51 protein-coding genes and 2 tRNA genes (1 of these 53 cut by a window edge) are annotated in these 56598 nt (G+C 60.6%); 31 read left to right on the forward strand and 22 right to left on the reverse strand.

Annotation, left to right across the window (positions count from 1 at the left end):
• Positions 1-24: 24 nt before the first annotated feature.
• On the reverse strand, positions 25-801 hold the full coding sequence (locus ACQZ6J_RS27635) for an SDR family NAD(P)-dependent oxidoreductase (protein ID WP_449086452.1): 777 nt from the start codon (positions 799-801) through the stop codon (positions 25-27).
• A 105-nt stretch (positions 802-906) separates the two neighbouring features.
• Between ACQZ6J_RS27635 and ACQZ6J_RS27640 the strand changes: the two genes are divergently transcribed.
• On the forward strand, positions 907-1488 hold the full coding sequence (locus ACQZ6J_RS27640; protein ID WP_449086453.1) for a TetR/AcrR family transcriptional regulator: 582 nt from the start codon (positions 907-909) through the stop codon (positions 1486-1488).
• Between the two features lie 50 nt (positions 1489-1538).
• Here the strand turns inward: ACQZ6J_RS27640 and ACQZ6J_RS27645 are convergent, their stop codons facing one another.
• Positions 1539-2153, reverse strand: a complete 615-nt coding sequence (locus tag ACQZ6J_RS27645; protein ID WP_163985994.1) for an FMN-dependent NADH-azoreductase — start codon at positions 2151-2153, stop codon at positions 1539-1541.
• A 136-nt stretch (positions 2154-2289) separates the two neighbouring features.
• On the opposite strand from ACQZ6J_RS27645, the gene ACQZ6J_RS27650 reads away from it, so the two are divergent.
• Positions 2290-3258 carry a LysR family transcriptional regulator gene (locus ACQZ6J_RS27650; RefSeq protein ID WP_163985992.1) on the forward strand — a complete coding sequence of 323 codons (969 nt, stop codon included), beginning with the start codon at positions 2290-2292 and terminating at the stop codon, positions 3256-3258.
• 45 nt (positions 3259-3303) lie between these two features.
• Here the strand turns inward: ACQZ6J_RS27650 and ACQZ6J_RS27655 are convergent, their stop codons facing one another.
• The gene (locus ACQZ6J_RS27655; RefSeq protein ID WP_163985991.1) at positions 3304-5292 is read right to left on the reverse strand and encodes a bifunctional 2',3'-cyclic-nucleotide 2'-phosphodiesterase/3'-nucleotidase; all 1989 of its coding nucleotides are present in this window, start codon (positions 5290-5292) and stop codon (positions 3304-3306) included.
• Positions 5293-5425: 133 nt separating this feature from the next.
• A complete protein-coding gene (locus ACQZ6J_RS27660; RefSeq protein ID WP_449086454.1) occupies positions 5426-5785 on the reverse strand; it encodes a PilZ domain-containing protein in 360 nt (119 codons plus the stop codon).
• Positions 5786-5997: 212 nt separating this feature from the next.
• Here ACQZ6J_RS27660 and ACQZ6J_RS27665 point away from each other — a divergent pair, with 212 nt between their 5' ends.
• Positions 5998-6801 carry an endonuclease/exonuclease/phosphatase family protein gene (locus tag ACQZ6J_RS27665; RefSeq protein ID WP_449086455.1) on the forward strand — a complete coding sequence of 268 codons (804 nt, stop codon included), beginning with the start codon at positions 5998-6000 and terminating at the stop codon, positions 6799-6801.
• Positions 6802-6807: 6 nt separating this feature from the next.
• Here the strand turns inward: ACQZ6J_RS27665 and ACQZ6J_RS27670 are convergent, their stop codons facing one another.
• Positions 6808-7269 carry an Lrp/AsnC family transcriptional regulator gene (locus ACQZ6J_RS27670; RefSeq protein ID WP_163985986.1) on the reverse strand — a complete coding sequence of 154 codons (462 nt, stop codon included), beginning with the start codon at positions 7267-7269 and terminating at the stop codon, positions 6808-6810.
• Between the two features lie 151 nt (positions 7270-7420).
• Between ACQZ6J_RS27670 and ald the strand changes: the two genes are divergently transcribed.
• Positions 7421-8539 (forward strand): alanine dehydrogenase, encoded by a 1119-nt coding sequence (gene ald, locus ACQZ6J_RS27675; RefSeq protein WP_449086456.1) that lies wholly within the window; start codon positions 7421-7423, stop codon positions 8537-8539.
• A gap of 17 nt (positions 8540-8556) precedes the next feature.
• Here the strand turns inward: ald and ACQZ6J_RS27680 are convergent, their stop codons facing one another.
• The 5 genes from ACQZ6J_RS27680 to ACQZ6J_RS27700 all read right to left on the reverse strand — a co-directional run bounded on the left by ACQZ6J_RS27680 (position 8557) and on the right by ACQZ6J_RS27700 (position 12466).
• Complete coding sequence (locus ACQZ6J_RS27680) at positions 8557-9066, reverse strand: DUF1203 domain-containing protein (protein WP_449086457.1); 510 nt, start codon at positions 9064-9066, stop codon at positions 8557-8559.
• Between the two features lie 130 nt (positions 9067-9196).
• A complete protein-coding gene (locus ACQZ6J_RS27685; protein ID WP_163986323.1) occupies positions 9197-9757 on the reverse strand; it encodes a GNAT family N-acetyltransferase in 561 nt (186 codons plus the stop codon).
• Positions 9758-9765: 8 nt separating this feature from the next.
• On the reverse strand, positions 9766-10623 hold the full coding sequence (gene sseA / locus ACQZ6J_RS27690; protein WP_449086458.1) for a 3-mercaptopyruvate sulfurtransferase: 858 nt from the start codon (positions 10621-10623) through the stop codon (positions 9766-9768).
• A gap of 60 nt (positions 10624-10683) precedes the next feature.
• Positions 10684-11421 carry an alanyl-tRNA editing protein gene (locus ACQZ6J_RS27695; RefSeq protein WP_449086459.1) on the reverse strand — a complete coding sequence of 246 codons (738 nt, stop codon included), beginning with the start codon at positions 11419-11421 and terminating at the stop codon, positions 10684-10686.
• 4 nt (positions 11422-11425) lie between these two features.
• Positions 11426-12466: a cysteine synthase A gene (locus ACQZ6J_RS27700; RefSeq protein ID WP_163985978.1), complete on the reverse strand. Its 1041-nt coding sequence runs from the start codon at positions 12464-12466 to the stop codon at positions 11426-11428.
• A gap of 295 nt (positions 12467-12761) precedes the next feature.
• Between ACQZ6J_RS27700 and ACQZ6J_RS27705 the strand changes: the two genes are divergently transcribed.
• Positions 12762-13592: an SDR family NAD(P)-dependent oxidoreductase gene (locus ACQZ6J_RS27705; protein WP_449086460.1), complete on the forward strand. Its 831-nt coding sequence runs from the start codon at positions 12762-12764 to the stop codon at positions 13590-13592.
• A 3-nt stretch (positions 13593-13595) separates the two neighbouring features.
• Here the strand turns inward: ACQZ6J_RS27705 and ACQZ6J_RS27710 are convergent, their stop codons facing one another.
• The gene (locus ACQZ6J_RS27710; RefSeq protein WP_449086461.1) at positions 13596-15053 is read right to left on the reverse strand and encodes a cryptochrome/photolyase family protein; all 1458 of its coding nucleotides are present in this window, start codon (positions 15051-15053) and stop codon (positions 13596-13598) included.
• A gap of 246 nt (positions 15054-15299) precedes the next feature.
• Here ACQZ6J_RS27710 and ACQZ6J_RS27715 point away from each other — a divergent pair, with 246 nt between their 5' ends.
• Positions 15300-16412, forward strand: a complete 1113-nt coding sequence (locus ACQZ6J_RS27715; protein WP_163985973.1) for a sn-glycerol-3-phosphate import ATP-binding protein UgpC — start codon at positions 15300-15302, stop codon at positions 16410-16412.
• A 343-nt stretch (positions 16413-16755) separates the two neighbouring features.
• Here the strand turns inward: ACQZ6J_RS27715 and ACQZ6J_RS27720 are convergent, their stop codons facing one another.
• The 3 genes from ACQZ6J_RS27720 to ACQZ6J_RS27730 form a co-directional block, all read right to left on the reverse strand.
• The gene (locus tag ACQZ6J_RS27720) at positions 16756-17670 is read right to left on the reverse strand and encodes an ABC transporter permease subunit (RefSeq protein WP_163985971.1); all 915 of its coding nucleotides are present in this window, start codon (positions 17668-17670) and stop codon (positions 16756-16758) included.
• A gap of 7 nt (positions 17671-17677) precedes the next feature.
• The gene (locus tag ACQZ6J_RS27725) at positions 17678-18562 is read right to left on the reverse strand and encodes an ABC transporter permease subunit (protein WP_163985970.1); all 885 of its coding nucleotides are present in this window, start codon (positions 18560-18562) and stop codon (positions 17678-17680) included.
• A 100-nt stretch (positions 18563-18662) separates the two neighbouring features.
• Complete coding sequence (locus tag ACQZ6J_RS27730; RefSeq protein WP_163985968.1) at positions 18663-20015, reverse strand: extracellular solute-binding protein; 1353 nt, start codon at positions 20013-20015, stop codon at positions 18663-18665.
• Positions 20016-20339: 324 nt separating this feature from the next.
• Here ACQZ6J_RS27730 and ACQZ6J_RS27735 point away from each other — a divergent pair, with 324 nt between their 5' ends.
• Positions 20340-20897 (forward strand): sugar O-acetyltransferase, encoded by a 558-nt coding sequence (locus tag ACQZ6J_RS27735; protein WP_449086462.1) that lies wholly within the window; start codon positions 20340-20342, stop codon positions 20895-20897.
• Between the two features lie 7 nt (positions 20898-20904).
• Here the strand turns inward: ACQZ6J_RS27735 and ACQZ6J_RS27740 are convergent, their stop codons facing one another.
• Positions 20905-21216 carry a hypothetical protein gene (locus ACQZ6J_RS27740; RefSeq protein WP_449086463.1) on the reverse strand — a complete coding sequence of 104 codons (312 nt, stop codon included), beginning with the start codon at positions 21214-21216 and terminating at the stop codon, positions 20905-20907.
• 116 nt (positions 21217-21332) lie between these two features.
• Between ACQZ6J_RS27740 and ACQZ6J_RS27745 the strand changes: the two genes are divergently transcribed.
• The 3 genes from ACQZ6J_RS27745 to ACQZ6J_RS27755 all read left to right on the forward strand — a co-directional run bounded on the left by ACQZ6J_RS27745 (position 21333) and on the right by ACQZ6J_RS27755 (position 22613).
• Positions 21333-21407 (forward strand) — tRNA-Asn (locus tag ACQZ6J_RS27745).
• 297 nt (positions 21408-21704) lie between these two features.
• Positions 21705-22109: a DoxX family protein gene (locus ACQZ6J_RS27750; protein ID WP_449086464.1), complete on the forward strand. Its 405-nt coding sequence runs from the start codon at positions 21705-21707 to the stop codon at positions 22107-22109.
• A gap of 312 nt (positions 22110-22421) precedes the next feature.
• Positions 22422-22613, forward strand: a complete 192-nt coding sequence (locus tag ACQZ6J_RS27755) for a hypothetical protein (protein ID WP_163985961.1) — start codon at positions 22422-22424, stop codon at positions 22611-22613.
• 298 nt (positions 22614-22911) lie between these two features.
• Here ACQZ6J_RS27755 and ACQZ6J_RS27760 read toward each other — a convergent pair whose 3' ends face one another.
• The 4 genes from ACQZ6J_RS27760 to ACQZ6J_RS27775 all read right to left on the reverse strand — a co-directional run bounded on the left by ACQZ6J_RS27760 (position 22912) and on the right by ACQZ6J_RS27775 (position 26707).
• Positions 22912-23232, reverse strand: a complete 321-nt coding sequence (locus ACQZ6J_RS27760) for a hypothetical protein (RefSeq protein ID WP_163985960.1) — start codon at positions 23230-23232, stop codon at positions 22912-22914.
• Positions 23233-23443: 211 nt separating this feature from the next.
• Positions 23444-24544 carry a porin gene (locus ACQZ6J_RS27765; protein WP_163985958.1) on the reverse strand — a complete coding sequence of 367 codons (1101 nt, stop codon included), beginning with the start codon at positions 24542-24544 and terminating at the stop codon, positions 23444-23446.
• A 1025-nt stretch (positions 24545-25569) separates the two neighbouring features.
• Positions 25570-25643, reverse strand: a tRNA-Cys gene (locus tag ACQZ6J_RS27770).
• A gap of 638 nt (positions 25644-26281) precedes the next feature.
• The gene (locus ACQZ6J_RS27775) at positions 26282-26707 is read right to left on the reverse strand and encodes a Rap1a/Tai family immunity protein (protein WP_163985956.1); all 426 of its coding nucleotides are present in this window, start codon (positions 26705-26707) and stop codon (positions 26282-26284) included.
• Positions 26708-27160: 453 nt separating this feature from the next.
• Here ACQZ6J_RS27775 and ACQZ6J_RS27780 point away from each other — a divergent pair, with 453 nt between their 5' ends.
• The 5 genes from ACQZ6J_RS27780 (at position 27161) to exoR (ending at position 35077) form a co-directional block, all read left to right on the forward strand.
• Positions 27161-27829, forward strand: a complete 669-nt coding sequence (locus ACQZ6J_RS27780; protein WP_163985955.1) for a protein-L-isoaspartate O-methyltransferase family protein — start codon at positions 27161-27163, stop codon at positions 27827-27829.
• 247 nt (positions 27830-28076) lie between these two features.
• The gene (locus tag ACQZ6J_RS27785; RefSeq protein WP_449086465.1) at positions 28077-28949 is read left to right on the forward strand and encodes a PopZ family protein; all 873 of its coding nucleotides are present in this window, start codon (positions 28077-28079) and stop codon (positions 28947-28949) included.
• A gap of 123 nt (positions 28950-29072) precedes the next feature.
• Positions 29073-31916: a valine--tRNA ligase gene (locus ACQZ6J_RS27790; protein ID WP_449086466.1), complete on the forward strand. Its 2844-nt coding sequence runs from the start codon at positions 29073-29075 to the stop codon at positions 31914-31916.
• Positions 31917-32327: 411 nt separating this feature from the next.
• Positions 32328-33590: an OmpP1/FadL family transporter gene (locus ACQZ6J_RS27795; RefSeq protein WP_163985950.1), complete on the forward strand. Its 1263-nt coding sequence runs from the start codon at positions 32328-32330 to the stop codon at positions 33588-33590.
• A 683-nt stretch (positions 33591-34273) separates the two neighbouring features.
• Entirely contained in the window at positions 34274-35077 is an 804-nt protein-coding gene (gene exoR, locus ACQZ6J_RS27800; RefSeq protein WP_163985948.1) for an exopolysaccharide production regulator ExoR, read from the forward strand.
• Positions 35078-35154: 77 nt separating this feature from the next.
• Here the strand turns inward: exoR and xth are convergent, their stop codons facing one another.
• Together xth and ACQZ6J_RS27810 are read right to left on the reverse strand one after the other, a co-directional pair.
• Positions 35155-35946: an exodeoxyribonuclease III gene (xth, locus tag ACQZ6J_RS27805; protein ID WP_163985946.1), complete on the reverse strand. Its 792-nt coding sequence runs from the start codon at positions 35944-35946 to the stop codon at positions 35155-35157.
• A gap of 129 nt (positions 35947-36075) precedes the next feature.
• Positions 36076-36408 (reverse strand): HesB/IscA family protein, encoded by a 333-nt coding sequence (locus ACQZ6J_RS27810; protein ID WP_449086467.1) that lies wholly within the window; start codon positions 36406-36408, stop codon positions 36076-36078.
• 308 nt (positions 36409-36716) lie between these two features.
• Here ACQZ6J_RS27810 and ACQZ6J_RS27815 point away from each other — a divergent pair, with 308 nt between their 5' ends.
• The 13 genes from ACQZ6J_RS27815 to ACQZ6J_RS27875 all read left to right on the forward strand — a co-directional run bounded on the left by ACQZ6J_RS27815 (position 36717) and on the right by ACQZ6J_RS27875 (position 52068).
• Complete coding sequence (locus tag ACQZ6J_RS27815; RefSeq protein WP_449086468.1) at positions 36717-37934, forward strand: deoxyguanosinetriphosphate triphosphohydrolase; 1218 nt, start codon at positions 36717-36719, stop codon at positions 37932-37934.
• 56 nt (positions 37935-37990) lie between these two features.
• Positions 37991-39751 carry an arginine--tRNA ligase gene (argS, locus tag ACQZ6J_RS27820; protein ID WP_449086469.1) on the forward strand — a complete coding sequence of 587 codons (1761 nt, stop codon included), beginning with the start codon at positions 37991-37993 and terminating at the stop codon, positions 39749-39751.
• A gap of 61 nt (positions 39752-39812) precedes the next feature.
• On the forward strand, positions 39813-42557 hold the full coding sequence (locus tag ACQZ6J_RS27825) for an SPOR domain-containing protein (protein ID WP_449086470.1): 2745 nt from the start codon (positions 39813-39815) through the stop codon (positions 42555-42557).
• A gap of 125 nt (positions 42558-42682) precedes the next feature.
• Positions 42683-43696 carry a beta-N-acetylhexosaminidase gene (gene nagZ, locus ACQZ6J_RS27830; protein ID WP_163985940.1) on the forward strand — a complete coding sequence of 338 codons (1014 nt, stop codon included), beginning with the start codon at positions 42683-42685 and terminating at the stop codon, positions 43694-43696.
• Between the two features lie 71 nt (positions 43697-43767).
• Positions 43768-44565, forward strand: coding sequence for a segregation and condensation protein A (locus ACQZ6J_RS27835; RefSeq protein ID WP_163986322.1), 798 nt, complete (start codon positions 43768-43770; stop codon positions 44563-44565).
• A gap of 13 nt (positions 44566-44578) precedes the next feature.
• On the forward strand, positions 44579-45301 hold the full coding sequence (gene scpB, locus ACQZ6J_RS27840) for an SMC-Scp complex subunit ScpB (protein ID WP_449086471.1): 723 nt from the start codon (positions 44579-44581) through the stop codon (positions 45299-45301).
• A 234-nt stretch (positions 45302-45535) separates the two neighbouring features.
• Positions 45536-45751 carry a twin-arginine translocase TatA/TatE family subunit gene (locus ACQZ6J_RS27845; protein WP_163985936.1) on the forward strand — a complete coding sequence of 72 codons (216 nt, stop codon included), beginning with the start codon at positions 45536-45538 and terminating at the stop codon, positions 45749-45751.
• 55 nt (positions 45752-45806) lie between these two features.
• Complete coding sequence (gene tatB / locus ACQZ6J_RS27850; RefSeq protein ID WP_449086472.1) at positions 45807-46541, forward strand: Sec-independent protein translocase protein TatB; 735 nt, start codon at positions 45807-45809, stop codon at positions 46539-46541.
• On the forward strand, positions 46538-47365 hold the full coding sequence (gene tatC, locus ACQZ6J_RS27855; protein WP_163985933.1) for a twin-arginine translocase subunit TatC: 828 nt from the start codon (positions 46538-46540) through the stop codon (positions 47363-47365). The genes tatB and tatC overlap by 4 nt, the downstream gene beginning before the upstream one ends.
• 99 nt (positions 47366-47464) lie before the next feature.
• Entirely contained in the window at positions 47465-48748 is a 1284-nt protein-coding gene (gene serS / locus ACQZ6J_RS27860; RefSeq protein WP_449086473.1) for a serine--tRNA ligase, read from the forward strand.
• 15 nt (positions 48749-48763) lie between these two features.
• Positions 48764-49528: a 5'/3'-nucleotidase SurE gene (surE, locus tag ACQZ6J_RS27865; protein ID WP_449086474.1), complete on the forward strand. Its 765-nt coding sequence runs from the start codon at positions 48764-48766 to the stop codon at positions 49526-49528.
• A gap of 4 nt (positions 49529-49532) precedes the next feature.
• Positions 49533-50186 (forward strand): protein-L-isoaspartate(D-aspartate) O-methyltransferase, encoded by a 654-nt coding sequence (locus ACQZ6J_RS27870; protein WP_163985927.1) that lies wholly within the window; start codon positions 49533-49535, stop codon positions 50184-50186.
• A gap of 169 nt (positions 50187-50355) precedes the next feature.
• Positions 50356-52068, forward strand: coding sequence for a peptidoglycan DD-metalloendopeptidase family protein (locus ACQZ6J_RS27875; RefSeq protein WP_449086475.1), 1713 nt, complete (start codon positions 50356-50358; stop codon positions 52066-52068).
• A gap of 76 nt (positions 52069-52144) precedes the next feature.
• On the opposite strand, the gene ACQZ6J_RS27880 is transcribed toward ACQZ6J_RS27875, so the two are convergent.
• Entirely contained in the window at positions 52145-53017 is an 873-nt protein-coding gene (locus ACQZ6J_RS27880) for a DUF815 domain-containing protein (RefSeq protein ID WP_163985923.1), read from the reverse strand.
• Between the two features lie 207 nt (positions 53018-53224).
• Here ACQZ6J_RS27880 and yajC point away from each other — a divergent pair, with 207 nt between their 5' ends.
• The 3 genes from yajC to ACQZ6J_RS27895 all read left to right on the forward strand — a co-directional run.
• Positions 53225-53572 (forward strand): preprotein translocase subunit YajC, encoded by a 348-nt coding sequence (yajC, locus tag ACQZ6J_RS27885; protein ID WP_163985921.1) that lies wholly within the window; start codon positions 53225-53227, stop codon positions 53570-53572.
• A 159-nt stretch (positions 53573-53731) separates the two neighbouring features.
• A complete protein-coding gene (secDF, locus tag ACQZ6J_RS27890) occupies positions 53732-56275 on the forward strand; it encodes a protein translocase subunit SecDF (protein WP_449086476.1) in 2544 nt (847 codons plus the stop codon).
• Between the two features lie 4 nt (positions 56276-56279).
• A protein-coding gene (locus ACQZ6J_RS27895; RefSeq protein ID WP_449086477.1) for an Mth938-like domain-containing protein crosses the window boundary here: on the forward strand, positions 56280-56598 show its 5' portion. 68 nt of this gene lie beyond the right edge of the window; the window shows 319 of its 387 coding nt (coding positions 1-319); the start codon lies at positions 56280-56282; its stop codon lies off the right edge, out of view.

The following is a 56598-nucleotide window of genomic DNA, read 5'->3' on the forward strand; positions in this document are numbered from 1 at the left end:
GATGCAGCTGCCGGCGTCATCGGTTTAAGCCGTGCGGAATATCTTGGCGCCCGACGGCGCATTGACGGCCCCGCCGTCGACGGTGATTTCGATCGCCGTGACATTGGCGGAATCGTCGGAGGCGAAGAAAAGCGCGGCATTGGCGATCTCTTCGGCTTCGCTCATGCGGCCGAGCGGGCTCAATCCGCCGAAACGGGCTTCCAGAGCGTCCATGGCTTCCGGCGTCGCTGCCCGCGAGTCCCAGATCGGCGTCTTCGTGGCGCCAGGCGTGACCTGATTGACGCGTATGCCGCGCGGCGCAAGCTCGGACGCTAGGTTGCGGGTCATGGCGCGAACGGCGCCCTTTGTGCCGGCATAGGCCGAGTAACCGGGAATGCCGAGTACGGCGTGAACCGAGCCGTTCAGGATCACTGAGCCACCGTCGTTCAGATATGGCAGGGCGGCCTGCACCGTGAAGAAGACGCCGGTAAAATTGATGCGTACGATGGATTCGAACTGTTCGAGCGTCGTTTTGCCGACCGGGGTTTCGCCGCCGATCCCGGCATTGGCGAAGACGATATCGAATTTCCCAAGCTTTTCCGCAGCCTCGGCAAACGCCTTCTCCATGGCTGGAATGTCTGTCGTGTCGGCCTGCAGCGCCAGCACGTCGCCGCCGAGCTTCTCCGCTGCGGCAGCCAGCGTCCTAGTGTTGCGGCCGGTGATGGCGACCTTCGCACCTTCGGCGAGGAAGAGCCGGGCCGTGGCCAGCCCGATGCCGCTGTTACCGCCGGTGATGAGGGCGACCTTGTTCCTGAGACGCATGTTCGTTGCTCCTGTTGGCTTTTGTCACGATCTGGATTATGATCGTTATCTATAAGGATTATGATCATAATCCATTTTGTCAAGCCGGGCACGAAAGGATTTTCGATGGGCCGTTCGCAAATCGAGAAGCAGAAGACGCACGAACGCATCGTGACGCTCGCCGCCAAGCGTCTGCGTGAGGAGGGATTGGAGGGGATCGGTGTCGCCGATCTGATGAAAGAGGCGGGTTTGACCGTCGGGGGATTCTACAAGCATTTCGCCTCCCGCGACGAACTCGTGGCGGAAGCTATGGAAACCGCGATCGGATCCTGGCGGCAGCAGCAGGAGGACAGGGGGATCGATCCGGAAAGCGTGCCGCTGAACGACTATATCGATAACTATCTCAGCGAGCGCCACCGCGATCACTGCGGCGAGGGCTGTGCCTATGCGGCATTGACGGCGGATATGGCGCGCAGCAGCGATGCGGTCCGCGCCGTCGCGACGGAAGGGCTGCGAAGGAACTTTGCTTCCATGGCGGCGCGCATGCCGCAACCGGAGACGGAGGAAGCAAGGCGGAAAGCGATCATCGCCTCGTGCCTGATGACCGGGGCGCTCGGCCTCGCGCGCGTGGCGAATGACGAGTCTCTCTCCGATGAGATTCTGGAGACCGTGAAGCAGTTCATCAAGGAGATGCCGCAGGCAAAATAAAAGCGGCCGGTTGAAGCCGGCCGCCATCGGTGTCTGGGGACTGCAGTCGATTAGGCGGCGAGCGCCAGCTCGGAGGCGCGGGCCTGGGCAGCGCCGATTGCCTTCTCGGCAGCTTCCGGGCCGAAAGCGACGCCTTCGATGTAAACGGTTTCGACATCGGTGATGCCGATGAAGGCGAGAACCGACTTGAGGTAGGGAACGGCATGGTTCAGCGGAGCAGCCGGGCCTTCGGAATAGACGCCGCCGGAGGCGAGGACGATATAGGCCTTCTTGCCGCTGGCCAGACCCTTCGGGCCGGTTTCCGTGTAGGTGAAGGTGCGGCCGGCGCGAGCGATGTTGTCGATCCAGGTCTTCAGCGAGGAATAGATGTTGAAGTTGATGAGGCCGGTGCCGATGACCAGCGTGTCGGCTGCCAGCAGTTCGTCGACGAGTGCGTCGGAAACCTTCACGAGTTCCTGCTGCTCGGGCGTGCGGGCGTCGGCGGGCGTGCGGATGGCGGCGGTGAAGGGGCCGTCAATATGCGGCAGGTTATCGGCTGCGAGGTCGCGATGAACGAGCGTCTTGCCCGGGTTGTTGGCCTTGATCTTCTCGGCAAGTTCGGTGGCGATCTTGGTGGAGAGCGAATCCGCGCGCGGGCTGGAGGTCAGAAGCAGAATGGAGGACATATCCGTTTTCCTTTTCAATGGGTTGCGAAATCGGCTGGGAGAGTCCGATCACGTTCGGTTCAATAGATAAGTCCTCAGTGCTATCGAGAAAAACTGTGATAATATGGATCGGAATTATCGATAGAATGGATGGAAGATGCTCCCCAATCCCACCCTCGATCAGTTGCAGGTTTTTCTGACCGTTGCTGAATCAGGCAGTTTTTCCGCCGCTTCGCGCACGCTCAATCGTGCTCAGTCGGTCATCAGCTATACGATCGCCAATCTGGAAGCCCAGCTCGAAATGCCGCTGTTCGAGCGTTCGGGTTCGCGCCAGCCGAAACTCACGGATGCGGGCAGGGTGATGCTGGAGGATGCGCGCCGCATTCTTTCCGATCTGCAGGTCATGCGCGCCAGGGTGAAGGGATTGAAGACCGGGCTCGAGGCTGAGGTGGCCGTGGCGATCAGCGTCATGGTGCCGGTGCACGCGACCGTCGACGTGCTGCGCGAATTTCGCGATCGCTTTCCCTATGTCTCGCTGCGGCTCGATACGGGCGAGCTTGGCACGATGATGGAGCTTGTCTCCAGCGGCAAGTCGACGATCGGCATTGGCGGTTCCGTGGTGAAGCAGGACGACGCCTTGGTCATCGAGCGCATTGGTCACTCCTTTATGATGCCGGTTGCCACGCCCACCCATCCGCTTGCCCAGATGGGAAGGCCGTTGACGCTTGCCGATGTGCGCGAGGAGGTTCAGCTCGTCGTCACGGATGCCTCCAGCCTGACGAACGGCAAGGATTTCAACGTCCTCTCCTATAAGACCTGGCGCGTCAGCGATATCGCCACCAAGCATCAGTTGATCCGGGGCGGGCTTGGCTGGGGCGGCCTGCCGGCCTCGTTCATCATGGAGGATTTGCAGAAGGGGCGGTTGGTGCCTTTGGATCTCGAGGCATACGACCAGAGCGAATATCCGATCTACGCGGTCCGCAAGGTCGATAACCCTCCCGGTCCGGCCGCGGCCTGGATGATCGAGGCCTTCCGCTCCCGCCTCTCGCGATGCCCGAATCAGGAAGACTTCAAGGCGGCTGTCGAGATATTCCTGCCGGGCGACAAGCGGCTGGCCGCCGAATGAAAAAGTCCTCTCCCCGAAACGGGGAGAGGACGATTGCCGTCGCGACTACAGGACGAGCCGGTAGTTGCGGAAGCCGTCCGTGCCTTCGCCGGCATCTTCGATCTTCACGCTCTTGACCTGATCGAGGAAATCCTTGGCTTTCGGAGAGCTTTGGAACTTTGCGGTCGTGTCCGGCAGCGGCTTGAAGGTCCAGTTGCCGTCGGCGGTCGGATTGATCGTGCCCTGATCGTGGACATAGCGCACGATGACGTCCCGGTTGGTGTCGGGCGCCTGGTAGACGACCTTGTCGGCTCCGATTTCCGGGAAGTTGCCGCCGCCGCCGGCGCGATAGTTGTTGCTGACGACCAGGAACTTCTGCGCGGGATCGATCGGCTTGCCATCGAATTGCAGGTTCTGGATGCGGTTTGCATCGGCATTCAGAACCTTGCCGTCATCGCCGAAACGGCGCGGCTGCGACACGTCGATCTGGTAGGTGACGCCATCGATGACGTCGAAATTGTAGGACGGGAAGGCGTTGTTGATGAGATCCGCATCCTTGGCGCCGGGCTGCACCTGGTTGAACATCGCAGCCGACATTTCCAGCCAGTTCTTGACCTGCGCGCCGTTGATGACGACCGCCTGTACGGTGTTCGGATAGAGATAGAGGTCGGCGACGTTCTTGATGGCAATGTTGCCGGCAGGGACGTCCGTATAGTAGTCGGCGCCGTTGCGGCCGCCGCACTTGAAGGGCGCCGCAGCCGAGAGAACCGGCAGATCCTTGTACTGCGTCTCCTTCAGCATGTCCTTGATGTACCAGATCTGCGCCTGGCTGACGATCTGCACCGACGGATCGTCGGCGACGAGCGCGAAATAGGAGTAGAGCGGCGCGGAGGTCTTGCCGACGGGTGTGCGGACATAGGCGAGTGTCGCCTCATGCTCGACCTTGGCCGCTTCCACCACTTCCTTCTTGTCGGCGACATCGGCGATGACCTTCTTCTTGTCGTCGCGATGATAGATCGGCCTCGCCTCTGAGGTGAAGTCGACGATCTTCCAGCTGTTGCCGTCCTTTTCGAGCAACAGGTCGATCAGGCCGAGGTGCGAGCCCCAGAAGCCGGCCATGACGGCGGGCTTGCCATGCAGCGTGCCCTTGACCGGATCGGCGTCCTTGATGCCGTCCCAGGTCTTCGGGCCGGGGAAGACGAGATGCTGGTGGCCGGTGAAGACGGCATCAATGCCATCGACCGCGGCGACATAGAGCGAGGCGTTTTCCATCTTGTCGCTCGGGCCGCTGCCGTCGATGCCGGAATGCGAGAGAGCGATGATGATGTCGGCGCCTTCGGCCTTCATGACTGGAACCCAGGCCTTGGCGGCTTCGACGATATCGCGCGTCTGCGCCTTGCCTTCGAGGTTCTTGATGTCCCAGAGCATGATCTGCGGCGGCACGAAGCCGATGAAACCGATCTTGATCGGGCTTTCATTGCCGGCGCCGTCCTTGATCTTCTTTTCCTGGATCAGATAGGGCTTGAAGAACAGGTCGTCCTTCGTCGGGTCGGAGGCGAGCTGGCCCTTGGTCAGGTTGGCGCAGACGAACGGGAAGTTCGCGCCGGCCAAGACCTTGAACATGAAATCGAGGCCATAGTTGAACTCGTGGTTGCCGAGCGTTCCCACGGAATAGCCGAGCGTGTTCATTGCCTTGATGACCGGATGGACGTCGCCGTCCTTCATGCCGTGCTGATAGGCCATGTAATCGCCCATCGGATTGCCCTGCAGCACGTCGCCATTGTCTATCAGCAGCGAGTTGGTGGCTTCGGCGCGGATGTTGTCGATGATCGTCGCGGTGCGCGTCAGGCCCATCGTGTCGTTCGGCTTGTCGGCATAGTAGTCATAGGGGAAGACGTTGACGTGAATGTCGGTCGTTTCCATCAGCCGCAGATGCGCCTGGTTGCCGGCTGCGCGAGCGGCGAAAGGATGCAGCACGATGAGCGCCGCCGTGGCGCTCAGGCCTTGCAGCAGGGAACGGCGCGACATGCTGGGCAAATCCAGAATGGAAGACATGGAACACTCCTTCAACGATGGGGCTGTCGTTCATCAATCTCTTGCGGGCGGGAGATTAGGACGATTTTTGAAGGTGTGCACCAGTTATGTGACAAGCTTATTGTGGATCGAGCCGACATGCGCCGGCATTCGATCAACGTTTGAGAACCGGCTTTATGTCCTTGTGGAAAAAGCGGAAATAGGACGCGACCTTTGCCGAGGCGTTGGAGGATCGATCGAACTCGATGCCGATGCGGCCGTTATGGGCCCAGCGCACGAACCCGTCCAGCAAGCCGATATCGTCGCATTCGATGCGAACCTTGCTTCCCGCCGCGGCATAGAGCGGCGCCTGAAGATCGAGAGCAATACCGTTCGTGGAGATATCGACCACGCGACCCGTGACGAGCTTGGTGAAATATCGGACCTGTCCCATCAGCCGGGTGTGATGGCGGGAGGAGCCTCGCGACTTGATTTTCAGATTGCCTTGGAACACAGATTTCGAAAAGTGTTGCATGGTGATATCCCAGCTTGCGCATCTCTTTCCGTTTTTGGATAGCAGATGTGCATTGAGAGATGCTTAGCATGATCGCTAAAATTGTAGTCTGGCGTCTCGAATCGACACCATGATCGGTATACGCAATCGGAGGATCGCCGGTTTTTACGGGTGTCGTGCGTCCCGGCGAGCGACGTGTGGCTTGGCTCTGTGACTATTGAAGGGTGCAGAATTTGCGTATCGTTTCCTTGAATGCATGGGGCGGCCGGCTGCATGAGCCTTTGATCCCCTATCTCGCCGATGTCGATGCGGATGTTCTGTGCCTGCAGGAGGTGGTTCGCACGCATGATGCCGATGCCGGATGGCTGGTCTACCGCGATCATGGTGTCGAGCTTCCGCAGCGCGCCAGTCTTTTCGAGGAACTGAAGGCTGCTTTGCCGGCTTACGATGCCTTCTTTCTTCCCGTCGCACGGGGCGACCTCTTCGACGGCGACCGGCGGTTCGACTCGGAATTCGGACTGGCGACCTTCGTGCGCAGAACCTGTCCGGTCATCGGCCAGGCTGCCGGTTTCGTTCATGGTGAATTCTCCGCCGATGGCTACGGGCCGCATCCGCGCTCGCGCAACGCCCATTGCATCCGCCTGTTCGATTATCGGCACGGTTATCCCGTCACCATCGCCCACATGCATGGCCTGCGTGACCTGGAAGGCAAGGGCGACACGCCTGCGCGCCGCCATCAGGCGAATGCGCTTGTAGAACTTATCCGCCAGGTGAAGCAGGACGGCGACCGGCTGGTCGTCTGCGGCGATTTCAACGTGCTGCCCGGCAGCGAGACGTTCGAAATCCTCGCCAGCCTGGAGCTTATCGATCTTGTCACTTTAGGGGGGCATGACGACACGCGCACGTCTCACTACCGAAAGCAGCCCCGTTTCGCCGACTACATGCTGGTGACGCCGAATGTCGAAGTCGTCCGCTTCGATCCCGTCGCCGCGCCCGAAGTGTCGGATCATCGCCCGTTGCTTTTGGACCTGCGCTGAAAATCCTCACAAGCCGACATTCGGCCGGTCGATGATTTCGCGAAGCGCAAAGCTGGAGTTGATCTTCACGACATGGGGCAGGGCCGAGAGCCAATCGCGATGGATGCGCTCGTAGTCCTCGAGATCCCGCGCGGCGACGCGGAGTATGTAGTCGTATTCGCCCGACATGAGATAGCAGCCGAGCACGTTCGGACAGCGTTTCACCGCCGTTTCGAACTCCGACAGCGTCTTGGCGAACTGGCCGGATAGCGAAATGTGCACGATGGCGATCATCTTGTAGTTCAACGCCTTGTGCGACAGATGCGCGTGATAGCCGTCGATGACCCCGCTCTTTTCAAGGATATCGAGCCGGCGGGAGCAGGCCGAGGGGGACAGGCCGACTTTCTCGGCCAGCTCCGCATTGGTGATCCTGGCATTCTGCTGCAGCATGCGCAGAATCGAATGATCGATGGCGTCGAGGTCGGACATTCGAAGATCTTTCGAAAAAACGCGTGTCCGCGCAATAAATCACGAAAAATGACTGCAGCGCAAATTGTCTTTGCAAGGACATTGCGGGGCGGAGGTGGTCTGATTTCCGCCGGAGAGAATGCAGACGAACAAGCATTCGAGGAGGAGTGAAATGCGCGTTGGTTGTCCCAAGGAAATCAAGAACCACGAATATCGCGTCGGCCTGACGCCGGCGTCCGTTCGTGAATATGTCGCCCATGGCCACGAGGTCTGGGTCGAAACGAAGGCCGGTGCCGGCATCGGCGCCGACGATCATGCCTACATTGCCGCCGGCGCCAAGATCGCTGCCAGCGCCAAGGATATTTTCGAGAAGTGCGACATGATCGTGAAGGTCAAGGAGCCGCAGCCCTCCGAATGGGCGCAGCTCCGCGAAGGCCAGCTTCTCTACACCTATCTGCATCTCGCGCCCGATCCGGAGCAGACCAAAGGCCTGCTCGCATCCGGCGTGACCGCGGTCGCCTACGAGACCGTCACCGACGACCGTGGCGGCCTGCCGCTGCTGGCGCCGATGTCCGAGGTCGCCGGACGCCTGTCGATCCAGGCGGGTGCGACGGCCCTGCAGAAGGCCAATGGCGGCCTGGGCATCCTTCTCGGCGGCGTGCCGGGTGTTCTCCCGGCCAAGGTCGCCATCATCGGCGGCGGCGTCGTCGGCCTGCATGCGGCCAAGATGGCGGCGGGCCTCGGTGCCGACGTCAGCATCCTCGACCGCTCCCTGCCGCGCCTGCGCCAGCTCGACGACATCTTCAACGGCCGCGTCCACACCCGCTATTCCAGCATTCAGGCGCTGGAAGAGGAGGTCTTCTCCGCCGATCTGGTGATCGGTGCCGTTCTGATCCCGGGTGCTGCCGCGCCGAAGCTCGTCACGCATGAGATGCTGTCCGGCATGAAGAAGGGCTCGGTCATTGTCGACGTCGCCATCGACCAGGGCGGTTGTTTCGAAACCTCCCATGCGACGACGCATTCCGATCCGACCTACGTGGTCGAGGGCGTCGTGCATTACTGCGTCGCCAACATGCCGGGCGCGGTTCCAGTCACCTCGGCGCACGCTTTGAACAACGCCACCATCTACCACGGCCTGGCCTTGGCCGATCGTGGCCTGCGCGCCATCGCGGAAGACAAGCACCTCCGCAATGGCCTTAATGTCCATAAGGGCCGCGTGACCAACAAGCCGGTGGCGGAAGCGCTCGGCTACGAGGCCGTCGCGCCCGAGAGCATTCTGAACGTCGCGTAAAGCCTGTCGCGCGCACCTCAGATGAAGGCGCTGGCATCCGCGTATGCTGGCGCTCCTACCTTGTCGATCCGGCATTGATAGCAGTTGTTGCGTGCCGAGCGGACATGGACATAGGCGATATCGGGGCGTTCGAGCAGTGAGGCCGCATAGACCGCGATGTCGCCGGTCGGCGTCACCGCGCCGGTTCCATAGACGATGCGATCGTTCTTCCCATAGCCGCGCACGATGAAATCCCGGCTGGTCGCCAGCACCGGCGGCAGGATTTCTTCCGCCTCGTAACGCTTGCACGGCGTCTTGTGCAGGAAGATCGGACCGGTCTCCGCGTAGGGCTGCAACTTCGGAAAGGGCCGATAGGCAAACACGAACAGCTCTTCGCCGGCATCGATATTGCGCAGGCAGTGGCGGCAGGGATGGCCGGGGCCGTCGGAGATCAGGGTCTCCGCTTGGTGACCATAAGCATCCGCACCGCCGCTCCAGAGAACTTCGGCGTCGGGCGTGGGCATGGCGGCAAAAGCGATGGAAGGCATGGCAAAGCTCCTTTCGAGATCTGCCATGTCATGCGCCGGCATGGGGTGGGAAACCACCCGATTCCTGCGGTCTTGCCTCGTTGGTCAGCCGCTGTGCACGGCGCGGAGCAATTGTGCGGGCCGGGGCGCCTCAGCCTCTCTTGACGAGTTCGAGCAGTTCCTTGTCGCTCAGCGGCCTAACGATACCTTCACCGGTCGAAATCGGCGAGAAGCCGAACATCTGGTAGAGCTGCAGAGCCCGCGGATGATCGAGATTGTTCGTGGTCGTCACGATCCGCTGAGGGTTGAGCGTCCATATCGCGTAAAGCGCCTGCAGCAGGAACCATTTGCCGATGCCGAGGCCGAGGGCATGCTCGATGAGGCCGAAATGGCTGAGCTCGATCGTCTCTTCGTCCTGACGGAAATATTCGAAGAATCCGGCCGGCGCTCCGTTGACATAGAGCACGCTGATATTGTTGCGCTGATCGTGAAGAGTGGCCGTCAAGTTCTCATCGGAGAGGCGAAGGCGATCCACCCAATGCCAGCGGGAGCCCACCTGGCGGTAGAGATAGCGATAGAACGGCAGCGGGATATCGGGTGAACGCATGATCGCGGTCTGGATATTGACCGGCACCGGCAAGCTTGTCTTGGGCGGTGCGGTCATTTCCAGGCGAGTGATATGGACCTTGATGGACGAGGGCGTTTTCACGATCACGATGCTCAATCTTGACCGGTAACGATCGGCGTATCCGCCCGGCTGCCCCATTCCGACCAGGAGCCGTCATAGAGCCTGTTGCTGCCGTGACCGAGGGATTCGAGCGCGAGTGTAATGATGGCGGCGGTGATGCCGGATCCGCAGGTCGTCACTACAGGCTTATCGAGATCGATGCCTGCCTTTTCGATCGTCTCGCGCAGTTCGGGCAGCGACTTGAACTTGCCGTTCGTGGCGAACACGCCCGAAGGCAGGCTTCTCGCTCCCGGCATATGGCCGGAGCGCATGCCTTCGCGCGGTTCCGGTTCCGCGGCAGCAAAGCGCCCGGCGCTGCGCGCATCCGCGATCTGCAGGGAACCGGAGTCGACGATCGCACGCATCTCGTCGAGCGAAACGACACGGCTGCCGTTGAACCTCGGTTTGAAGGTCGCGGGTTCGAAGGTAGGCAGCGCCGTCTCCAGCGGGCGTCCCTCGGCTTTCCAGCCATCGAGGCCGCCGTCGAGCACGAAGACGTTCGGCGCCCCCATGACGATGTGGAACAGCCACCAGACGCGCGGCGAGGCAAACAGGCCCGGGCCGTCATAAACGACGATGCGGTCGCTCTCGCTGATGCCCAGCTTGCCGACCTCGGCCGCAAAGACTTCAGGTGCAGGGACCATGTGCGGCAGGTTGGTCGAATGATCCGATATCTTGTCCTGATCGAAGCGGATCGCGCCGGGAATATGGCCGCTGGCATATTCGGCGTCGGCATTGCGCTTCTGGGCCGGCAGGTAGAAGGATGCGTCGACAATGCGCAGGTCCTTGGCGCCCAGCTCGCCTTGCAGCCAGTCCGCGGATACGACGAAACGGCTCTTGTCCGCTGCCATGATGATCTCTCCCTGCTGTGAATTATGGGTCTTGATATCGGGATATAGGCGCTTGCCCGGTCAATTCCCGTCGGCCGGCGTGCCGAAACGAATGCGGAAGCGACGGTTTTCCTTACCCTTCTTCTCGATCTTGGCGATGTGGATCGCCCCGACCTCCTGTGTCTCCGATACATGCGTGCCGCCGCAAGGCTGGCTGTCGACGGACGAATCCTCGCCGATGCAGACGAGGCTCACTCGCCCGAGACCCATCGGCGGCCGCACGTTCTTGGATTTGACGATACCGGGATTGGCGATCAGCTCCTCGTCCGTGATCCAGCGGACGAAAATCGGATGGTTCTCGTTGACGAGCGCCATCATCTTCGCCGTCACCTCGTCCTTGTCGATCGTCTCGCTCATGTCGAAATCGACGCGGCTTTCGTCCTCGCCGACCGCCGCGCCAGTGATCGGGTAGGGGCAGACCACCGAGAGAAGGTGACAGGCGGTGTGCATGCGCATGAGCTTGTAGCGACGCGCCCAGTCGACGTGCAGCACCAGCTTTTCTCCGACGATCGGCAGCGGCTGGCCCTCGAGCGGCACATGGATGATGATGTCCTTGATCGGGCCGTGCTTCGTCTGGCCGAGCGCGATCCTGGAGCCGTCGCCGCGCTCCAGGAAGCCGGTATCGCCGGGCTGGCCGCCCGAAGTGGCATAGAAACAGGTCTGATCGAGTTCGATGCCCCCGTCTTCGTGGATTGCGGTTACGACTGCTTCCGCGGTCGAGAGATAGAAATCATCACGATAGAGGGCATTGACGGTCATGAAATCACGCTGTTGTTTCGTATGGAACGGAAATATCCGTCCGCTTTGCAAGATAGGACGGCAGCGGCAGGCCCTTGGACTTCAGGAAGTCGGGATTGAAGAGCTTGGACTGATAGCGATTGCCGTAATCGCAAAGGATGGTCACGATCGTATGGCCGGGACCGAGATCCTTGGCGAGGCGAACCGCGCCGGCGATATTGATGGCCGTCGAGCCGCCCAGGCAAAGGCCCTCGTGCTCGACCAGATCGAAGACGTAGGGAAGCGCCTCGGCATCGGTGATCTGGTAAGAGAAGTCGGGCGTAAAGCCTTCCAGATTTGCCGTGATGCGTCCCTGGCCTATGCCTTCCGTTATCGAGGAACCGGAGGATTTCAGCTCGCCGTTCTGGTAGAACTCATAGAGTGCGGCGCCTTCCGGATCGGCAATGCCGATCTTGATGTCCTTGTTGAAGGCATGCAGGCCCATGGCGACGCCCGCCAGCGTTCCGCCGGAGCCGACCGAGCAGATGAAGCCGTCGATCTTGCCTGACGTGTCGGCCCAGATTTCCTTGGCCGTCGTCTCGATATGCGCCTGCCGGTTGGCGACGTTGTCGAACTGGTTTGCCCAGATCGCGCCGTTCGGCTCCGTCTTTGCCAGCTGCTCGGCAAGCCGGCCCGAGACTTTCACGTAGTTGTTCGGGTTCTTGTAGGGGACGGCGGGAACCTCGACCAATTCGGCGCCGAGCAGCTTCAGCGCGTCCTTCTTTTCCTGGCTCTGAGTTTCCGGAATGACGATGACGGTGCGATAGCCGAGCGCCTTGGCGACGAGCGTCAGGCCGATGCCGGTGTTGCCCGCCGTGCCTTCCACGATGACGCCGCCGGGCCTCAGGAGGCCTTTCTTTTCGGCGTCGCGGATGATGTAGAGTGCCGCACGATCCTTGACCGATTGGCCAGGGTTCAGAAATTCGGCCTTGCCCAGAATGGTCGAGCCCGTCGCCTCGGAGGCACCCTTGAGCTTGATCAACGGCGTGTTGCCAATTGCTTCGAGGACGGACGGATGGACGGTCATGGAATCTGCCTTCTGTTCGCAACTACTGTAAGAACGGTCTTTTCCCTTCACAAGGCTGCATAGGCAAGAAATTCTGTTCCTTGCTGTTTGTTCGCACGGCAAAATTCGACTTGGCGGCATCCATCGACCCGGCTTTTCCATGGGGTGCGATGGTCTCCGGTCGGTGACATCGATTTCCGCGCCGAGCCTCCAAACCGGCCGAAAGCGGCCACAATGATACGCTATTTCTAAAATGCCAAGGACGGCCGCGATTGAGCGTTTGATGTTGGCGGCCGCCCAGCCAAGGAGAAGAGCCATGAGCCCGTTCATCGCACGCCCTGAACACGGAGTCGTCTGGATTACCGGCGCCAGTTCCGGCATTGGCCGCGCGCTCGCGCTGAAGCTGGCGGAAGAGGGGTACAAGGTGGCCGTTACCGCCCGCAGCCACGACAAGCTTCTGGCTTTGCAGGCGGAGGCAAGCGCGCTTGCCGGCAGCATCGTCGTGCTCGACGGCGATGTGACCGATGCGGAGGATATGGAGCACACCGTTGCCGCCATCGAATATCAGCACGGCCCCGTTTCCCTGGCGGTCCTGAATGCCGGCATTTATTTGCCGGCGCGCGGCGAGGATCTCAATCATGAGGTGTTCGAGCGCAGTTTCGCCGTCAATCTCCACGGTGTCGTCAATTGCCTCGTTCCAGCGGTGCGCCATATGCGCGCCAGGGGACATGGCCAGATCGCCCTCGTGTCGTCCGTGGCGGGTTATGGCGGCCTGCCGGGTGGTGCCGCATATGGAGCCAGCAAGGCCGCGCTTATCAACATGGCCGAAAGCCTGAATTTCGAGCTCGACCGCATGGGCATCCATATCCAGCTCGTGACGCCGGGCTATGTGAAGACGCCGCTGACGGCGCAGAACAAGTTCGAGATGCCCGACGTCGTGTCGGCGCAGCAGGCGGCGGATGCGATCGCCGCCGGATTGAAATCAGCGGCTTTCGACATCAGCTTCCCGAAGAGCATGGTCTACCGTGCAAAGCTGTTGAAGTTTCTGCCCTACAGCCTCTATTTCAAGGTGCTTGGATATTTTCTTGGAGGTGGGCACAAACGCCGGTCGGTCGGCCCGCGCGTTACCCCGCACCCGGCCGAGTAGCGCTCATTCGTCACCTTTCAGCGAAGCATGCGCAGCGAGCGCGCGCTGCCGCGCCACGGCGTGATCGACGATGGGGCGGGGATAATGCTTGCCCAGTTCTATGCGGGCGCGCCTCAGCACATCGTCGGGCGCTTCGAAGGGCCGATGGATATACTTGCTGTCGAGTTCGGCCAGTTCCGGCACGAATGCACGGACATAGCCGCCATCCGGATCGAATTTCTCACCCTGCAGCACCGGATTGAAGATGCGGAAAAAGGGGGAGGCGTCGGCGCCGGATCCCGCGACCCACTGCCAGTTTGCGGCGTTGGCAGCCGGATCGGCATCGACAAGCGTATCGCGAAACCATGCCTCGCCCTCGCGCCAGTCGATCAACAGATCCTTGATGAGGAAGGAGGCGGTAATCATGCGGACGCGATTATGCATCCAGCCGTGCCGCCACAGCTGCCGCATGCCGGCATCGACGATCGGATATCCCGTTTGCCCCCGCCGCCAGCTGTCGAAGAGCCTGGCATCCGCATGCCAGGGAAAATCGTCGTAGCGATCGTTCCAGTTGGCGGAGCCGAGTTTCGGGAAGTGGAAGAGCTGGTGATAGCAGAATTCCCGCCAGGCAAGCTCCTTGCGGAAGCGAACGATATTGTCCGCGGGAATCTTGCCGGCCAGCCCGCGTGTCGCATGCCATATGCGGGCCGGCGAAATTTCGCCGAGCGCCAGATGGGGCGAGAGCAGGGAGGTTGCCGGCTTGTCCGGAAAGTCGCGGCCGACCGCATATCCGTCGATCGCATCGTCGATGAAATCCTCCAGCTTCTCGTGCGCTGCGGCTTCGCCCGGCACCCACATCTCCGCGAAGGCCGATGCCCAGTTCGGCCTTGTCGGCGGCAGCGACCAGGAATCGAGAGAATCCGACTGTGGCCAATGTCTTGGGGCGAGCAGTTTTTCCGGCGCCTCGATCGGAAACGGCGGCTCGCCGGAGTGCTCGAGCGCGCGCCAGAAGGGCGTATAGGTCTTGTAGTGATTGCCGGTGCCCGTGCGCAGGCGCGTCGGCTCATGCAGCAGCTGACCGGCAAAGCTGTTGGCCTCGATGCCTTTGTCCCGCAGCGCCTTCTTGACCCGAGTATCCACGGCGATGCCGGCCGGATCATAGCGCCGGTTCCAGACGACGGCCTCGGCGTCGGTCTCCGCAAGAAGCTTTTCGAGTACCGTCTGCGCATCGCCCTGCCGAAGGATGAGCTTGCTGGCGAGCGCATCGAGGGCTTCCTGCAAGGCGGCCAACGAATGATGCAGCCACCAAGCCTGCGCCGCACCCAGCGGCCCGCACCCACTTGCCTCCGGCTCGCGAATATAGACCGGAATGACCGGGCGGCCCGATGTCGCGGCGGCATGCAAAGCGTGATTGTCGTCGAGACGGAGATCCTTGCGGAACCACAGCAGGATGGGATTCGGCTCTTTCTTCGATGTCGTCATGGTCCTGGCCGATCGTCCGCCTTCTAAAACTTCATGGGTTTTGCCGCCGCCGGAACCAATATACGGCCCCGATGGAGAAATGGTTCCACCACCGCGCGTTTCATCGAGGAATTCCGCACGCAACTCTCGTGAGGAAATCGGGATGCATCTTGTGATATAAGGGCCCTTGTCACTGTTCTGTAATGCAAATTCGCTAGCAGTCCACCCGATTGACATGCCCAGAATTGACAGGCGGGGAAGATTAACATGGCGGAAATCCGGATCGAACAAGTTCGCAAGGCCTATGGACGCAATCAGGTGGTCCATGGCGTCGACCTGAATTTCCGATCAGGCGAGTTCGTCGTCATTCTCGGACCGTCCGGCTGCGGCAAGTCCACGCTGCTGCGCATGATCGCCGGCCTGGAAGATATTTCCTCCGGAGAGATCGTCATCGACGGCAAGGTGGTCAACCAGCTCGAGCCGCGCGAGCGCGGCTGCGCCATGGTCTTCCAGAACTATGCGCTCTATCCGCACATGGATGTCGCCGCCAACATGGGTTACGCCCTGAAGGTGGCCGGCGTGCCGCGCGCCGAGCGTGATCGCCGCATCAAGGAAACTGCCAGGATCGTCGGCCTCGAAGATTTTCTCGCCCGCAAGCCGGCCGAGCTTTCCGGCGGCCAACGTCAGCGCGTTGCCATGGGCCGCGCCATCATCCGCGAGCCGAAGGTCTTCCTCTTCGACGAGCCGCTGTCCAACCTCGATGCCAAGCTGCGCGTGCAGATGCGCGTCGAGATCCGCCGCCTGCACAAGCGCCTGTCGGCAACATCTGTCTTCGTGACGCACGATCAGGTCGAGGCCATGACGCTCGCCGACAAGCTGGTCGTGATGTACAAGGGCAATGTCGAGCAGGTCGGTACGCCGCTCGAGGTCTACAACACGCCGCGCACCCGTTTCGTCGGTTCCTTCATCGGCTCGCCGGCCATGAATTTCCTGGAAGGGACCTTCTCGGCCAACGGCGAACAATTCATCTTCGACGGCATCCCGATCTCCATCGATGCGAATATCGGCAAGCGCCATGCCGGCCAGCCGGTTGCTCTCGGCATCCGCCCGGAGCATGCGCGTCTGGTCGCGGCAGGTACGCCGGGCGCGATCCCGGCAACGGTCGATTTCGTCGAAGAGCTTGGCGCGGGTCGCGTCATCCATTGCGATATCAACGGCTCGAGCTTCGCCGTTGCGGTTGCCGATCACACGACCGGCCAGACCGGCCAGTCCGTTGCGCTGGAGCTGCCGCAGCAGCACACGCATCTCTTCGCCCAGGATACCGGGCTGCGGCTCGATGCCGTCGCCTCCGTCACGCCGCTCAAGGTGCTGGCAAGCTGATTTCAAACATAACTTTTCAGTAGGTGTACCCGGAAGTTTTCCCGACTTCCGGGTTTTTTTTATCCTGCGTGGATCGACCGCCTCGCTGGCGCAAAAGGCTGCCCGCTGCCAAGCGGTCATTCGATGGAAGAAGGCCATTCGCATGGCAGTCGTTTATCTACGGCGATGTATGGGGCAGGTATTGCGAGGCACCGGATGGAAACCGTGCGATGCCGCCACCGGTTTCGACCGGTTGCCGGGAGAGGGGCCGGCCATCATGCGGATGGTCCGGTGGAATGCAGATCGATGCTCGATCGCAAAGAGGCCTGCCGCGCGCGCGGATGCGGCGCGGCAGGTAGCGGGATCACTTTTCCGTTGCGATCAGGCCGCGAACGAACCAGCGCTGCATCAGCACGACCACGGCAAGCGGGGGCAGCATGACGATCAGCGTGCCTGCCATGGCGATGTGCCATTCAGGAAGCCCGCCCACGTTCGGGATGAGCTGCTTGAGCTCGGTTACTGCGGTTGCGTGTGACGGATCGGTGGTGACGAGCAGCGGCCACAGATATTGGTTCCAGGCCCAGAGGAACATGATGGTGCCGAGCGCGGCCATATTGGTGCGCGACAGCGGTATCAAAATGTCGATGAAGAAGCGTAGCGCTCCGGCGCCGTCCATGCGTGCGGCTTCGGTCAGTTCGTCCGGTATCGTCAGGAAGAACTGACGATAGAGGAAGGTGCCGGTGGCCGTGGCGATCAGCGGCAGGATCAGGCCGGGATAAGAATTGAGCAGCCCGAGGCTCAGCGATACTTCGATGCCTGTGACCTTCTGGATGAGCCAGGTGATGCCGGTGATGTCGAGAAGGCCCTGGTAAGGGGACAGGACGTTCGCGGCGACCGCGTAGGTCGGCACGATACGCACTTCGAGCGGCAGCATCAGCGTTATGAAGATCAGCCAGAAGATGAAGTGGCGGCCGGGATAGCGGAAGTAGACGAGCGAAAAGGCGGTGAGCGCCGAAATGATTACCTTGCCCGCCGCGACGCCTCCCGCAAAGATCAGGCTGTTGACGAGTTTGGGGCCGAGGTCGGCAGTGGTCCAGGCCGTCTTCATGTTGACCCAGAAATCCGATCCCGGGATCAGCGACATCGGCACTTTGTTGACGTCGGCCAGATTGTGCGAGGCGGCGATGGCAACGATGGCCAGCGGCCCGACGGCCACCAGGAAGCCCAGGAACAGGATCAGATGCGTGAAGAAATTAAGGATGGGTGTGCGCTCGACCATGTCAGCCTCAACGGTAATGCACGCGCTTCTCGATGAAGCGGAACTGGAAGACGGTAAGCACGATGATCAGCAGCATCAGGATGATGCTCTGTGCCGCCGCACCGGAATAGTCGAGGCCCTTGAAGCCGTCGAAGACGATCTTGTAGACCATGAGGTTGGTCGAGTTGTGCGGCCCACCTGACGTCATGATATCGACGATGCCGTAGGAATCCTGGAAGCTCTCGGTGATGTTGATGACCAGCAGGAAGAAGATCGTCGGCGTGATCAGCGGGAACTGGATGTCCCAGAAGCGCCGAAGCACGCCGGAACCGTCCATGGCCGCCGCCTCGATCTGCGAGCGTGGGATGGCCTGGAAGGCTGCCAGAAAGAAGATGAAGCTGTAGCCGATATATTTCCAGGAGAAGGCGGCGATGATCGAGGCCATGGCGGCGGTGCCGTCGAGGCCCGGGTCCCAGAATCCTGGCCAATAATGATTGACGATGGACATGAAGCCGGCTTCGGGCGCCAGGATGAAGCGGAAGGCCATTGCCGAGGCGGGCGCGGCGATGCCGTAAGGCCAGATCAGCACCACGCTGTAGAATTTCGAACCGCGCAGCTGCCGATCGGTCAGCGCCGCAAGGATCAGCGCGGCCACAAGGGAGATACCGGTGCTGATCGCCGCGAAAATGATGCTGATCGTGACCGAGTTCCAGTAATCGGCATTGGCAAGGATGGATTTGAAGTTATCGAGCCCCACCCAGATGTTGCCGCCGCCCCAGGGCTGCTGCAACGTCAGCGACCAGAAGATCGCCTGACCGGCCGGCCAATAGAAAAAGGTGAAGATAAGGAGCAATTGCGGCACTGCGAACAGGATGCCGACGCTCCATTTGCTGAAAGTTATACGCTTTTCCATTGTCTCTTCCGGCTTGGGATCCCGATGCCACGCTTGCTCTTATAACGAACGTCCGCCGGGAAACCCCGGCGGACGCTGCTATGTTCATCAGCTGCGAGGCTTACGGCAGCTGCTTGCCCTTGTAGGTGGCTTCGAAGCGATCGAGGACGGCGTCGCCGTTCTTGACGAGGTTGTCGAGGCCTTCCTGGACGCTGACCTTGTTGGCGAAGATGGCCTGCATCTGGTTGCCGAATTCAGCGCGGATCTGCGTGAAGTTGCCGAGGCGGACGCCGCGGGTGATCGGGGTCGGCTCGGAAGCGGTCAGGCTGGCGATGGCGACTTCACGGCCCTTGAAGGGAGCCTTGTCATAGAAACCGGAGGACTTCATGAAGTCGAAGCCCGACTTGGTGACCGGGATGTAGCCGGTGTTGGTCGACCAGAAGAGGGCGGTTTCGGGCTTGGCGATGAAGTTCAGGAACGCAGCGGCGCCCTTATATTCATCGGTCGACTTGCCGGAGAGAACCCAGAGCGATGCGCCACCGACGAGCGAGTTCTTGCGCTCGGTGCCGGCGTAGACCGGAAGTTCGGCAACATCCCAGTTCATGCCGGCCTTCTGCGTCTTGGTGACCGTGCCGTGGTCGCCGACCGAGGTCAGGATCATCTGGCAATCGCCGGAAGCGAAGGCCTGAACCATGTCCTGACCGAGGTCCTTGGACTTGATCTTGACGAAGCCCTGGTCGTACCAGCTCTTGAGGTCGGTGACGTACTTGACGAACTTGGTCTTGTTGACCGTCAGGCGGGCGCTGAGGCCATCATAGCCGTTGTTCTTGGTCGCGACCGGCTGATCGTGGATCGCGGAGAACTGCTCCATCAGCTGCCAGCTTTCGTTGCCGGAGATGTTGATCGCCATCGGGCAATCATAGCCGGCGCCCTTCAGGGCCTTCATGTCTTCGGCAGCTTCTTCCCAGGTCTTCGGAGCGGCGGTCTTGCCGATCTTGGCGAAGGAATCCTTGTTCCAGTAGAGCAGGGCGGTGGAGGAGTTGAACGGGAAGGAGAGCAGCTCGCCCTTCGAGGTGGCGTAATAGCGGGCGATACCCGGGAAATAGTCGTTCCAGTTCACCTTATAGTTATTTTCCGCCATCAGCTTGCTGACCGGATAATAAGCGCCGGAAAGCATCATCGTTGCGGTGCCGACGTCATAGACCTGAACGATCGTCGGCTGCTTGCCGGCACGGAAGGCGGCAATCGTGTTCTGCAGGGCGGCGTCGTAGTTGCCCTGGCTGGTGCAGACGACCTGATAGTCCTTCTGGGAATCATTGAAGTTTTGGCACATCGTCTGAACGACGCGCTCCAGATCGCCCGAGAGGCCGAACCAGAAATCGAACTTGACCGGAGCTGCGGCAGCCGGCATCGCCAGCGCAGCGCTCATGACGCCAGCGGCGGCGGCAGAAATGAAATTTTTAAGTTTCGACATAATCCTATTTCCTTTTGAAAGCTCGGAACCGGTGGTCTTGCGCAAGTCCGCGGTAGCGCGGGTTATAGACAAGCTGTGTGACAGTTTGTTGAGGCCAAGAATCCTGTATCGGCGGGCTTTTTCACTTGAGCCGCCGGTTCGCGAACGATCGTTCTTCGCAGGATCGTGCATTTGAGATTGTGCTAATCAATGCGTGCGAGGCGTGGTTGCTCGCGCATAGCTTGTCGGCTGCCGGGGAACTCGGGATTGCTTCCTTGCTGGCGCCTTGAATGGTGTTGCAAGATCGCCGTCAGCGAATCCCGAAGGTATTGGAGGAATGGGAAGATGGGTCTCAGCGAGCGGCAGAAGATGGCGGCGGGAGAGTGGTACTGCTGCTTCGACCCGGAACTCGATGCCTTGCGCTGGCAGGCGCGCGAGGCCGTGCATCTGCATAACAGCATGGCGCCTTCGCAGCGCGGCAATATTGCTCCCGCTCTGTCCGCGCTCTTTGCCGAGTTGGGAGAGAGCGTTTTCCTGGAAGCGCCGTTTCATTGCTCCTATGGCATCAACATTTCGCTTGGCCGCCGGGTCTATATGAATACAGGCTGCGTCATTCTCGACAGCGCCAGCGTCCGCATTGGTGACGGCAGCATGCTGGGGCCGGGCGTCCATATCTATTGTGCCGAGCACCACAAGGATCCGGAGCTGCGGGGAGCGGGCATGGAGATCGCCCGGCCGGTCACGATCGGCAAAAGCGTGTGGATCGGCGGCGGAGCAATTCTGGTCGGCGGCGTGACGATAGGCGATGGCGCTATCATCGGCGCGGGCTCGGTTGTCACCAGGGACGTTGCGGCCGGAGCGACCGTCGTCGGCAATCCCGCCCGCCCTGTCGGCTTGAAATAAAGAGCGGCTAGTTCGCCGGACGGCGCTTCCTCGTCCACCAGACGGCCAGGCGCCGTCGCCAGCGGCGAACGATCGGCATGTCGTGCGAGAGCACGATGAAGCCCAGCGGCAGCATCCAGAAGCCAAGCACCGGCAGAAAACCGAGCAGGCCGCCAAAGATGAGGCCGATTCCCACACCCATACGGGCAAGCCGCGATCTTGGCAGGGGAATTCTCACAGAGCCGAAAACAAGCTCGCGGGTCGAGGGATCAATGCCGAAACGCCTTGTTTTCCGGCCATTTCGATCGGCATTCGCTGTCGTGTCGCTTTGATCGGTCATCCACAGGAAATGGTGAAGCGAAGAAATAATGCAAGAGAAATGGATTTTTTTGAAAAAACCGCTTGGCAAATCGGGAAAGCATTTGTATTACCCCGCTCACACCGCGCCAAGCGCATTCCCTGGTAGCTCAGCGGTAGAGCATTCGACTGTTAATCGACAGGTCGCCGGTTCGAATCCGGCCCGGGGAGCCACTCTTCTTCGCAAGATTTAAGGCTGAAGTTCACATCCGACGATGTGACTGCGTCTGATGTGGAATTGCCGGCATACAGCTTGTTTCCCGGCTGAATGAGCGGACAGCTTTAGCAGCACAATTTTGCAGTTTTATTGCACGCGTTTCGCGGCGCAGATTTTCCCGGGCTTCGTTTTCGATCTTGATCCGGACGCATGGGGCGTCTTCATTGACCAGTCTTCCACCGGCATGGCAGGATAGCCGCTGGCTCGGCCGAGGGCGGCGATTGGGGCGGATTTCGGCATATGGGGGATATGTGATGCCTGAGAATGTGGAATCGCGCCTGTTGTCTCGTGTGGGATGGGTGCTGACATTGATCGTAGTCCTTGTGCTGGTCGCCGATGCCGCGGTCAGTCTGTTTTCGCCGGCGACGCTCACCGCCGAAATGGAGGCCACCGGATTTCCGGCCGGCCACGCATCATTGCTGGGGCTGATTACGCTCGCCTGCGCGGTTCTCTACGCTATTCCGCGTACCGCCATGCTGGGCGCTATCCTGATAACCGGTTTTCTGGGAGGCGCGATCTGCACGCATTTTCGCCTCGGTGAAATTGGGTCGCCGCCACAACTTATCAGTTTATTGCTCGGGGTAATGGCGTGGGGTGGCCTTTATCTTCGCGATGCACGCATCCGGCGCCTGCTGCCCCTTCATTCGTCAATCGGCTGAAAACGGGCCGCGCACTGTCGTCCAGGATTTTTGCGTTGCAATAACAACATCTTGCACTGCACTTCGTCCCTTGCTGCTGCCGAAAGGTAGCGGGCTAAGGAGATTGCGCCGACAGGATACGCCGGGGATTCCGGAAGGCCCGTTCACGACAGCTTTTACGCGTCCGAATATGATCTTCTCAAGAAACTAGTTCAAGGCATGGTTGCTCTCGCAAATGTGAGAACATGTTCATGCGTCGTTAATGCGAAGCGGCGCATGAACATAGATGCGTGATCCGCGCAGCATAGTTCCCCAATGCTTTAGAGGTTCGACATGAAAAACCTGTTTCTTGCTTCCGCAGTCGCTCTGGCATCGCTCCTTGCCGTCAGCGCGCCTTCCGAGGCCGCTCCGATGCATCATCGCCATCATGGCAATCACCATCATCACCGCAACTGCCATATGAAGACGGTAAAGCACAGAGAGCATGGCCACTGGGTCGTACGCAAGGTACGCGTCTGCCGTTGATCGGCTGGAGCAGGGAAATGCGCCGGTTTCCCTTGTAGCGGTTCCGGGAAGTGCGTAGCAGCTTTCCGTCCGGAATTGCGTAAAGCAGGCAGATAGAGCGGTTCGGCGATTTCAGAGAAAACGTGACCGCTTTGAACTAAACTGGCCGCTGCCGAGATTCTCGGCAGCGGCCATGTCGTTTGCGGAGGCTTGAGCCCGCTTGCGCCCAGCCCGCCATTTGCGTTGGGCTACGCGCTGCTTGGATGGCGATCGACGCGTCCGGGAATCCCGTTGCGCATCGGCCGTTCCAGGCACGATATCAGGGTCGAATTTCGAATATCACGCCATGATGGGGCCGATGATGATAGCGGCGGCCGTCTCGCCAGCCATTGTCCCAGCGGCGGCCTTCCCACCCCCGCTCATGCCAATGGCGGCGGTCGTGGTGGCGATCGCGCCAGTCGGTTCTCCGGCCATCGCCCGGAAATCCGCGGGTTCCGTGCTCCTGCACCAGGATGATGTTCGATGCTGATGAAGGGGACGGGTTGTTGCCGAATGAGGCGGACGCGGCGGGCAGGGAGGCCGATAGTACGGATCCCACGGCCAGCGCAGCGGTCAAAGCAATTGAAGCGAGATGTTTCAAGGCGGTAACTCCTATGTTCAGGCACGTCCCTTTTCATCAATAAACGCTACCGCACCGACAAGGTTCCCCTTTCTGGTTGACGGGAAGCCTTGCGATACGCGCGCTGATCGTGGGACGGACCTGTGTCTTCAGGAATTACCGACAAAAAAAGGGGGCCGGCAGGGAAAGCCGGACCCCTTCCTTCTCTGATCGGAGGTCAAGTCAGATCAGGTTAGAAGTTGCGTTCGAAGCGCAGGATGCCCGAAACGGTGTCGTCGTGGGCGTAGTCGTAGTGAACGTAGGTCAATTCCGGCTCGACCAGGAGGTTCTTAACCGGGTTGAACTTCAGGTTCGTCGTTGCTTCGAAGATCTTCGAGTCGGTGTAGGCGAGCTGGAGGTTCCACTTCAGCTTGTCGTTGACCGGAACGCCAACGCCACCCCAAACAGCCCAGTCACCCCAGCCGCACTTCGCGCCGTTCACAGTGCCGTCCGGCGCCGTGCAAGCGGAGATGTCCTGGTTCGAACCGGCATACTGGTTCAGCTTCTTGCCGTCGGTGTTCCAGCCGCCCATCAAGAAGGCCGAGAAGCCGCCGAAGTCAGCGTCTACACGAGCCTTGATGGCGCCTTCTTCGACGATCGAGTCATAACCGCCGACGACCTTGAAGCCCCATGCGCCAGACTTGAAGCCGGCACCGGCAACAACGTTCGGAGCGTAGTGGTCACCCTCAGCCTGATGCCATGCGCCGTCGTAGGTGGACGAATCCGAACCGGAGTTGGAATCTTCGAGCGAGATCACAGCCGAGAAGCCGTTGCCGCCGTCGTATTCATAGGTCAACTGGTTGAGTTCGTACGGGCCGTCATAGATCACGTCGTCGTTGATGACGTCGCCGGCGTAACCGATGTACAGGTTGTACTGGGAGTCCTTCTTACCGACCGTGAAGCCGCCGAGGCTGATGTAGGACCACAGCAGGTTGGTGGAGGTGGAGCCGCCGTCGTTCCAGTCCCAGCGAACGATGGTTTCGGTCTTCAGCGGACCGTATTCGGTGTCGGTCGCGGTGTCGACGTTCAGCTCGGCACGGGTGTGCCACAGCGTGCCCTGCTTGCTGTCACGGTTGTAAGCGTTGTACCACTCACCTTCAGTACGAACCTTACCACCGATCTTGAGGCAGGTTTCGGTACCCGGGATGAAGAAGTAGCCTGCGCCGTAAGCATCACAGATGCGGACGTATTCCAGCGGCTCCGGCTCAGCTGCAACGATAGCGTCAGCCGCGTGAGCACCAGATACTGCTGCCAGTGCAGCAGCGGAGCCGAGAAGAAGGCTCTTGATGTTCATAATAACTCCAATCTTTCTTGATTGGGCATGAGATATCGCGCCGAAAGTCGACGTGCCCAACCCCATCCCGTTCATGTTCCCTATCAGTAGGTGCGAAGTAGTAAGCCCCGCGAACTATTTCCTGAACCTGCTTCACTGATTTGGCAAGATACTAAGAGGGTCGAACTATATGCGCACTACTTGAAAACGGACGTTGTTGCAAAAATGACGCAATTCGCCAGCCGGAAAGATCCAAGTGTGCCTGGTTTGGCGTCCATCCGGTTTCCGCCATGCGAATAGGGAAAAGCGCTGAAGCTACGCTGCCTTAGGGGGTGAGGGGATCGAGGCGGGCATAAGCCATAGATCAGATGGCGGATAATCATCCCTGTCCACAGGCTCGGGCGATCAATATTGGCCGATATCTGCGCCGGCTCACAATTTTGAGGATCTGGGCGGCGTTGTGAAAATGATTCCCTCGGAGAAGAATCGGACAGGGCGCGCGACTCGCCATCCTTCAGGCGAGGGGTCTTCTGTCGTCATCCAGAGAAACGGGAGAAACGGACGGAAATCGTCCGGGAATTTCGTCGCTTCCCGATGGCGCTTTGGCAACGATCGCAGTGGTGCGTCCGACGACACTACTGGGGGCGTAGTCTCGTCGGACGCGGCACTGTCCGGTTCGGGGGTGGCATCCAAACCGGTAGTATGGATTCTAGCAGCTACCTTAGGTTTCTATAACCTACCTGAATGGGCGGCGGCCGCGCCGCCTCCGGATAGTCCGGCGGCGCGTTCTTCCAGTCGCGAGCGGCGAGGTGAAATATGCCTGGCTCTTTAGTCAGGATTGCGAACCAAGTCGGAGCGGGTTCTTAAAGCCGCGGCGCCTTCGTTTCCTGAGCCGACGGAATCGTCCGGCCCCATCTCATCTGGGGTGCCATACAAGGTGGGCTTTCCGCTTGAACCTGCTCTTGATGTCGGAAAGCTCGCCCACGCAATACGAACGAACGGAAATTCGCCGTAAGATCTATGACTTGAGATACAGGAAAAAGGGATGGAGGCCTCGCCCGGAATCGAACCGGGGTGCAAGGATTTGCAGTCCTCTGCGTAACCACTCCGCCACGAGGCCATCCGAAAGCAATTTGCGTTGTGGTGGCGCGGATTTAGAATGATCCAAAGAAAACCGCAAGAGGGTTCATTCTGAATTCCGTCCTTTTTTCATTCCGAATGAACGTTTTCCAATTGTTCTCCAAGAAGGTGGCAAACACCGATCGTCGAATGTAGACCGAGCTAATTCAAAATGGCCTTCGAAGATTTGGGCACCGTCAGACAGTAGCGGTTACGACGACGATTGGGATGAGCGAAACCTCCTGCCTGCCGCCTTAATATGCGACGGTGGAGCCAAAGCAGCGTGATCCATCGACCGGAATCTCAGCTTTTCATGACGATCCGGACGTTCGCCGTCATCTCGTGCCGGCCGAGGTTCGCGAAATCATACATTGAAAGAGGATTGGGGAGTTTGGCGCCCTTAAAAAGCAGAAGCGGTCCAGTCTAGGGAAAAAACTGGACCGCCTTTTGCTGGACTAGAGGTCAATCAAATTCAGCATCCTAATTATAAGTGTGACTTAGTAATTGTCAACGGGGATGAGAAGCGGCGTTTGCCAGCACCGGGAATTAGCTCAGGCGCGGTTCCTTCGATCTCCGTTTGCGCCGCCTGGACTGCTCTCGAACAGGTTTCGAGCGATCGTCGGGCAGCGCGAGATACGGCTATTCCTCAAGACATGGAAAAGCGAACTTGTAGGAGCGGGCGATCAGCGAGCTGGCGGGCCGCTCGAGCTGCCATGAATGTTCCGCCATCCACTTGCAGGCGATTGCCGTGGCTTTCGCATTGCTGAGATCGGGTGGCAGACAGAAGGCGCCGACGAACTGCTGAAGATAGCGCTCGTAGCGCGACGAGTTCTTCGGCGTCTGCTTGGTGGCGCGGATCGTCAGGTTCTTCGTCCGCTGGGCTTCGTCGAGAATGCCTTGAATGTAGACCGAGGCAAGCGTGCGATCTTCCTCGCACCATTCGTCGAGCTGCTTGCCCGTCACGACATGCCCGATGATCGGGGCCGTCTCCTGCGGTGCTTCTTCGCTCAATGCGATCTGGGGTAAGAGAAGGAGAAGCGCTGCGACGGAGAGCGAAAGCCTCATTCGGAAACCTACATCATCGAGGAAAGGCTGGCGGCCAGAAAGACCACCAGCGGCAGCGAGGTTACGACGAAAAGAACGAGAGAGACAGGCATCCCAGCCACCTTCTATTCGATTTTGCTCTTAACCCGAGGGGCTTCGGGCCGGAAGGTTGATTGGTCACCACACCCAGGCGGTCCAATATATTGGAGCGTGGTCCTGCGAAGTTAACATTTTGCTAACGGATATCCCGATTTGACGCACCGAGATTCTGCCTGAAGCTGGCGGCATGGGGCGATGTTGAAAAGGCACATGTCGGAAATTGGAGGCGTCGATTGTTGTCCGTGGGCGACGCCTGGTCATGAATCTCCACACCCGTTGCCGCAATGCCTTGAAAGCGCGGCGTCAGGCGATTAAGACACCCGTAACAGAAAGTAGAGCTGGCCCGTTCGGGAATGAAGGGCGCAAGAGGATAAGATGGATTTCGAAGCAGCGCGCGTGAAGATGGTCGAGAACCAGATCCGGACCACGGATGTCACCTCCCATTCCGTGTTGAATGCCTTTTTGACGGTGCCGCGCGAGAATTTCGTGCCGGAGAAGTCGAAGCTTCTGGCCTATATCGACTGCGATATCGAAATTGCCGCGGCTGCGTCCGGCAAGGCTCCGCGCTTTCTGATGGAAGCTTCGCCGCTTGCCAAACTTCTGCAGCTTGGCGTCATCACCACGCAGGACAAGGTTCTCGATATCGGCTGCGGCACCGGATATGTATCCGCCATCCTGTCGCTTCTCGCCGAGAAGGTCGTCGCTCTCGAAAGCGATGAGGATCTTGCCGCCCAGGCAAAGGCCAACATCGCGGCACTCGGCTACGGCAATGTTACGGTCGTGACCGGCGACCTCGAAAAGGGCCACGCCGGCAACGCCCCCTACGACGTTATTTTCATCGACGGCTCGATCGAGCAACTGCCGCAGGGGCTGCTGGATCAGCTCAGCGAAGACGGCCGCCTGATTACGGTGATCGGCTATGGCCATGCCGCGCGCGCGACCGTTTTCATGCGTGAACGCGGCGCCTTCTCGGAAAACGTCTTCTTCAACGCATCGATCAAGCCGCTTCCGGGCTTCGCCAAGGCCAAGGAATTCGTATTCTGATTTCCCGAGCGGTTCGCTGATCCGACTTGCGACAGGCGCCTTCGGGCGCCTGTTTTGTATTGGCGGCGCCTGTGGCAGAATCAGGGGCAGCAAAGCGATTCGTTGTGATCGTAACAAAACTGTGCATCACCGGGTTTAGTGCTTTCCAGGTGATTTTTTTCCCGAAGACAGTCATCTAGGGTGGCCCTGATTCGGCTACCGCGTTGGCGAGTTTCCGGTCGCTGGATATGGGAAAACGGGGATGAATATGGCTCAGCCAAATGTAGTGCGTGAACCGTCCATGGAAGAGATCCTGGCGTCGATCCGCAGGATCATCGAAAGCAACGAACCCGTGGGCGCCAAGCCGATTCCCGCGCCGCATTTTGCCACTTCCCGCGACGACGATATTCAACTGACCGTCGACGAGGAGTTCGCGGCAGCCGATCGCGCTCGCGCCGCGGAGCAGGAACCGCGCTTCGTCGCAGCAAACTCGCAGATGCCCGTTGCCGAACCGGAAAACGCCAGTCGCGGCCTTTCGCTGGCCGATGTCGCCGCGCGTGTCCGTGCCGCGTCCGAACGAAACACCGCCGCATTGCTGAATGCCGGACGCGAGCCTCCCCAGCCGCGCGAATTGCCGCCGGCCATCGCCGCCCGCATTGCCGAAGCGCATGTCGAGCCGGTTGCCGATTTTCCCTTGAGGCACGCCGTTGCCGATCCTGCTCCGGTTGCTCCGACAGCGGTTCAGGCTCTGGCCGAAGTCAGGGTCGAGCCTGAGATGGAAGAGTTGAAGCCGATGGCCGCTGCTCCAGCGCCTCAGCTGGCCGCACCCGTCGAGGCATCGATTTTCCAGGCGCCGGAACTGCCTGCAACCGTTGCGGTCGAGATGGAAGCTTCCGCGCCGTCGACACTGCCCGCATCGGCACCCGCGCTGATGTCCGAATCCGCCGGCGCGCAGGTCGCCCGTTCGTTCGAAGAGCTTGCGGCGATCGTCGATGGCGGCCCGCGCCGCTCTCTCGATGAACTGGCGCAGGAAATGCTGCGGCCCATGCTCCAGGAATGGCTGGACGACAATCTGCCGACGCTTGTCGAACGTCTCGTGCGCGAGGAAATCGAGCGAGTGGCCCGCGGCCCGCGCCGCTGACAAGCCTGAGCCTTCGGTTCGCCGATCCGCCGCTCCGGGCTCCGGGGCGGCTTTTTTATTGACTTGCCCACAGCCATCCTATTTACAACCCGCATCACCCAGTCCTCTAGATCCGGTCATAAAATGCTCGACAAAACCTATGATTCCGCCACCGTCGAACCGAAGATCGCCCAAAAATGGGATGAAGCCGACGCTTTTCGCGCCGGTGCGAACGCCAAGCCGGGCGCTGAAACCTTCACCATCGTCATTCCGCCGCCGAACGTGACCGGTTCGCTGCACATGGGCCATGCGCTGAACAACACGCTGCAGGACATCATGGTGCGTTTCGAGCGCATGCGCGGCAAGGACGTTCTCTGGCAGCCCGGCATGGACCATGCCGGCATCGCCACGCAGATGGTCGTCGAGCGCCGGCTGGCCGAAAGGCAGCTGCCGGATCGCCACAAGATGGGTCGCGAGGCCTTTATCGAGAAGGTCTGGGAATGGAAGGCTGAATCGGGCGGCTTGATCTTCAACCAGCTCAAGCGTCTCGGCGCTTCCTGCGACTGGTCGCGCGAACGCTTCACCATGGACGAGGGGCTGTCGAAGGCCGTTCTCGAAGTCTTTGTCACGCTCTACAAGGAAGGCCTGATCTATCGCGACAAGCGGCTGGTCAACTGGGATCCGAAGATGCTGACCGCGATTTCGGACATCGAGGTCGAGCAGCACGAGGTCAACGGCAATCTCTGGTACCTGCGCTATCCGCTGGAGCCGGGCGTCACCTATCAGCATCCGGTTGCCTTCGATGACGAGGGCAAGCCGACCGAATGGGAAACGCGCGACTATCTCGTCGTCGCGACCACGCGTCCCGAAACCATGCTCGGCGATACCGGCGTTGCGGTCAATCCGGAAGACGAACGCTACAAGTCGATCGTCGGCAAGCATGTGATCCTGCCGATCGTCGGCCGCCGCATCCCGATCGTCGCTGACGAGTATCCGGATCCGACGGCCGGAACAGGCGCGGTCAAGATGACGCCGGCGCATGACTTCAACGACTTCGACGTCGGCAAGCGTCGCGGCCTGCGGGTCGTCAACATCCTGACGCCGGAAGCCACGATCACCATCAAGGACAACGAGGATTTCCTCGAGGGTCTCGACAATCCCGCCGCCCTGCATGGCGCCTGGGATGAGCTGGAAGGCACCGATCGTTTCGAGGCCCGCAAGATCATCGTCCGCATTTTCGAAGAGTCCGGCTTGCTCGACAGGATCGAGCCGCACAAGCACATGGTTCCGCACGGCGACCGTGGCGGCGTGCCGATCGAGCCGCGCTTGACCGAGCAATGGTATGTCGACGCCAAGACGCTCGCCGAGCCGGCGATCGCGTCCGTTCGTGAAGGCCGCACCAAGCTCGTCCCGAAGAGCTGGGACAAGACCTATTACGACTGGATGGAAAACATCCAGCCGTGGTGCGTCTCGCGTCAACTCTGGTGGGGTCATCAGATTCCTGCTTGGTATGGACCGGATGGTCAGGTTTTTGTCGAAAAGACCGAGGAAGAAGCCCTGCAGGCGGCAATCCAGCACTATCTCTCGCACGAAGGGCCGATGAAGGCCTATGTCGAGGACCTGCTGGAGAACTTCAAGCCGGGCGAAATCCTGACGCGCGACGAAGACGTGCTCGACACCTGGTTCTCCTCCGCACTCTGGCCGTTCTCCACGCTCGGCTGGCCGGATGAGACGCCGGAACTGGCGCGCTATTATCCGACGAACGTCCTCGTCACCGGTTTCGACATCATCTTCTTCTGGGTCGCCCGCATGATGATGATGGGCCTTCATTTCATGAAGGATGAGAATGGCGAACCCGTCGAGCCGTTCAACACCGTCTATGTCCACGCCCTGGTGCGCGACAAGAACGGGCAGAAGATGTCGAAGTCCAAGGGCAACGTCATCGACCCGCTCGAACTGATCGACCAGTACGGTGCCGATTCGCTGCGCTTTACGCTGGCGATCATGGCCGCGCAGGGCCGTGACGTGAAGCTCGATCCGGCCCGCATCGCCGGCTACCGCAATTTCGGCACCAAGCTGTGGAACGCCACGCGCTTTGCCGAGATGAACGGCGCCAAGAGCGATCCGCACTTCGTTCCGGAAGCCGCGGAGCTTACCGTCAATCGCTGGATCCTGACCGAGCTGGCGCGCGCGGAGCGCGATGTCACCGAGGCGCTGCAAAGCTTCCGCTTCAACGACGCCGCGAGCGTGCTCTATCGCTTCATCTGGAATCAGTTCTGCGACTGGTATCTCGAGCTGCTGAAGCCGATCTTCAACGGCGACGACGAGAACGCCAAGGCCGAAGCCCAGTCCTGCGCGGCCTATGTTCTCGAAGAGACCTACAAGCTGCTGCACCCGTTCATGCCCTTCATGACCGAAGAGCTCTGGGCGCACACGGCGGGCGAGGGCAAGGAGCGCGAGGGGTTGATCTGCCATGCGGAATGGCCGGCGCCTTCCTATGCCGACGATGTTGCCGCCGACGAAATCAACTGGCTGATCGATCTCGTCTCCGGCATCCGCTCGGTTCGTTCGGAGATGAACGTGCCGCCTGCAGCGACCGCGCCGCTGGTCGTTGTCGATGCGAACAGCCTGACGCGCGAGCGCCTGTTCCGTCACGATGCCGCCATCAAGCGCCTCGCGCGCGTCGAAACGATCTCGCTTGCCGATACCGCGCCGAAGGGTGCCGCGCAGATCATCGTCGGCGAGGCGACGGTCTGCCTCCCGCTCGGCAGCCTTATCGATCTCTCCGCCGAAAAGGCCCGTCTTGAAAAGGCGATCGGCAAGAACGAGCAGGAGATTGCCCGCATCGCCGGCAAGCTTTCGAACGAGAAGTTCGTTGCGAACGCCAATCCGGATGTCGTCGCCGCCGAGCGCGAGCGGCTTGCCGAGCTCGAAGGGCAGCAATCCAGCCTCAAGGTGGCGCTGGCCCGGGTGAGCGAGGCCGGCTAAGCAGGAAGACCTCAGGCATTTCATGAAAAAGGCACGCGGCATTTGCCGCGTGCCTTTTTTGTTTGCGCGCTCGATTCGGTGTGGATTGATTGGATTGCGGGCTTCGATCCACCGCCAGCTTCGCACAGGCGAAACAGACTACCCCTAAATTCAGTGGGCATTCTCGAAAAGCTGAACTGTTGTCAGATTGTTACAGAATTGTTGCAGCTAAGAATGAAAATCTAAGTGGGGCCAGCAATGCGATTTAAAAAGAAAAATTTACCTAATCCCGCAGATTTTCGGAGGTGGTGTTCATTTTCTTACGTAAATCAATCATTCCTTTCCATGTTTGGAGCACTTGCTGGCTGCATTGCCAATTCAAGCGATCGTCGCAACAATCGGGCAAATGAATGCACCAGTGGGGGAGATACTATGGCATTTTCTGTTGCGTTGAGGGGCGCGGTTGCACTCGTCATAAGCTCGTCTTTCGCGAGCGCCGCTTTCGCGGGCGGCCTTGATCGCGGCGGCTATGACATTGATCTGCTCTTCGACAAGGGTCGTTATGTCTTCGAGTCCGGCGTGACCTATGTCATGCCGGATCGCAAGCTCAAGAACGCCAAGGATATCAATCCATCCGACGGTAATCTCAATGGTCGCAGCCGTTCGACCGATTCGTCGGAAAATTACGCAATCCCCTATGTCGGCTTCAAGATCGGCATCACGGATGACATCGACTGCATGGCTGACTATTCCCAGCCGTTCGGCGGGCATCTCAACGAGGGCCAGAACTGGGCCGGTGCCAACAACGAAATCGAAACCAAGGTGCGCACCAACAACTACTCGGCCACCTGCTCGTACAAGTTCGATGCGGGTCCCGGACAGCTGCGCCTGATCGGCGGCGGCTTCTACCAGGAGGTCAGCGGCTACAAGTCACGTCTGGTTTACGACACTCCGGCGCCGATATCCGCCGTCTATGACGGCGTGGGTTCGCTTGACGTCGATGGCCACGGCTGGGGCTGGCGCGCCGGTGTTGCCTATGAGATTCCGGAATATGCGTTCCGCACGAGCCTCGTCTACAACAGCCGGGTCAAGTACGACAACCTGAAGGGCAGTGTCGATCTGACCGAGGTGCCGCCGCCCGTGGTCCCGGGTTTCGGTGGCAAGCTCACCTCCGTTTTCGGCTCTGCCGATGCTCCCGATTCGCTGGAGTGGAAGGTGCAGACCGGCATCGCGCCTGATTGGCTCGCCTTCGGTTCGGTCAAGTGGACGAATTGGAGCGTGCTGCAGAGCATCGCGCTGTGCCCGAGCTCGACGCGCGGTGTCGCTTCCTGCAAGACCGGCAGCCCGACCGAACTGACTTCGCTCGATCTCCTGTATCGTGATGGCTGGACTGTTACCGGCGGCGTCGGACACAAGTTCAATGATAAATGGAGCGGCGCGGTCAGCCTGACCTGGGATCGTGGAACGAGTGACGGCTATGGCATAAACTCGGACTCCTGGACCGTCGGCGCAGGCGTTGCCTATAAGGCGACCGAGCATGTTCAGTTCAATTTCGGCGGTGCTCTGGGCCTGATGACCAGCGGTAAGTCCGGACCGGTTACCCGCGGCGGCATCGTCTACGGCAACGATGCGACCTACAGCTTCGGCAACGACTTGTTTGCCGCTCTTCAGACGTCGGTAAAAGTGAGCTTCTGACGACAAGCCTTTGGATTGAAGGGGCTTTCCGACAATCTCTCCATCTCGCTGTCAACGTCGCGAGCCTAGGCAGGCCTCGCGACGTTTCTTTGCCCGGGCCGGGCAACGGGCGATGCAGAATCGCCTTTTTGCGGGGTTTATGGTTAAGGGAAACTCAAGGGCGGTAAAATCTTTGTGACGAATCAGCAACACTCTGTTTCAAGACTTTGCAGGCGCGTGATCAGATTACAATTTGTCCATTTCCCGCCACAAATGGGGAGCAGCGATTACCTGGGCACAGGGGCAAGCCTTGTAGAAAGTGCGTAAGCGGTCGATGGGTGAACTTCCACTTTGGCATAAGCAACAATCCGGGTTCGGAGCGGTCGTGCTTCCGACGCAGCGGAAAAGTCTTTGTCTGCCAAGGGAAGCCGTCAGCCTGACGATGTTCGATCCCACTCATCGGAAAGCGGATGAGAACGCTGCTTCGGCGGCGGGATACGATAGCGGCCGCCCAAATGCTGGTTTGGACATAATTGCAAGCTATGCTCGCAATTGTGGCAAACAGCCTCGGTTGAATGCCATGGGAAGCGTCCTTTTCAAGGATGATCCAGTCTCGTGCGCCATCAGGGAAAACATTCGTGAAACTGGCGGCGCGCATGGGAATGCCGTGACAGGTCCGAATGGAGCGAAAGAAATCGACTGTTATGTTTAAGTCCGAGTTCATATCAGCGAGAGTCATGATGCTCAGCCTGTCCCTTGCCACGGCGGTGGCGCTGGCAGGCCAAGCCCGCGCATTCGATATCAATGCCGGCGTCACCAAGGAATCGGGTCCGTTCGATCTCTTCAAGTTCGGCTTCAAGGCCTACAAGAACGGCCAGAAGGAAGAGGCGGTCGAGGCCTATCGCTACGCCGCCGAAAAAGGCCATACCGGCTCGCGCTGGGCTCTGGCCAACATGTATGCCGATGGCGACGGCGTCGCGCAGAACGATTTCGAAGCCTTCAAGATCTATAGCGAGATTGCCCAGCAGGGCGTGGAGCCGGGCTCCGAAGATACAGGCTTCTTCATCAACGCGCTCCTGGCGCTCGCGAGCTACTACAAGACCGGCATCGCCAACAGCCCGGTCAAGATCGATCTCAACCAGGCTCGCCAGCTCTATTTCCAGGTGGCATCGACCTTCGGCGTCCCCGAGGCGCAGTTCCAGCTGGCGCAGATGATGCTGTCCGGCGAGGGCGGTGCGACCAATGTGCAGCAGGCCAAGAAGTGGCTGAACCAGGCGCGCAAGAGCGGCCATCCGGGCGCCATGGCCGTCTTCGGCAATCTGCTGTTCCAGGAAGGGCAATCGATCCGCGGTCTGGCCTTCATGACGGCGGCATTGGACAAGTGCAAGCCGACGGACTGCGGCTGGATGGAAGACATGCAGGAGCAGGCCTTCTCCATTGCCAACGAGAACGACCGCCGTGTCGCGGTCTCCATGGCTCATCAGCTTGACGTCGCCGGCTCCGACTGATCGCGGGCTTTGATCCGCGCTATCGTCCTTGCCTAGGCTGCGACATACGCCTTCACCGTCTCGTTTCGGATTGAAGCTTAGCTGCCGAAATCGATATGCGCGACGACAGGTACATGGTCCGAGGGCTTTTCCCAGGCGCGAACATGCTTTTCGATTGACGTTGCGGTCAGGCGGTCGGCGGCTTCCGGCGACAGCATCAGGTGATCGATACGGATGCCGTTGTTTTTCGGCCAGGCACCCGCCTGATAATCCCAGAAGGAATAGAGCTTGACCGCATCCGTGGTGGCACGCACCGCATCGGTGAAGCCGAGATGTTCGAGTTGGCGAAAAGCCTGGCGCGTCTGCGGCAGGAACAGCGCATCGTTCTCCCAGACCTTCGGGTCGAAGCAATCATGCGGCTCCGGGATGACGTTGTAGTCGCCGGCCAGAATGATCGGCTCTTCCAGCGCCAGGCGATCCCCGGCGAACTTGCGCAGGCGTTCCATCCAGGCGAGCTTGTAGGGATATTTTTCCGTATCGACCGGATTGCCGTTGGGGAGATAGAGGCAGCAAATGCGCAGGGCACCATGGCCGGGCACGGAAAACACGGCTTCCATGAAGCGGGCCTGCTCGTCGCCATCGTCACCGGGCAGACCGCGAGTCACCTCATCCGGCTTGGTCTTGGACAGGATGGCAACGCCGTTGAAGCCTTTTTGCCCGTGCGTCTCGACGTGATAGCCGAGCGCTTCGATCTCCAGCCGGGGAAAGCCTTCGTCGACCGTCTTGATCTCCTGCAGGCAGACGATGTCCGGGCTCGAATCCTTCAGCCACTGGCAGAGGTTCTCGATACGCGCTTTGACACCGTTGATGTTCCAGGTGGCGATTTTCATAGGTGGCTCATTCCTTTGCTTCGCTCCTGTTGTATCCGCAGCCGCTCGGCTTGACCACAGCTCATATGGAAACCGGCCCGGAGCGAGTGCTCCTGGCCGGTGATCAAACTGTGGAAAAAAGGGCAGGGATCAGATCGCGAAACTCGTGCCGCAGCCGCAGCTTGCGACAGCATTCGGATTCTTGATCTGAAATGATTGCCCGAGGAGATTATCGACGAAATCGATCTCGGAGCCTGCCATATAGACCAGCGACAGCTGATCGATGAGGACGGTCGCGTTACCCTTTTCAACGATCACATCGTCGTCCTCGGGGCCATCGACGATGTCGAATTTGTAGGAAAAGCCGGAACAGCCGCCGCCTTCGACAGCGACGCGCAGCGCGCGCTTTCCGGCATCCGCGCCGACGATGGTGGCGATTCGCTTTGCCGCGGCGTCCGATAGGGTAACACTTGTCTCAGTCATATTTTCCTCCTGCCGGGGTCAAGATCCGGAGAGAACCGTTAGGCCGTCGAACTTTCAAACGGCTGATATGCATAGCCTTTATCATGAAAGTCTGGCCGGTGACAGCTCTGGTTTGGTGGTTGAGCCACTCACCATTTTGCTGTTTTCTTATCTATAGGTATGAAGGCTGCTATGCGGCGTCAATGGGTTATGGCGTTCAAGGAGCGCATGGCATTCCGGACTTGCCGGGCAATGCCGTGAACTGACCGAAATGAAACGGCCGTCGCGCCTGTGTTGGTGCGGGAGCCAAATGCCGGAATGGATGGATAATGACGATCGATACGCATGCATTGGGTTTCGGATATGGGGAGAAGGCCGTTTATGCGACGAATCCCTGGGCTTCGCGTGGAAGGCTCTACGAAGAGGGATCGAGCCTGACGCGCTCCGAATTCCAGCGCGATCGCGACCGGATCGTCCATACGACCGCTTTCCGGCGGCTGAAGCACAAGACGCAGGTCTTCATCGCCCAGGACGGAGATCACTATCGGACCCGGCTGACGCACACGATCGAGGTGGCGCAGATTGCGCGGGCTCTTGCGCGCGCCCTGAAGCTGGACGAGGATTTGGCGGAAGGCGTGGCGCTCGTTCACGATTTCGGCCACACGCCGTTCGGTCACACCGGCGAAGATGCGCTGCATGAGGTGCTGTTGCCCTATGGCGGCTTCGATCACAACGCACAATCCCTGCGCATCGTGACGAAGCTCGAGCGGCGCTATGCCGATTTCGATGGGCTCAACCTGACCTGGGAAACGCTCGAAGGCCTGGTCAAGCACAATGGCCCGTTGATGACGCCTGACGGCAAGGGCATCCGCGGACCGGTGCCGCAGCCGATTCTCGACTATTGCGAGATCCATGATCTCGAAATCGCTTCCTTTGCCAGCCTGGAGGCGCAGGTCGCCGCGATCGCCGACGATATCGCCTATAACACGCATGACATCGACGATGGCCTGCGCGCCGGCTATCTGACATTCGATATGCTGGAGGACGTGCCGTTCCTTACCGGGCTGATGGCCGAGGTGAGGGCGCGCTACCCGCATCTGGAGCCGAGCCGCTTCACGCATGAGATCATGCGCCGGCAGATCACCCGCATGGTCGAGGACGTCATCGCCGTTTCGCAGCAGGCGCTTGCCGAAGTCAAGCCGGGCAATGTGGCCGACATTCGCGCCGCCGGCAGGGTCATCGCGACCTTCTCGCCCGAAATGGCCGCGACCGACAAGCTGATCAAGCAGATGCTGTTCAAGCGCATCTATCGTCATCCCGACATCATGCGTATCCGTGCGGGCGCGGCGCAGATCGTCACGGACCTCTTCCAGGCCTATATGGACAACCCCACGGAGATGCAGAGCCACTACTGGGTCGACCATATCGCCGGCCTCGCCATCGCCGCCAAGGCCAGGCATGTCGGCGACTATCTGGCCGGCATGACGGACACCTATGCCATCAGCGCCCACAAGCGCCTGTTTGACCAGACTCCCGATTTGCGGTAGGCAGCGGCGGCGTCGGGCCGATAGCGGTCCGCCGAAGCAATTGCGTGGACCATATCATGAACCTTTTCACCGACTTCGAAGTAAGAATTAAGAGCGCTCTCGAACAAATTGATATTGTACGAGAAAAGCGATCGGAGCTTGACTTCGGACGTATCGGCGTGGAGCCGCCGCGAGACGCCAGCCATGGCGATGTCGCCACGAATGCGGCGATGGTTCTGTCCAAGCCGCTGGGCACGAATCCGCGTGCGCTTGCCGAAATCATCGTCGCCAAGCTGCAGGAAGATCCGGACGTCGCCGAGGTTTCGGTTGCCGGCCCGGGCTTCATCAATATCCGCCTGTCGGTCGGCTATTGGCAGCGGCTGCTGGCAACGATGATCTTCGAGGGCGAGAATTTCGGCCGCTCGAAGCTTGGAACGGGCCAGAAGGTCAATGTCGAGTACGTCTCGGCCAACCCGACGGGGCCGATGCATGTCGGCCATTGCCGCGGCGCCGTCGTCGGCGATACGCTGGCAAACCTGCTGGCCTTCTCCGGCTACGACGTTACCAAGGAATACTACATCAACGATGCCGGCTCGCAGATCGATGTGCTGGCGCGCTCCGTTTTCATTCGCTATCGCGAGGCGCTCGGCGAGCAGGTCGGCGAGATCCCGGCCGGCCTCTATCCCGGCGACTATCTGGTTCCGGTCGGCGAAGCGCTCGCCAGGGAATTCGGCACGAAGCTGCGCGGAATGACGGAAGAACAATGGCTTCCCATCGTCAAGGATCGCGCCATCGACGCCATGATGGCCATGATCCGGGAAGACCTCGAGGCGTTGAACGTTCATCATGACGTGTTCTTCTCGGAACGCACCCTGCATGCTAATGGCGCGGCGCTGATCCGCACCGCGATCAACGACCTGACGTTCAAGGGCTATGTCTACAAGGGCGCGCTGCCGCCGCCGAAGGGGCAGTTGCCGGAAGATTGGGAAGATCGCGAACAGACGCTGTTCCGCTCGACGGAGGTGGGCGACGATATCGACCGCCCGCTGATCAAGTCGGATGGCTCCTATACCTACTTTGCTGCCGACGTCGCCTACTTCAAGAACAAGTTCGACCGTGGCTTCAACGAGATGATCTACATTCTCGGCGCCGACCATGGCGGCTACGTCAAGCGGCTGGAAGCGGTCGCGCGCGGCGTTTCGGAAGGTGCTGCGAAGCTGACCGTGCTTCTGTGCCAGCTCGTCAAGTTGTACCGCAACGGCGAGCCGGTGAAGATGTCGAAGCGCTCCGGCGATTTCGTCACGCTGCGCGAAGTCGTCGATGAAGTCGGTCGCGATTCGGTGCGCTTCATGATGCTCTATCGGAAGAACTCCGAGCCCCTGGACTTCGATTTCGCCAAGGTCACGGAGCAATCGAAGGACAACCCGGTTTTCTACGTGCAGTACGCGCACGCCCGCTGCATGTCGGTCTTCCGACAGGCCAAGGAAGCGTTCCCCGATCTCGATATCGCGTCCCTCGATCTGTCCAAGGCGGTCGCCGGCGTCATATCCGATCCGGCGGAATTACAACTTGTGGCCAAGATTGCGGAATTCCCGCGAATCGTTGAAGCTGCGGCACAGTCGCAAGAGCCGCACCGCATCGCATTTTACCTTTACGATTTGGCCAGTTCCTTCCATGGACACTGGAATAAAGGTAAAGATTTACCTGAATTACGTTTTGTTAACGATAAGAACCGAGAATTGAGCATTGCCAGACTTGGGCTGGTGTACGCTGTCGCGTCGGTTTTGAAGTCGGGTCTTGGTATAACCGGGACCGCAGCACCGGATGAAATGCGATAAACGTCACCATTTACCCACATTGCGCTGGCATTAACTGTAGCGTTTTCGAGTGGAACGGGTGATGGCAGAAAAACAGTTGGCGTATCGCGCAAGCGGAAACGACGAGTTCTTTGCGGATGATGATCCGCTCGCAGAACTCGCTCGTATCGTAGGTTTCGAGCCGCGCCCCGCTGCTCAGGCAACTCCTGCGGCTCAGCGGCAGGAACCGGCCTTTAATCTCGAAGACGAGCTTCTTCGCGAATTCGAGCGGTACGATACGCCGCGAATGAGTCCGGCAAATGACATTTCCGCTCCGGCGGAGCAGGTGTCGCCACCGAGCCAGGAGCTGGTTGCGCCTCCCGCCGAGCCGGTGCGGGCCGAGCCGACGTTTGTCGAGCCTAGATTTGAGGAGCCTGCTCCTCAGGTGGCCGCTCCGATAAAGCCGACGATCGGTGCTCGCGATCTGATCGACGAGCTGGAAATGTCGATTGCGCCGGTTCTGCAGCCTGCGCCGAAAGCCGCACCGGTTGAGCCGCCGGCTACGCCAGTCGCACCGGTCGCCAAGACGCCGCAATCCGCTGCCGCCACGATCCGGCTGCCGCTCGCCAATTTTACGCTTGCAACGTCCGCCGGGTCGATGGAGCAGGTTGCTCCAGTGGCTCCGCCTGCCGTTGCTCCGCCAGCACCGAAGACGGCCTCTTCGGACGCGATGTTCGACGGCGCGCTCGATTTCGAGGCGCTTGACATTGCCGAGCCTTCGCACGTTCGGGAGACTGCATCGCAGCCTGTCGCGACACAGCCGGCTCCGGCCGTTTCCATGTCGCCCGAGCCGCCAAAGGTCGCCAAGGCCGATCCGGCCGCGCTTTCCGCCGAGATCGATGCCTTGCTGGCTGATGTCGATCGTTATCCGGTGCCGCCCCGGGCCAATGCGCCTGCGGCAAAGGCAGAGCCCGATTTCGGGAATTTCGGAGTTTCCTTCCCCGAGTCGGCGGATTTGCCGGTGGCACCGGCAGTCGCGCAAGCTGAAGAGCTGAAGCCGGTTGCATTCGATGCGGAAGATCCGTTTGCCGGCCAGGACTTCGAGTTCGATCTTGCCGATATAGAGATGGAACTTGCCGGTCTCGACTTCGCCGAGGCCGCGAAATCTTCTGCTGTCCGGCAAGCTGCTCCCGCCGCGCCGGTTTCAGAGCCGATCGTTTCCCGGGCAACACCGGTCGCGCCGGCGCCTGTCGCGCCTGCGGCCGCTGTAGTGTCACAGCCAATACAAGCTGCACCCGCACCTGCGCCAGTTGTCCCTGCGGCACGCCCGTCGATACCGGTATTCGAGGCCGAACAGGCGCTGCCTTTCGATCCGACGGAAATTTCGGAGACGGAGGATCGCGTCGAGACCTTCGAAGGGTCGCACGTTCCGCACCTGCCGGCGATCGAGCCGGAAGAGCCGATTGCCGTTCCGCCGGAATATGATTTCGATCTCGATTCCGAAATGGCGAGCCTTCTGGGCACGCCGGCGAAGGAAGCTGCGCCGGAGCCGATCAGGCCGGCCGTCGCTACCGCCGCGTTTGGTGGTGCCGCTGCCGCTGCGTCCTGGTCGAAGAATGCGGCTGCCCAGCCTGCCGCACCTGTCGCAAAGCAGCCCATCGAGGAATTCGACGAATTCGAGCGTGCGCTGGAAGAGGATTTCCGCCGCAGCTACCGCGAAGCGGCCACCCCGGTCGAAAACGTGGCCAGGATGACGCTGAACCCGGCTGCGGGTAGCCGTCGGCCGGTTCGCTCGGTGCGCGGCATGGTGACGACCGCTGCCGTCATCGTGGTTCTTGGCGTGGGCGCTTATGGTGCCTACAGCTGGGTCCGCCACGGCGCACCGATCTCCAGCTTCTCCGGCGAGCCGCGCGTCATCGCGGCTGACAGCGATCCGGTAAAGGTCGCGCCTGAAAATCCGGGCGGCACCGTCGTCCCGAATCAGGACAAGGCCGTTTATGACCGCGTCGCCGGCGACAGCACTGCCGCGCCGAAGCAGAAGGAGCTCGTCTCCTCGAACGAACAGCCCGTCGATGTCGTGCAGAAGACGCTCATCCCCGAATCGATATCTCCGGACGACGGCAGCGCCGATCAGGTCACGGCGACGCCGGTTGGCGAAACCGAGGATCCGCGCCTGCTGCCGAATCAGAACGGCGGGAATACCAACGTTGCCGCCAACAACAGCGACGATCAGGTGCCGGCCGTGTCGCCGCGCAAGGTCCGCACGATGATCGTCAAGCCGGATGGATCGCTGGTGCCGCGTGACGAGCCCGCCGATACGACTGCGGTTGCGAAACCGGCGAACAATCAGGCCGCACCCGCCAATCCGCGTCCGTCGGCAGCGAATGCGCAGGCGGCAGTTCAGCCCGATAGCGGCGATGCCGCGAGTGCCGAAAGCACGCCGATCCGCGTCGTCAAGACCAACCCGGTCCCGACGGCTCGCCCCGAGACTGCCAAGGCAAATACGACTGCTCCGGCGCAGAGTGCTCAGCCCAAGGCTCAGCCGAAGCAGGTTGCGTCCGCAAGCCCGGCGGCTGCCCCGGCCGCGATCTCCGCAGCTAGCGGCGGAGCCTACGGCGTGCAGATCGCCTCCCTGCCGACCGAAGCCGATGCGCAGAAGTCTCAGGCGAACCTCAAGACCAAGTTCGCCAGCGTCATCGGCAATCATCCGCTGGAGATCCGCAAGGCCGATATCGCCGGCAAGGGCACCTACTATCGTGTCCGCGTCGTCGCCGGCTCGAAGGACGAGGCTGCGGCCATCTGCGAGCGCTATCGCGCAGCAGGCGGCACCTGCCTGATTTCGAAGTAGGATCAGATACGGCATTTCTGAGAACGGCGGGCATAGGCTCGCCGTTTTCGTTTGAAATGTACCGTTCCTGTGTATCCTCGCTTGACGTCACTCGCATTTCCCGGCGCAAGCCTTATGATTCGGATATGACCGAATCGAAATCCATGATCCTTGGCTGTAGCGGCCACACCATCACGCCCGAAGAGCGATCCTTCTATCAGGGGGAGCAGCCTTGGGGCTTTATCCTGTTCGGACGCAACATCTCCGAGCCGGCGCAGATCGCCGATCTCGTTGCGTCCCTGCGTGACAGCGTCGGGCGCGATGCCCCGGTCTTCATCGATCAGGAAGGCGGCAGGGTGCAGCGCATCCGTCCGCCGATCTTGCAACACTACCCCTCGGGACAGGCGTTGGGCGACATTTATCGCCAGGATCGCGAGCGTGGCCTGCGCGCCGCATGGCTGATGTCGCGGCTTCATGCCTTCGATCTGCTGAAATTCGGCATCAATGTCGACTGCCTGCCCGTGCTTGATGTTCCGGTGGAAGGGTCGAGCAACGTCATCGGCAATCGGGCCTATGGATCCGATCCGGTGACGGTGACGGAGATGGGACGCGCGGCAGCGGACGGTCTCAAGGCTGGCGGCGTGCTGCCCGTCATGAAGCACATCCCCGGTCATGGGCGCGGCTTTGCGGACTCGCATCACGAATTGCCTGTCGTCTCGGTGCCGCGCGCGGAGCTCGAGGCGCATGATTTTCCGCCCTTCGTCGCGCTGAAGGACGAACTGATGGCGATGACGTGCCACGTCGTCTTTACGGATATCGATCCGACCAACCCGGCTACGACCTCGCGCAAGGTGATCGAGGAGATCATCCGCGGCCATATCGGCTTTCAGGGGCTGCTCTTGTCGGACGATACCTCGATGAATGCGCTGAAGGGCACGATCGGCGAGCGCGCGGCAAATATCATTGCAGGCGGATGCGATATCGTGCTGCATTGCAATGGTGTCATGGACGAGATGCAGCAGGTGGTCCGCAATGTTCCCGCCCTGACGGGTGCGTCGCTGGCAAGGGCCAAGGCGGTCGAGGCGGCTTTCGGCAAGAACGACGGCGCCGACGAAGCTGCGGTTCGCGCCGAATTCGACGCGATGTTCGCGGTGGCGTAAAACCGGACTTCCAGAAACGGACGGGTGACAAGGTGAGCGGCACGGAAAAGCTTCAGCAGGCGGCAACGCCGATGGACAAGCTCTGGCAGGATGGCGAAACGCAGCGCGGCTCGCATGAGCCGGCGCTGGTCGTCGACCTTGCCGGCTTTGAAGGGCCGCTGGATCTTCTTCTGCACCTGGCGCGCAATCAGAAGGTCGATCTGTCCCGCATCTCCGTTCTGGCGCTGGCCGAGCAATATCTTCGGTTCGTCGACAGCGCGCGGCGCATCCGCATCGAGCTCGCGGCGGATTACCTCGTCATGGCCGCATGGCTCGCCTATCTGAAGTCCAAGCTGCTGATCCCGCAGCAAAGCAAGGAAGACGGGCCGACGGGTGAGGAAATGGCGGCAACGCTTGCCTTCCGCCTGAAACGCCTCGAAGCCATGCGCGACGCGGCCGCCGATCTGGTCAACCGCAATCGCCTCGGCCGCGATATTTTCGCTCGCGGCGCACCCGAGCATATTCCGGACCGCCGTCAATCGGCCTTCGACGCCAGCCTCTATGATCTTCTCACGGCCTATGCCAGCCTGCGCCAGCGCCAGGCCGTGACCCAGGTAACGATCGAGAAGCGCCGCGTCTGGTCGCTGGCCGATGCTCGCGTGATTCTGGATCGAATGATCGGCGAGATCACCGACTGGACGGCCCTGGAGCATTATCTGCTGAGCTATATGACGAGCTCCAGCGAGCGGGTGACGGCCATCGCCAGCGCGTTTGCGGCCTCACTTGAACTGGTGCGCGAGGGGCAGTTGGAAATTCGCCAGGAAGGCGCGTTCCAGCCGCTCTATATGCGGCGCGGGCCGAAGCATTCCTCGCTGGAAGCAGCGGAATAGGGCAGGAAATAGCGTGAACGAGCCGGACGACGAGCAGCAGGATTTCGAGCAAGACGCGGAAGCGGGCGATGTCGACGGACGCCGGTCAGGCGAAGCCGAGCGCATCGCCGAGGCGCTGGTCTTTGCCTCTGCCCAGCCGGTTTCCGAAGCATTCATTGCCGAGCGGGTGGCGCGCGGCGTCGATATTCCCGCTATCATGCAGAAGCTGAAGAGCGATTACGCCATGCGTGGCGTCAATCTCGTTCAGGTGGACGGTGCCTGGGCCTTCCGTACGGCCGCCGATCTCTCATTTATGATCCGGCGCGACGAGGGCGAGGTGCGCAAGCTGTCCCGCGCGGCGCTGGAGGTGCTGGCCATCATCGCCTATCATCAGCCGGTGACGCGCGCCGAGATCGAAGACATTCGAGGCGTGCAGACCTCGAAGGGTACGCTCGACGTGCTGATGGAATCCGGCTGGGTCCGTTTTCGCGGACGTCGCCGCACGCCCGGGCGGCCGGTCACGCTCGGCACGACGCGCGATTTTCTCGATCACTTCGGCCTGGAAGAGCTGCGCGACCTGCCCGGTCTCGAAGAGTTGAAGGGGGCAGGGCTGCTCTCCGGCCGGATCCCGGCCAATTTCAACATTCCGTCGCCGCTGATGAGCGACGAGCTTACCGAAGACGAAGATCCGATCACGCAGCTGGATCTGGAGGAGCTTGGAATCCTGCCGCCGAGCGGTGCAGGCTCGGACGATTGAGCCTCCTGACGAAATTGCGATCGTCCGGGCAGATTTTCGTTAAACCTTCTGCCAAGTCTCTCTTTTGCCATTAGCTGGTGCGAATATAAAAATCATCTTCTCGACTTGGAGACGCTTGGCCGCCTGCGCAGGCGTCCGTCATCCTGATATGCGTGGATGCACTGCATTTTGTTGTTTGAAAAACATCCGCAAACGTCTTACATCGGGAAGACACTGAAATTGGGAGTTATAGCAATGGGTTCTCTAAGCATATGGCATTGGCTTATCGTCCTGGCCATCGCGCTGTTGTTGTTCGGCCGTGGAAAGATCCCGGAGCTGATGGGTGATGTCGCCAAAGGCATCAAGAGCTTCAAGAAGGGCATGAGCGACGACGAAGATACTTCGGCGCAGCCGACGTCCGCAACGACGGCGTCGCGTACGGTCGAGCACAAGGCTGACGAAACCAAGTAATTATGTCGGGTAGGCGCAAAGCTGAGAGGCTTGCCGTTGGCCCAGGAGCCTTTGCATGTTCGATATAGGCTGGTCCGAGCTCGTGATTATCGCTGTCGTGGCCTTGGTCGTAATCGGCCCCAAGGAATTGCCGGCGACCTTGCGGACGATCGGTAAGATGACGGCGCGAGCCAGGAAGGTCGCTGGCGAATTCCGCGCCCAGTTCGATGAGGCGATGCGCGAAGCGGAGCTGGACGATGTGCGCCAGACGATCGCCGACGCCCAGAAGCTCAATCCGATGAATTCGCTGCGGGAGGCGATGAACCCGCTGCGGGATATGGGCAACGAGATAAAGGCCGATCTGCAGCGTGCGGCAACTCCGGACAAGGCAGCGCCAGCCGCGACGCCCTTGCCATCCGAGCCGGTACCTGGCGTTTCGTCAGGCCTGCCGGAGGCGCTTGCGGCCACGTCCGCAACGGCCGCCGCATCGAGCAATACACCGCTGGCGGCCGCTTCGGTTCCAGAGCCTGTGGCTGTTCCCGCGCCGCAATCCGTTGCGGCTGCGGGCAAGGCTGCTGAGAAGCCCAATGCTGTTCGCAAGCTCCGTGCAAAGGCGCCGGTCAAGGCCGATGATGTCGCGGCTGCAGTCGTCCGCACGCCCGTCGTGACGGAAAAACCAAAGCGAGCCCCGCGCAAGGTCGCGACCGCTGCTGCCGTAGAGAAGAAGGCGCCTCCAGCTCCCAGGAAGCGCGCGACTGCCGCGGCCAGCCAGGCGACGCCTAAAACGCCCAAGAAGAAGGACCAGGCATGACGGGTGATATCGACGATAAGCCGCAGCCGCTTATCGAACACCTCATGGAATTGCGCACGCGGCTCATCTGGTCGATCGTGGCGTTCTTCGTTGCCTTTATCGGCTGTTTCGCTGTGGCGAAGCATCTCTTCAATTATCTGGTCTATCCCTACAAATGGGCCGTTGAATGGGCTCATCTCGATCTCGCCAAGTCCGAGTTGATCTATACGGCGCCGCAGGAGTTCTTCTTCACCCAGGTGAAGGTTGCCATGTTTGGCGCGCTGGTGATCTCCTTTCCGATCATCGCTGCCCAGATCTACAAGTTCGTGGCACCGGGCCTCTACAAGAACGAGCGCAATGCCTTCCTGCCCTTTCTGATCGCATCGCCCATCCTGTTTCTGATGGGCGCCGCGCTCGTCTACTTCTTCTTCACCCCCATGGTGATGTGGTTTTTCCTGAAGATGCAGCAGACACCCGGCGACGGCCAGGTCGGGATCGCGCTGATGCCGAAGGTCTCGGAATATCTGAGCCTCATCATGACGCTGGTCTTTTCCTTCGGCCTCGTCTTCCAGCTGCCGGTTATCACCACGCTTCTGGCGCGGGTCGGCTTGCTGACGTCGGCCTGGCTCGCGGAAAAGCGCAAATTCGCCATCGTCTTTGCCTTCATCGTCGCTGCCGTGCTGACGCCGCCGGATCCGATGTCCCAGATCGGCCTTGCACTGCCGACGATCCTTCTCTACGAGATTTCCATCTACGCGGCGCGACTCGTGGAACGCCAGCGTACCCGGCAAGCGCTTGACGAGAGTGGCGGGACTTCCGAGATCACCAAGACGGACGACGTCTAGGCGAGGAAGATCCAGCCTCGTTTCCCAGCTATTGCCGTTTCGACCTCCGACCGAGACCTCGGTCGGAGTTATACTCATGTCAAACGACCTGGAACGAAGATGCTTGATATCAGATGGATTCGTGAGAATGCCGAGGCTTTCGATGTGGCGCTTGCCAAGCGCGGTGCGGAGCCTCTGTCGCAAAGCCTCATCGCGCTTGACGAAAAGCGCCGCTCCGTCATTCAGTTCGTCCAGGATATGCAGTCCCGCCGCAATGCCGCCTCCAAGGAAATCGGCGCGGCGATGGCGCAGAAGAACGCCGAGCTTGCCGAAAAGCTGAAGGCCGAGGTCGCCGACATCAAGACTTCGCTTCCGGCTGCGGAAGAGGAAGAGCGCGTGCTGACGGCCGAGCTCAACGACGTGCTGTCGCGCATACCCAATATTCCGCTTGAGGACGTGCCTGTCGGCAAGGACGAGCATGACAATGTCGTCAAGCATACCTGGGGTGCCAAGCCGACCTGGAACCATCAGCCGAAAGAGCATTTCGACATCGGCGAAGAGCTCGGCTACATGGATTTCGAGCGCGCCGCAAAGCTTTCCGGTTCGCGCTTCACGGTGCTGACATCGCAGCTCGCACGCCTGGAGCGGGCGCTCGGCCAGTTCATGCTCGATCTGCATACGGGCGAACATGGCTACACGGAAGTCAGCTCGCCGCTGATGGTGCGCGACGAGGCCATGTTCGGCACGGGCCAGCTGCCGAAGTTCGCCGAGGACCTGTTCAGGACGACGGACGGCCGCTGGTTGATTCCGACGGCGGAAGTGACGCTGACCAATCTGGTTGCCGGTGAAATTCTCGATCAGGAGAAGCTGCCGCTGCGCTTCACGGCGCTGACGCCATCCTTCCGCTCGGAAGCAGGCTCTGCCGGTCGCGATACGCGCGGTATGCTGCGTCAGCACCAGTTCTGGAAGTGCGAGCTGGTATCGATCACGGATGCCGAAAGCTCGATCGCCGAGCATGAGCGCATGACGGCCTGCGCCGAGGAGGTGCTGAAGCGTCTCGGCCTGCACTACCGCGTCATGACGCTGTCGACCGGCGACATGGGCTTCGGCGCGCGCAAGACCTACGACCTCGAAGTCTGGCTGCCGGGGCAGGATACCTATCGCGAGATTTCGTCCTGCTCGGTCTGCGGTGATTTCCAGGCCCGGCGCATGAATGCCCGCTACCGCGGCAAGGACGACAAGAACACCAAGTTCGTTCACACGCTGAACGGCTCCGGCACGGCCGTCGGCCGGTGCCTGATCGCGGTGCTCGAGAATTATCTCAACGCCGACGGTTCCGTCACTGTACCCGACGCACTCCTGCCATATATGGGTGGTCTGAAGAGGATCGAAAAAGCAGCATAATCGGACGGTGGGGCGATGCGCATTCTTCTGACCAATGATGACGGCATTCATGCCGAAGGACTGGCTGCACTGGAGCGGATCGCCCGTACCTTGTCTGACGATGTCTGGGTCGTCGCGCCCGAAACGGACCAGAGCGGACTTGCGCATTCGCTGAGCCTTTCCGAGCCGCTGCGCATGCGCAAGGTTTCCGACAAGCATTACGCGCTGCGGGGAACGCCGACGGATTGCGTCATCATGGCTATCCGTAAGGTTCTGGACGGCAAGCCGGATCTGGTGCTCTCCGGCGTCAATTCCGGCTCGAACGTCGCCGACGACGTGACCTATTCCGGAACCATTGCCGGCGCGATCGAAGGCACGCTGCAGGGCGTGCGTTCCTTCGCGCTCAGCCAGGCCTACGTGTATGAGAACGGCGCGCGTGTCGTGCCGTGGGAAGTCGCCGAGGCGCATGCTTCCGAACTGCTCGACAAGCTCATGAATGTCGATCTGCCCGATGGGACGTTCCTCAATCTGAATTTCCCCAACTGCCGCCCCGACGAAGTGGACGGCGTGGAAGTGACCGCGCAGGGCAATCTCGCCTTCAATGTGCAGGTCGAGGAGCGGGCCGATGGCCGAGGCTTCCCTTACTATTGGCTTCGCTTCGGTGAGCGAAGCGGCATCTTCCGTCCAGGAACCGATATTCAGGCGTTGAAACAAAATCGCATTTCGGTAACGCCTTTGAAACTCGATTTGACGGATTATTCGGCGCAAGACCGCGTGGCGCGGGCGCTCGGTATGGAGTAGCAGGTTGACACCTCGTTTGGTGGAAAAGGAAGGCTTTGCGGCCGTGGTTTTGCGGCTGCGGGCAGAAGGCATATTGGACATCGATTTGATGACGGCGGTCGAGCAGACGCCGCGCCTGCCTTTCGTGCCGCCGCAATTTGCCGATGACGCCTATTCGAGCCAGACGATTCCCATCGACTGCGGTGCCTTCATGGAAGGCATCGATCTGGTGGTGCGTGTTCTCCACAGCCTGAAGATCAAGCCGGGTCATCGCGTTCTTGAAATCGGGACGGGCAGCGGTTTCACCGCGGCCGTCATGGGCCGGATCGTCGAGCGCGTGCTCACCGTCGATCGCTACAAGACGCTGACGACATTGGCGCAGCAGCGCATGGATACGCTCGGATTGCGCAATGTCATCATCCGCCAGGCCGACGGCAGTGCCGGTCTGCAGGGCGAGGGCACCTTCGACCGCATCCTGGTGACATGCGCCTTCCAGACCATGCCGCGCTTCTATGCGGAGCAGCTCGTATCGGGCGGCTCGATGATCGCGCCGCTTATCGTCAACGACGATATTTGCCGCCTTGTGCGTCTGACAAAGACCGGCAGCCGCTTCGAACGCGAAGAGCTGTTTGACGTTCCCTACCAGCCCATCGTGCCGCTGCTCGCCTCCTATCTTTGAGGTTCAAATTTGGCTGATGCCCGTGACGCAGGGCATCCGTGCGCTGTTTCATTTCCTATAGTTAGCAATTCCTCAAAAAAACACATGCCGCACCAGTGCTTTAACCGCATGGTAAGATTAACGCGCTTTAATAGACCCATAATCGGTTGCGTCTTAAGTGGGTCGAGTCATGGGTTTCAGTCTTTCTTCAAACTTCAGTAAATCGGCAGGGAAAGTCCTGGTGGCCATTCTTCTGGCGAGCACTGCAACGGCTTGTAGTTCAGACACGACTCGTTTCAGCGGGCTGTTCTCCAGCAGGACGGACAATGTGACGACGGGTTCGATCAACCGTCGCAGCCTCAATGGTCCGGATGGCGATCCGGTGCCGCGCGCCGACATCGCTCAGGCCGGCGGTTATGGCCAGCAGGATTATTCGCAGCAGAGCGCACCGGTATCGCAACCCTACCCAAATTCGCCGGCTCGCTATAATCCGTCCTATTCCAGCGCCCGGGCGTCCACCGCGCCTGTCGCAATTCAGCGCAGCGATCTTGCTCCTCCCGGCGCATCCGCCAATGCGGGACGCCCTCGTATGGCATCGCGCGCTGAGTCTGAGGCGCTTGCTCAGCCTTTCCCGGCATCGCACAACAACAATGGCTCCCGCGCGGCGCCGGCTCTTGCGCCGGCACCTGACACGCTGTCGACGGGGACGATCAAGACCGCCGCTGCGCCCCAGATGTCTCCGGGCTGGACCACGGTCAACGCGCCGAGCGTGACGCTGCATCAGGGCGAAAACATCGCGCTCCTGTCGCGTCGCTACGGCGTTCCGGAAAAGGAAATCCTGCGCGCAAACGGCCTGCGAAATGGCGCCGGCGCGCAGCCGGGTCAGCAGATCATTATCCCGACGATGAACGGCGCGAGCGCTTCGAGCCCGGCCAAGATGGCATCCGAGGCGACCGATCTTTCCAAGGGCGGCAAGATGCCGGGCCCCGCCAAGGCTCCGCAGCAGGACGCGCTCGCATTGCCTTCGGGCAACCAGATGCGCGGCAAATCCCAGGCCGGACTTGCCGATCCCAACAAGCTTGCTGCAGGCAATGGCAAGGGGCCGACCCCGAAGGGTGGCACTTACGTCGTCAAGCCGGGTGACTCGCTGGCGAAAATTGCCAAGGAAAGCGGTGTTAGCGTCGCCGAACTGAAGCGCGCCAACAATATGCAGGCCGGCGGCGGCATCCGCATCGGTCAGGCGCTGGTCTTGCCGCATGGCGCGGCAGCCGCTCCGGATCCGGTCAAGACCGCCTCCATCGAGCCGCAGAAGATTTCGGCCAAGCCGGGCGCCTTGCCTGTTGCCGAGCAGAAGCACGCAGCCGCGGATCCCGTCGCCAAGCAGCCGGCGCCGAAGGCCGTGGCCCATGCCGACGCGGCGGCCGACACCGCCGCCAAGCCGCAGGTGGTTGCCTCCGCTTCTCCGAGCCAATCCATCAACGATGCCGCAAAGTCGGACGCCCAGGCCGATGCGCCGGAAGCAACCGGTATCGGCAAGTATCGCTGGCCGGTTCGCGGCGCCGTGGTCGCCGGCTACGGCTCGAACGTCAATGGCAGCCGCAACGACGGCATCGACATCTCCGTTCCCTCGGGAACGCCGATCAAAGCGGCCGAAAATGGCGTGGTTATCTATGCCGGCAACGGCCTGAAGGAACTCGGCAACACGGTTCTCGTCCGCCATGACGACGGCACGGTGACGGTCTACGGCCATGCGGATGCGCTCAACGTCAGCCGTGGCCAGAAGGTCCAGCGCGGCCAGACGCTGGCAACCTCGGGCATGAGCGGCAATGTCAGCCAGCCGCAGCTCCACTTCGAAGTCCGCAAGAATTCGGCTCCGGTCAACCCAATGACGTTCCTTGAATAGATAGTGCGTCTCAAGGACTCTGCAAAAAGCCCGGTCCATGCCGGGCTTTTTGTCGTTCATGGTCTGGATTTGGAGATCAGTCGCGGTCGAGCGTGATCCGCCGCCGCCCGGCGAGGTCCTGGATATATTGCCAGGCGACACGGCCGGAGCGCGCGCCGCGGGTCGTCGCCCATTCCAGGGCCTCGTGATGCATCTCGGCGCGATCCAGATCGAACTTGAAGTGATCGGCATAGGCATCGATCATTTGCAGATAGTCTTCCTGACTGCACTTGTGGAAGCCAAGCCAGAGACCGAAGCGGTCGGAGAGCGAAACCTTCTCCTCGACGGCTTCCGAAGGGTTGATCGCCGTCGATTGCTCGTTTTCCATCATATGGCGCGGCAGCAGGTGACGGCGGTTGGACGTGGCATAGAACAGCACATTGTCCGGCCGTCCCTCGACGCCGCCATCGAGTGCAGCCTTCAGAGACTTGTAGGCCGTATCGTCGTGATCGAACGAAAGGTCGTCGCAGAAGACGATGACGCGATGCGGCGCGGCCTTCAGGATGTCGAGCAGCACGGGCAGCGAAGAAATGTCCTCGCGATGCACCTCGACCAGTTTCAGCGATACGCCGGTCGCCCGGCGCACGTCTTCATGCACCGCCTTGACGAGCGAGGATTTGCCCATGCCGCGCGCGCCCCAGAGCAGCACATTGTTGGCGGCAAAGCCTTCCGTGAAACGTAGCGTATTTTCGTGCAGAATGTCGCGGACATGGTCGACGCCGCGAATAAGGGTCAGAGCCACGCGGTTGGGCCGCGAAACCGGCTGCAGATGGAGCCGGACGGGCGCCCACACGAAGCAGTCGGCGGCATTCCAGTCGTTTACGGCCGGAGCCGGGCCGGCAAGGCGTTCGACGGCATCGGCAAGTCGACGGACTTCGGCAAGGATCAGGGCGTTTTGGTCTTCAGTCACCGTTTCCTCCTGAATATTGAACAAGAAAGTCGTAAAATGCGCGCGCTGTCTTGCCGGGTATCATGCTCCCTCGGGGGCTGAAAGGCTAACAGACCGGGAAAACGGTACGGTTGGCGCCTGTTTTTGTTGCAATCGTCATGTGCGTAACTATATTCCGGCCACCTGACGCGGGGCGGCGTTCCCGCAGGGAGTTCAAGGGAGTTTTCGATGTTTATCACCAACGCATATGCGCAGAGCGCGACAGATTCGGCCGCGAGTGTCTTCGGCGGATCCGGCTTTGAAATGATCATCCTGTTTGTGCCGCTAATGGTCGTTTGGTATTTCCTTCTCATCCGTCCGCAGCGCGCGCAGGCGAAGAAGCGCGACGAAGTCCTGAAGAACATCCGCCGCGGCGATCAGATCGTGACCAGCGGTATTGTCGGCAAGGTCACCAAGGTCGTCGACGAAAAGGAACTGGAAGTCGAGATCGCCGACGGCGTACGCATCCGCGTCGTCCGCAGCGCGATTTCCGAGGTTCGCGTCAAGGGCGAGCCGGTCAAGGCCGACGCGGCGTAACGCACGCTGCCGGAGGTGGCGCCGTGCTGCCGCTGCGCATCCTTGAAAATCGGGATCGACTTTCTTGAAGGACTGTGCACAAATTCAAGGTGTTACTGCGCCCTTTGCATTTTCCGTCGAAGGAGGGGCGCAGTAGGGAAGCCCTAACTCGAGAGAGCGATGCTGCACGTCTCCTGGTGGAAGACCGCCCTGATCTGGTTCGTCGTTCTCTTGAGCGTGCTTCTGGCCGCTCCCAACCTGCTTGGCGAGCGCGCACTCTCATCCCTGCCTGCATGGCTGGTCCATCGAAAGATCGAGCCCGGCCTAGACCTTCGCGGCGGCTCGCATCTCCTCTTGAAGATCGAGCGCGGCGATATTGAGAAGGATCGCCTGGAGGCCATCGTCGGTGATATCGGGACTCGATTGCGCACCGTCAATGTTGCCTATTCGGGCCTGACGGGCACCGGCCGGAAAATCCAGCTGCGCATCAACGATCCCGCGCAGATTCAGGTCGCCCTGACGGCGCTACGCCCGCTTACCGCCGAATCGGACAAGCCTGCCGCCACGCTGTCTCAGGGCGAAAACGGCGCGATGACGTTCGATATCACCGATGCCGATATCAACAGCCATGTATCGTCGGCCATTGCCCGCTCGATCAAGGTCATCCACGCCCGTATCGCGCAGTTGGATGTCGGAGAGCCGCTGATCCGCAGACAGGGCTCGGATCGCATCATGGTGCAGGTGCCCGATCTTGCCGATGCGCAGCGGCTGAAAAACCTGCTCGGCCAGCCCGCCGAACTCAGCTTCCGCCTTATCGATCAATCGATGTCGGTGCAGGACGCGATGAACGGTCATCCGCCGGCCGGCTCCGATGTGCTGTTTTCCGAAGACGACCCACCAGTCGGCTATCTCGTGCAGAGGCAGCCGTTGCTCTCGAATGTGGATTTTTCCGACGCTGTCGCTGTCGTCGACAAGCAGAAGGGTGAGGGAACGGTGTCCGTCAAGTTGACGCCGGAGGCCACGCACCGCTTCGCGCAATCGACCGCAAGCAATCTCGGCCGCATCATCGTCGTCGTGCTGGACGATCAGGTCATCTCCGCCGCGTCGCTGAAGACCGTCATAGCCACCGGCGATCTCGACGTTCCGGGAGATTTCACCGCCCAGGGTGCGCAGGATCTGGCCGTCATGATCAAGAGCGGGCCGCTGCCCGCCACGCTGACGACGGTCGAGGAGCGTACCATTCAGCCTGGCCTCGGTGGCGAGGCGGCGCGCTACGGCCTGATTGCCTGCATTGCCGCCGCTATCTTCGTCGCGGCCTTGATGATCGGCTTCTATCGTCTGCTCGGCATCATCGCGACGATCGCGCTTATCATCAACATGGTCATGCTGGCTGCGCTCATGGGCCTGCTCGGCATCACGCTGACGCTGCCCGGCGTCGCCGCCATCGTCCTCATCATCGGCATCGGCCTCGATGCGCTCGTGCTGATCTACGAACGCGTGCGCGAAGAGGAAAAGAAGACCCATCTGCTTGTCGATGCATTGCGCCATGGCTTCAATCGCGCGGCCGCAACCGTCGCCGATGCGAACCTGACGGTCCTCATCGTGGCGGCCATTCTTTTCTATGCGAGCAGCGGCGCGGTACGCGGCTTTGCCGCGACCCTGATGGTGGGCGTGGTCACGACCTTCTTCACCTCCTGCTTCGTCACGCGGTCACTGGTGAACATGTGGATATCGCGTCGCAAGCCGCGCACATTGCTGGTCGGCGTGCGCAGCGGCGTTTTCGACAATGCCAATATCCGCTTTATGGGGATCCGGCGTTACACATTCACGATCTCAGCCGCCCTGTCGGTCATCACGCTCGTTGCCTTCGCGACGATCGGCATGCATCTCGGTATCGATTTTGCCGGCGGATCGATCATCGAGGTCCGTGCCAAGCAGGGCGTTGCCGATCCCGCGGATATCCAGACGCGACTCGAGGCCATCATTCCGGGCGACGTGCGCGTTGAGCGGCTTGCCGATCGCCTTGGCGCGGTGATTCGCGTCCATGCCCAGGAGGGCGGCGAAAATGCCGAGCAGTCCGCCGTCTCGCTCGTGCAGGACGAATTGGGCAAGGACTACAATTTCTCCCGCGTGGAGGTGGTCGGCCCGGCCGTGTCGGGCGAAATCACCACCACCGCTTCCCTTGCCGTCCTGGCGGCTCTGGCCGCAATCCTCGTCTACATATGGCTGCGTTTCGAATGGCAGTTTGCGGTCGGCGCGATTATCGCGACGCTGCACGACGTCATTCTGACGCTCGGCCTCTTCGTGCTATCAGGCATGGAATTCAACATGACCGGCATCGCGGCGATCCTGACCATCGTCGGCTATTCGCTGAACGACACGCTCGTGGTTTACGACCGCATGCGCGAAAACCTGAAGCGCTATTCGCAGATGCCGCTGCCGATTTTGATCGATGCTTCCATCAATCAGACACTATCGCGGACCATCCTGACATCGGCGACAACGCTTCTGGCGCTGCTCGCGCTCTACATCTTCGGCGGCGAGGTGATCCGTGCCTTCACCTTCGTTCTGCTTTTCGGCGTCGCTGTCGGCACTTTTTCGTCGATTTATATTGCGGCGCCCGTGCTGATCCTGTTCAAGCTGCGTCCGGACAAGTTCCAGACCGGCGGCGAAAGCAATGGACCCGCGGCCGGCGATATCCAGTCAGGCAAACCAGCGGTGTGAGACAGTGGCAAAAGGTATAGAAATCCGTAAGGCGCATTTCCCGGGGCGTGCGCCGATCGACGCTTACGGCAATGGCGGCTTTCGCTTCGCCGACATGTCGCATCGCGGCTCTCTGCTCTGCCTGCCCTCGGGCATCTATGGCTGGGACATGATCCTGGGCGACGCTCTGACGCCGGACCGCTTCCAGAAGGTGCTGGACGAAGCCGCGCAGATCGAGGTCCTGCTCGTCGGTACAGGCATGGAGTTGCGGCCGCTGCCCGCCGATCTCAAGGCCGCCCTGCGGGCAAGGCAGATTTCGTCCGACCCGATGAGCACCGGGGCGG

It is taken from the genome of Rhizobium sp. A37_96 (assembly GCF_053521765.1).

Bases quoted from the DNA above. Each gene is read 5' to 3' on its own strand.
- ACQZ6J_RS27635 (WP_449086452.1), bottom strand. From the start codon at position 801: ATGCGTCTCAGGAACAAGGTCGCCCTCATCACCGGCGGTAACAGCGGC.
- ACQZ6J_RS27640 (WP_449086453.1), top strand. From the start codon at position 907: ATGGGCCGTTCGCAAATCGAGAAGCAGAAGACGCACGAACGCATCGTG.
- ACQZ6J_RS27645 (WP_163985994.1), bottom strand. From the start codon at position 2,153: ATGTCCTCCATTCTGCTTCTGACCTCCAGCCCGCGCGCGGATTCGCTC.
- ACQZ6J_RS27650 (WP_163985992.1), top strand. From the start codon at position 2,290: ATGCTCCCCAATCCCACCCTCGATCAGTTGCAGGTTTTTCTGACCGTT.
- ACQZ6J_RS27655 (WP_163985991.1), bottom strand. From the start codon at position 5,292: ATGTCTTCCATTCTGGATTTGCCCAGCATGTCGCGCCGTTCCCTGCTG.
- ACQZ6J_RS27660 (WP_449086454.1), bottom strand. From the start codon at position 5,785: ATGCAACACTTTTCGAAATCTGTGTTCCAAGGCAATCTGAAAATCAAG.
- ACQZ6J_RS27670 (WP_163985986.1), bottom strand. From the start codon at position 7,269: ATGTCCGACCTCGACGCCATCGATCATTCGATTCTGCGCATGCTGCAG.
- ald (WP_449086456.1), top strand. From the start codon at position 7,421: ATGCGCGTTGGTTGTCCCAAGGAAATCAAGAACCACGAATATCGCGTC.
- ACQZ6J_RS27680 (WP_449086457.1), bottom strand. From the start codon at position 9,066: ATGCCTTCCATCGCTTTTGCCGCCATGCCCACGCCCGACGCCGAAGTT.
- sseA (WP_449086458.1), bottom strand. From the start codon at position 10,623: ATGGCAGCGGACAAGAGCCGTTTCGTCGTATCCGCGGACTGGCTGCAA.
- ACQZ6J_RS27695 (WP_449086459.1), bottom strand. From the start codon at position 11,421: ATGACCGTCAATGCCCTCTATCGTGATGATTTCTATCTCTCGACCGCG.
- ACQZ6J_RS27700 (WP_163985978.1), bottom strand. From the start codon at position 12,466: ATGACCGTCCATCCGTCCGTCCTCGAAGCAATTGGCAACACGCCGTTG.
- ACQZ6J_RS27705 (WP_449086460.1), top strand. From the start codon at position 12,762: ATGAGCCCGTTCATCGCACGCCCTGAACACGGAGTCGTCTGGATTACC.
- ACQZ6J_RS27710 (WP_449086461.1), bottom strand. From the start codon at position 15,053: ATGACGACATCGAAGAAAGAGCCGAATCCCATCCTGCTGTGGTTCCGC.
- ACQZ6J_RS27715 (WP_163985973.1), top strand. From the start codon at position 15,300: ATGGCGGAAATCCGGATCGAACAAGTTCGCAAGGCCTATGGACGCAAT.
- ACQZ6J_RS27720 (WP_163985971.1), bottom strand. From the start codon at position 17,670: ATGGTCGAGCGCACACCCATCCTTAATTTCTTCACGCATCTGATCCTG.
- ACQZ6J_RS27725 (WP_163985970.1), bottom strand. From the start codon at position 18,562: ATGGAAAAGCGTATAACTTTCAGCAAATGGAGCGTCGGCATCCTGTTC.
- ACQZ6J_RS27730 (WP_163985968.1), bottom strand. From the start codon at position 20,015: ATGTCGAAACTTAAAAATTTCATTTCTGCCGCCGCCGCTGGCGTCATG.
- ACQZ6J_RS27735 (WP_449086462.1), top strand. From the start codon at position 20,340: ATGGGTCTCAGCGAGCGGCAGAAGATGGCGGCGGGAGAGTGGTACTGC.
- ACQZ6J_RS27740 (WP_449086463.1), bottom strand. From the start codon at position 21,216: ATGACCGATCAAAGCGACACGACAGCGAATGCCGATCGAAATGGCCGG.
- ACQZ6J_RS27750 (WP_449086464.1), top strand. From the start codon at position 21,705: ATGCCTGAGAATGTGGAATCGCGCCTGTTGTCTCGTGTGGGATGGGTG.
- ACQZ6J_RS27755 (WP_163985961.1), top strand. From the start codon at position 22,422: ATGAAAAACCTGTTTCTTGCTTCCGCAGTCGCTCTGGCATCGCTCCTT.
- ACQZ6J_RS27765 (WP_163985958.1), bottom strand. From the start codon at position 24,544: ATGAACATCAAGAGCCTTCTTCTCGGCTCCGCTGCTGCACTGGCAGCA.
- ACQZ6J_RS27775 (WP_163985956.1), bottom strand. From the start codon at position 26,707: ATGAGGCTTTCGCTCTCCGTCGCAGCGCTTCTCCTTCTCTTACCCCAG.
- ACQZ6J_RS27780 (WP_163985955.1), top strand. From the start codon at position 27,161: ATGGATTTCGAAGCAGCGCGCGTGAAGATGGTCGAGAACCAGATCCGG.
- ACQZ6J_RS27785 (WP_449086465.1), top strand. From the start codon at position 28,077: ATGGCTCAGCCAAATGTAGTGCGTGAACCGTCCATGGAAGAGATCCTG.
- ACQZ6J_RS27790 (WP_449086466.1), top strand. From the start codon at position 29,073: ATGCTCGACAAAACCTATGATTCCGCCACCGTCGAACCGAAGATCGCC.
- ACQZ6J_RS27795 (WP_163985950.1), top strand. From the start codon at position 32,328: ATGGCATTTTCTGTTGCGTTGAGGGGCGCGGTTGCACTCGTCATAAGC.
- exoR (WP_163985948.1), top strand. From the start codon at position 34,274: ATGTTTAAGTCCGAGTTCATATCAGCGAGAGTCATGATGCTCAGCCTG.
- xth (WP_163985946.1), bottom strand. From the start codon at position 35,946: ATGAAAATCGCCACCTGGAACATCAACGGTGTCAAAGCGCGTATCGAG.
- ACQZ6J_RS27810 (WP_449086467.1), bottom strand. From the start codon at position 36,408: ATGACTGAGACAAGTGTTACCCTATCGGACGCCGCGGCAAAGCGAATC.
- ACQZ6J_RS27815 (WP_449086468.1), top strand. From the start codon at position 36,717: ATGACGATCGATACGCATGCATTGGGTTTCGGATATGGGGAGAAGGCC.
- argS (WP_449086469.1), top strand. From the start codon at position 37,991: ATGAACCTTTTCACCGACTTCGAAGTAAGAATTAAGAGCGCTCTCGAA.
- ACQZ6J_RS27825 (WP_449086470.1), top strand. From the start codon at position 39,813: ATGGCAGAAAAACAGTTGGCGTATCGCGCAAGCGGAAACGACGAGTTC.
- nagZ (WP_163985940.1), top strand. From the start codon at position 42,683: ATGACCGAATCGAAATCCATGATCCTTGGCTGTAGCGGCCACACCATC.
- ACQZ6J_RS27835 (WP_163986322.1), top strand. From the start codon at position 43,768: ATGGACAAGCTCTGGCAGGATGGCGAAACGCAGCGCGGCTCGCATGAG.
- ACQZ6J_RS27845 (WP_163985936.1), top strand. From the start codon at position 45,536: ATGGGTTCTCTAAGCATATGGCATTGGCTTATCGTCCTGGCCATCGCG.
- tatB (WP_449086472.1), top strand. From the start codon at position 45,807: ATGTTCGATATAGGCTGGTCCGAGCTCGTGATTATCGCTGTCGTGGCC.
- tatC (WP_163985933.1), top strand. From the start codon at position 46,538: ATGACGGGTGATATCGACGATAAGCCGCAGCCGCTTATCGAACACCTC.
- serS (WP_449086473.1), top strand. From the start codon at position 47,465: ATGCTTGATATCAGATGGATTCGTGAGAATGCCGAGGCTTTCGATGTG.
- surE (WP_449086474.1), top strand. From the start codon at position 48,764: ATGCGCATTCTTCTGACCAATGATGACGGCATTCATGCCGAAGGACTG.
- ACQZ6J_RS27875 (WP_449086475.1), top strand. From the start codon at position 50,356: ATGGGTTTCAGTCTTTCTTCAAACTTCAGTAAATCGGCAGGGAAAGTC.
- yajC (WP_163985921.1), top strand. From the start codon at position 53,225: ATGTTTATCACCAACGCATATGCGCAGAGCGCGACAGATTCGGCCGCG.
- secDF (WP_449086476.1), top strand. From the start codon at position 53,732: ATGCTGCACGTCTCCTGGTGGAAGACCGCCCTGATCTGGTTCGTCGTT.